Below are 57,501 nucleotides of genomic sequence, written 5' to 3'. Positions count from 1 at the left end.
CAGCGAGGAGTCGGTGTGTCCCGGCACGGAACCGCTTGGAGCGTCAAGGGAGTCGACCAGGCGACCCGCGATATCGCCCGGCGGGCGTCGCAGGCCGCCGGGCTGACCATCGGCGAATGGATCGACCAGGCGATCCGCGCCGACGCCGAGGCCCGAGGCGAGCTCGTGACCGAGCCGGAGCCGTCGTCGCCGGTCCCGGGACCCGCCGGGCCGGGGCGGGTGTCGTTGGCGACGGTCGATGCGCTGGCCGCCCGGCTCGACGCCGCGGACGCCCGGTTCGACGCCGCGATGCGGCCGGTCGCCTACGCCCTGCACGACATCGCCGAGCGGCTGGTCACCCTGGAGCGGCGCGCGGCCGAGCACCGGCTGCAGACACCGGAGGCGGCCCCCGGCGCCTTGGAGGACCGACGGCCGGAGCCGGTCGACGACATGGTCTGGCCGGCTCCGGCGGTCCGGACCCCGATCCCCGGGCCGGCCGTCGCCGAGGACCGTCCGGCGGCCGAAACCCCGCCCGCGGAGCCCGCCGCCGACGCTCCGCCGGCGGAACCGGCTCCCGACGCCCCGCCGGTGGAGCGACGGCCGCTGCCGGATGCCCCGCCCGCCGACTGGGAGCCGGTGGTCTGGATCCGCCGTGCCGATCTGGCGCGCGAAGCCGAGGCGATCCGGGCCCGGGCGCCGGGCCGGGCGGAGCCCACCGCGGCGACGGAGGATGCCGGCTCGACGCCCCCGGACGAGCCGGAAGCCGTCGAACCGCCGCGGCCCGCCGAGCCGGGCGCCGAGCCGGGCCGTCACGACGCCGAGGCGGGCCCCGAGCCGATCCGGGAGCCGGTTCGCGAGCCTGGAGAGCCGCCCCGGGAACCGGTGATCGGCCACGACCACGACGTGATCCGGTTCGACGAGCTTGCGGGACCGCCGCCGGAAGCCGCGCCGCAAGCCGCGCCGGAGCCGGCCGCCGGGCCGACGCCGGCCCGCCCCGAGCCGGTACCGCCGACCGGCGACCTGCCCGCCGATCCCGCGTTCGGCGGCATCGCCCCGGCCTGGTTGACCCGGCCGCGGGACGAGCCGGCCGTCGTCGCCGACACCGCCGGAGAAACCGACGGCCAGACCCCGGAGCGCCCTGCGGAGGGGAGTCCCGAAGAGATCCCCGGGAAGGAGCTCGCCGGGGAGGAGCTGGCCGGGGAGGAGCTGGCCGGGAGGGAACTGACCGGCGAAGAGACGGCGGGCGAAGAGACGGTCGGCGAAGAGACGGCGGTCGAGGAGCCCACCGGCGCCCGGGCGGCACCGGCGACCGGAACCGAAGCGGCCGAGCCGGAACCCGAGGCCGCAGTCGTCTCCGAGCCGGCGCCGGACATCGAGCCGATGCCGGAGCCGCGGGCCACGCCCGGGGCCCGTCAGGTCCATGCCGACGGCGGCATTCCGTTGCGCCGCCGGGTCGCGCCCCGGCCGCGCCGCTGGCCCTGGGTGGCAGCGGCCGGCATCGCGTTGGTCGTCGGAGCGCCGGCGGCCTGGTGGTTTGCCACCGGCGGCGGCACGCCGACCGCCGACGCCGTCCGGAGCCGCCTGGAAAGCAGCGGCGGCCGGCTGCTGGCAGGCGCCGACACGGCCTACCGGGTCGCGCGGACGGAACTCGAGGCGCTGATGGGGCAGGTGCTTCCGGCGCAGCCGGTACCCAGCGGGCCGGTACCCAGCGAGCCGGGGCCCAGCGAGCCGGGGCCCAGCGAGCCGGTTGCGGCCGGACCCGTGGCCGCTCCGGCCCAGTCCGAGCCGCCCGCACCCACCGAAGCCGGACCGCCGGCTCCCGCGACGGTCGAGGCCGAGCCGCCCGCCCTGGAACGGCCCGCCCTGGAGCCGCCCGCCCTGGAATCGCCCGTGCCGGGGCCGGTTGCGCAGGCACCGGTTGCGCAGGCGCCCGTCGAACCGCCGGCGGCGCAGTCGCCGGCTGCACAAGCCCCGGCCGCGCAAGCCCCGGCCGCGCAAGCCCCGGCCGCACAGCCCCCGGCCGCGCCTCCTCCGGAGCCGCGGCGGCCGCGGGCGACCCTGCCGACGACTGCCGCCCCCGCGGTGGCACCGCCGCCGGCGCCCCCCCCGGCGCCCCCGCTGTCGGCCCCGCAACCGGCCCCGTCGCCTTCGAGCTCCGAGCAACCGGCCGGACCGCCATCCGACCGACAGGTCGCCGCGGTCGCGCCCGGCGGACCCGCGGCCGGCGAGCCGGAGATCGAGACCCTGCAGGCCGAGGCGCGGAGCGGCGATCCCCGGGCGCAGTACCGGCTGGCGAGCAGGCTGGTCGCGGCCGATCCGCCGGACTACGCGCAGGCGGCGAACTGGTTCCGCGAGTCGGCGATCCAGGGCGTGCCGAACGCCCAGTACAATCTCGGGGTGCTGTACGAGCGCGGGCTGGGGGTGCCGCAGGACGACACCCGGGCGCTGCTCTGGTATCACAGCGCCGCCGAGCAGGGTCACCCGCTCGCCCAGTACAATCTCGGGGTGCTGTATTCCGCCGGCCGCGGCATCCCGCTGTCCTACGCCGAGGCGGCCCGCTGGTTCGAGCGCGCCGCCGAGCGCGGGGTCCCGGCCGCGGTCTACAACCTCGCCGTCCTGACCGAAGGCGGGCTGGGCGTGACGCGCGATCCGGCCGAGGCCGAGCGGCTGCTGCGTCGGGCCGCCGAGCTCGGCCATCCGGCGGCGATGGCGCGGCTGAAGGCCGGCGGGACCGCCGCCGACTCCGGCACCCTGGCGGATACCGCCAGCACGGTGTCCGACGGCGCGGTGGCCGACGACGTGGTGCAGATCCAGCGCGGCCTGGCCCGGCTCGGCCTGTATGACGGCCCGGTCGACGGGATCGCCGGACCGCGTACCCGCGAGGCCATCACGCGGTATCAGGAGCGCGAGGGGCTGCCGGCCACCGGATTGCCGTCGATCGGGCTGAAGCTGCGCCTGATGCCCAAGGAGTCAGGCGGTTAAGGGCGCCACCGGTCGCCGCTCCAGCCGGGTGTCGATCCCGGCGGCGCGCAGCACGCCGGCCCGCACCCACCAGCCGGGCCGGCGGTCCTGAAGCGCCGCGGCGGCGACGGTGGCGGCAGCCCCGTCGTCGAACAGCCCGAAGACCGCGGAACCGCTGCCGGACATGCGGGCGAGCCGGCAGCCGTCGAGGCCGCCGACGGCGGCGATCGCCTCGGCGATCGCCGGCTCGACCGCACAGGCCGCCCCGGTCAGGTCGTTGCGGAGCTCGGCGAGCGCCGAGAGCGGGTCGGTGGCGAGGTGCTCCAGCACGCGCTCCGGCACCGCCGGCCCGAACCCGCCGGAGCGGGCCCGGAACACCGCCGGCGTGGCGACCGCGCGGCCCGGCCAGACCAGCACCACCGGCAGGTCGCGGCCGAGCGCGACGGGCTGCAGCCGTTCGCCGATGCCGCGCGCCCGCCAGGGCCGCGGCTCCAGGCACATCGGCACATCGGCGCCGAGGCCGACCGTGTTCCGGCGCAACCGGGCACCCAGCGGCCGCCCCGTCAGCCGCGACAGCGCCCGCAGGGCGGCTGCCGCATCGCTCGACCCGCCGCCGAGCCCGGCGCCGGCCGGCAGGCGTTTGTCGACGGTCAGGCGGACCGCCCGGAGCTCGCCGGCCTCGCGTCCCCACAGGGCCGCGGCCCGCCACACGAGGTTGTCGACCGCGGCCGGCACTACCGGTGCGGTCATACCTTTCCCGACCGGCATCAACCCACTTGAAACACGCAGGAAAATACCGTCTACCGCGGGTTCGACCGAGACCGTGTCGCCCGAGACCGTGTCGCCGAGCTCGGCGAACGCCACCACCGTGTCCAGCCGGTGGTAGCCGTCGGGCCGCCGCCCGGTGACGTGCAGGCACAGGTTGACCTTGGCAGGCGCCAGCTCGACGACCACCCCCGGGGCGGCCACCGGTTCAGCCGGGCTTGCGGCCGCCACGCTCGGCGGTCCCGGTGCCGAGGCTGCCGGCCGGCCCGTCCTGGTGCTTCGGCAGGCCCTCCCGGAGCTTGCGCTCGATGTCGGCGGCGAGTTCGGGCGAGGGATCGAAGGTCAGGGCGCGCTGCCACTGGAACCGCGCCTCGGCGCGGCGGCCGACCCGCCAGTAGGCGTCGCCCAGGTGATCGTTGATGGTCGGGTCGGTCGGCCGCAGCTCGACGGCGCGTTCCAGGTGGGTGACCGCGCCGGCGTGGTCGCCCAGCCGGTACAGTGCCCAGCCCAGGCTGTCGACGATGTAGCCGTCGCGCGGCCGCAGCGACACCGCCTTCTCGATCATCGCCTTGGCCCGGTCCAGGTTCTCGCCGCGATCGACCCAGGAGTAGCCGAGATAGTTCAGCACGTAGGGCTGGTCCGGCCGCAGCTCGAGGGCGCGCAGAAAGTCGCGTTCGGCGTCGCCCCAGCGCTTGGCGCGCTCGAGCGCGATGCCGCGGGTGTACAGCACCGACCAGTGCCGGGTCTCCAGCGGACCCATGCGCTTGAGGGCGCGGTCGTAGGCGTCGATCGCCGCCTGCCAGTTCTCGCGGCCGCGTTCCAGGTCGCCGAGCCGGATCAGCGGGTCGGCCAGTTCCGGCCGCTCGCCGGCCAGTGCCTCCAGGCGCCGGGCGGCGTCGTCGTCGCGGTCCAGCCCCTCGAGGCTGCTGGCGGCGCGCAGCTGGGCCAGCAGCCGGTACGGCGACCCCGCCGGCACCGCGTCGTACATGGCCAGCGCCTCCTCGTAGCGCTGGCGGTCGTCGAGGATCTCGGCGACCAGCAGGGCGGCCAGGTCGAACTCCGGCTGCAGCCGCAGGGCGAGCCGGGCGAAGATCATGGCCGAATCGGATCCGCGGTCGCGCTGCAGGGCGCTGGCCAGGTCGAACAGGGCCTCGGCCATACCGGCGGCGGCGGTCGGGGCGCGCGGATCGCCGCCCTCGGCGAGGCGCCGCAGCATGGCCTTCAGGCCGGCCGGGTCGCTGACTCCGCCCTCGGACGCGTCGATCCGGCGCAGCGCCGCGTCGAGCCGGCCGTTGCGGGCTTCGAACCGGGCCGCCGCCAGCCGCAGCCGCAACGGCGGGGTCTGGCTCTGCGCCAGGGCCTGGGCGTAGCGCTCCGCGGCCTCGTCGATGCGTCCGGCGGCCTCGGCCAGCATGGCGGCGTGCAGGGTGTACAGGCCGGCGAAGCCGTCGTCGCCGGCGAGCCTGGAAAGCCGGCGTTCGGCGGCCTCCACGTCGCCGCGGCCGAACTCGGCCCAGGCCGCCAGGATCGGCCCGAGAGCGCGGTTCAGCCGGGTGTCCTCGAGCCGGCCGACCTCGGCGAGGGTGCGGGCGTAGTCGTCCCGGCGGGCCGCCTCGATCGCCAGGAACAGCCGCGCCATCGACGCGCCGTCGCCGGCGCCGGCCGCCAGTTCGCCGGCCAGCGGCGCGGCGTCGTCCAGGCGCCCGGCCTCCAGCCGCAGCAGGAACGCCCGCCGCCGCAGGGCCGGATTGGCCGGATCGTGCTCCAGGACCCGGTCGAAGTACCGGCTGGCGGCGCTGATGTCCTCGATACGCACGGCGTGCTGGCCGGCGAGGTAGGCGCCGGCCGCGGACGACAGCTCGGGCGCGAGCGGGGCATCGGGATTGGCGCCGTCGGCGGCCGGGCCCGCGGCACAGGCGCCGAGGGTCGCCGCAAGCAGCACCGCCATAGCCTGCAGGTCGAAACGGCGGCTACGGGGCCTGAAGTGACGCACTCTGAACCTCACATGTTGGGATAGACCGGGCCACCCCCGCCTTCCGGCACCACCCAGTTGATGTTCTGCGACGGGTCCTTGATGTCGCAGGTCTTGCAGTGCACGCAGTTCTGCGCGTTGATCTGCAGCCGCGGATTGCCGCCATCGTCGTCGCGCACGATCTCATATACGCCGGCCGGGCAATACCGCTGTTCCGGGGCGTCGTAGATCGCGAGATTGTGCTCGACCGGCACCGCCGGGTCCTTCAGCGTCAGGTGCGCCGGCTGGTTCTCCTCGTGGTTGGTGTTCGAGAGGAACACCGAGGACAGCCGGTCGAAGCTCACGACGCCGTCCGGCTTCGGATAGTCGATCGGAACGCACTGCGCCGCCGGCCGCAGGCTGTCGTGGTCGGCATGGTGGTGCAGGGTCCACGGCGCCCGACCGCGGAACAGGAAGGTGTCGACCGCCGAGTAGGCGATGCCGGCGAACAGCCCGAGATGGAAGGCCGGGCGGATGTTGCGGGCGCGGTAGAGCTCGTCCCAGACCCAGGACCGCTTCAGCTTCTCGGGATAGGCGTCGAGCACGGCCCCGGCCCCGGCGCTGCCGTCCTTCAGGGCCTCGAACGCCGCCTCGGCCGCCAGCATGCCGGACTTCATGGCGGTGTGGCTGCCCTTGATCTTCGGCACGTTCAGGAAGCCGGCCGAGCAGCCGATGATGGCACCGCCCGGAAACACCAGCTCCGGGATCGACTGGAAGCCGCCCTCGTTCAGGGCCCGTGCGCCGTAGGCGATGCGCCGGCCGCCTTCCAGCAGCGGCCGCACCGAGGGGTGCTGCTTGAAGCGCTGGAACTCCTCGAACGGCGACAGGAACGGGTTCTTGTAGTCGAGCCCGACCACGAAGCCGATCGCCACCTGGTTGTCCTCCAGGTGGTACAGGAACGAGCCGCCGTAGGTCTCGCCGTCGAGCGGCCAGCCGACCGAGTGGACGATGGTGCCGGGCTTGTGCTTGGCGGGGTCGACCTCCCACAGCTCCTTCAGGCCGATGCCGAAGGTCTGCGGGTCGCAGTCCCGGCGCAGATCGAAGCGCTCGAACAGGCCCTTGGTCAGCGAGCCGCGCACCCCCTCGGCGAACAGCGTGACCTTGGCGTGCAGCTCCATGCCCGGCTGGTAGTTGGCGGTCTTCTCGCCGTCCTTGCCGATGCCCATGTCGCCGGTGGCGACGCCCTTGACGCTGCCGTCCTCGTTGTACAGCACCTCGGCGGCGGCGAACCCCGGGTAGATCTCGACCCCGAGCGCCTCGGCCTGCTCGCCGAGCCAGCGGCAGACGTTGCCCAGGCTGACGATGTAGTTGCCGTGGTTGTTCATCTGCGGCGGCGTCGGCAGCCGGTAGGCGCCGGTCTTCGTCAGGTAGACGAACCGGTCGACGGCCGCCGGCGTGTTCAGCGGGGCGCCGCGCTCCTTCCAGTCCGGGAACAGCTCGTCCAGGGCGCGCGGCTCGATCACCGCGCCGGAGAGGATGTGCGCGCCGACCTCCGCGCCCTTCTCGAGGACCACCACCGCCAGGTCGGTGCCCGCCTCGGCGCAGAGCTGCTTCAGCCGGATCGCGGCCGCCAGGCCCGACGGCCCGGCCCCGACGATCACGACATCGCACTCCATCGACTCGCGCTCCATCCGCCTCGCTCCTCCTGGTCGCCTGCTCCGCTTCCGGCCATCGCCATGGTCCGACGGGCCATGACCTGTCATATATCACGCATGTGCCATGATCCAGGGGCAGCACCCGGCGCGAAGGCCGGATTTCACGCCGTGGCACGGCCGCTCCGACCCGGCGACGGGAGGGCCCGGCCGTGACCGACCGGCATGCCGTCGCCCGCGCCCTGCTGGCCTGGTACCTCGACGCCGGGGTCGACGAGGCGATCGGCCCCGAGCCGGTGGACCGGTTCGCCGCCGCCGCCCGGCCGGCCGCCGAACCGGCGACCACCCGGGACGGTTCCGGTCCGGTTCCGCCCGTGCGGCCGGCGGGTCCGCAGCCGGGCCACGCCCGGCCCGTAGCGGCGCCACGCGCCACCGCGGCGGCGGTCGACGGTCCGGCCGGAGCCGCCCGCACGGCGGCCGCCGCCGCGGCCTCGCTCGAGGAGCTGCACGCCGCGCTGCTGGCGTTCGACGGCTGCGGGCTGAAGGTCACCGCCACCAACACCGTGTTCGCCGACGGGGTGCCCGGGGCGCCGGTGATGATCGTCGGCGAGGCGCCGGGTGCCGACGAGGACCGGGCCGGCAAGCCGTTCGTCGGGGTCAGCGGGCAGCTGCTCGACCGGATGCTGGCGAGCATCGGCCTCGACCGCGGGCGCAACGTCTACATCAGCAACGTCCTGCCGTGGCGGCCGCCGGGCAACCGCAACCCGACCGAGGGCGAGATGGCGGCGTGCCTGCCGTTCATCCGGCGCCACATCGAGCTGGCGGCGCCCAAGGTGCTGGTCCTGGTCGGCGGCACCTCCGCCAAGACCCTGCTCGACCGCAGCGAGGGCATCACCCGGCTGCGCGGCCGCTGGTTCGACTGGCAGGGTCCGTCCGGCGGTCCGGCGATCCCGGCGGTGGCCACCTACCACCCGGCCTACCTGCTGCGCTCGCCGGGCCAGAAGGCCAGTGCCTGGAAGGATCTGCTGGCGCTCAAGCGGCGGTTGACAGAGGCCGGAACCGATCTCTCGGGCCGGCCCGAATGATCGCGTCGGACGGCCTTGTCGCGGGATCAGATTTGATCGTTTCGTGAACGACTTGCGATCGAATCGATCGTTTCGGCCGATATGCGCGCACGACGCACGACTTATCCACATCTTTGGCCGTTTCGTGCTGCCCCGGCGGCTTGTCTCAGGCGAGGAATTATCCTAGTTGTGGATGCATGCTCCCGCCACATTTTAGACATATTTGGCGATTGCCCGCCCGGGCGTTCCGAGGAGCGTTTCTCGGGGTCCTGGCCGCGACGTGCCTGGCCGCGGGTGACGGCGGCACGGCGCATGCCCAGGATGTGGCCCGGCAGCTGGCCGCGAACGAGCCGTCGCGGCCGAGCGCCGAGACCGCGTTCCTCGCGCCCGGCCTGCGGAACCTCGACCCCCGGGCGCCGACCGAGCCGTTGCCGCGGGTGCTCTCGGAGGCCGATGTCCGGCGCTACAAGGACGTCTTCAGGCTGCAGGACGAGGGCAAGCTGCGCGCGGCCGACCGGCTGATCCGCGCCATCGAGGACCGCCTCCTGATGGGTCACGTGCTGGCCCAGCGCTACCTGCACCCGACCGCTTACCGGTCGAGCTGGCGCGACCTGCGGGGCTGGCTCGCCCTCTATGCCGACCACCCGGACGCCGACCGCATCCATCGGCTGGCGATGAAGCGCAAGCCGTCGGGGGCCCCGGCCCCGACCGCACCGACCTCCGGCTATCTCGGCGGCAACGGTGCCGACCACGTGGTCGACGTCACCCTCTACGTCTCGCCGCGCCAGCGCAGCGCCGCCGAGAAGGCGGCGATCCGCAATCTCAAGCGCGACCTGCGCCGGCTGGTGACGCGCGGCCGCCCGTCGGCTGCCCTCGGCCGGCTGTCGCGGAAGGACGCCCGCGACCTGCTCGATCCGGTCGAGTTCGCCGACCAGCGCGGCAAGATCGCCAACGGCTACTTCGTCATGGGCAAGGACGAGGAGGCGCTGCGGCTGGCGTCGGCGAGCGCCCAGGAGGCCGGCAAGGTGGTGCCCTGGGTGCACTGGACCGCCGGCCTGGCGGCCTGGCGGCTCGGCCAGGTCGAGACCGCGACCGGACACTTCCAGGCCCTGGCGATGGCCGACCGGGCCTCGCGCATGCTGCGGGCGGCCGGCGCCTACTGGGCCTCGCGCGGGCTGCTGCAGCAGGAGCGGCCTGCCGAGGCGACCCGCTGGCTGGCGCGGGCGGCGCAGTTCCCGCTGACGTTCTACGGCCTGCTCGGCCGGCGGGCGCTCGGCGTCGAAGTGCCGTTCGACTGGTCGCTGCCGCGGGTGACGGTCGCCAAGACCACCGCGCTGGCGGCCCATGACGGCGGCCGCCGGGCGTTCGCGCTGATGCAGGTCGGGCAGGCCGAGCGGGCCGAGAAGGAATGGCGCAAGCTGTTCCCGAGGCTCGACGAGTCGCTGCGCGAGCCGCTGATGACGATCGCCGCGCGCAATGACATGCCGGGGCTGGCGATCCGGCTCGCCGGCATCATCCGGGTGTCGACCGGGCGGACCTACCACGCCGCCCTGTTCCCGCTGCCGAGCTGGATGCCGCAGGACGGGTTCGAGATCGACCGGGCGCTGATCTACGGGATCATCCGCCAGGAATCCGGCTTCGACACCCGCGCCCGCTCGGCCCGCGGTGCCCGCGGCCTGATGCAGCTGATGCCGAAGACCGCCAACTACGTCGACGAGGACGACGAGCTGGACAACCGGCACGAGCTCTACGTGCCCGAGCTGAACCTCGCGCTCGGCCAGCGCTACATCGCGCATCTGCTCGACCTCGACCGGGTCGAGGGCGACATGTTCCGGCTGCTGGCCGCCTACAACGCCGGGCCGGGCAACCTCGGCAAGTGGTCGAAGCGGGTCGACTACCGCGACGACCCGCTGCTGTTCATCGAATCGATCCCGTCGCGCGAGACCCGCGAGTACATCGAGAAGGTGCTCGCCAACGTCTGGGTCTACCGCTTCCGCCTGGGCCAGCCGGTGCCGTCGCTCGATCAGGTGGCGGCCGGCGACTGGCCGCGCTACGAATCGGCCGATCGATCCTCCGGCCCGGTGGTGCGAGATGCCCGGTATTGACGAGTCCCGACCCTTCGTTCCCGTTCACATCGCCGTCCTGACCGTCTCCGACAGCCGCACGTCGGAGACCGACCGGTCCGGCGACACCCTGGTGCAGCGCCTGACGGCGGCCGGCCACGTGCTGGCCGACCGGGCGATCGTCAAGGACGAGGTCCCGGCGATCGTCGAGCGGCTGCACGGCTGGATCGCCGACGACGGCGTCGAGGTGGTGATCGCCACCGGCGGCACCGGCGTGACCGGCCGCGACGTCACCCCCGAGGCCTTCGAGCAGGTCTACGAGAAGCGCATCGAGGGCTTCGGCGAGCTGTTCCGCTGGCTGAGCTTCCAGAAGATCGGCACCTCGACCATCCAGTCGCGCGCGACCGCCGGGGTGGCGCGCGGGACCTACCTGTTCGCGCTGCCGGGTTCGACCGGTGCCTGCAAGGACGCCTGGGACGACATCCTGGTGCACCAGCTCGACTTCCGGTACCGGCCCTGCAACTTCGTCGAGATCCTGCCGCGCCTGCGCGAGCACGAGGGCGCCCGCGGCAAGGTCTGAGCGGCCGGTTCGCCCGACTCAGTCGCCCAGCCGCTGCAGCCAGCGCGGCGGCACCCGCAGCAGGAACAGCAGCAGCCGCAGCGCGCCGCCGATCCAGGCGCCGGCGCCGGTCGCCGGCCGTACCCGGGCCGCCACGTCGAACAGCGTCAGCCGGCCGAGCCCGAGCCGGCGGGCCACGACCAGATCCTCGCCGCGTTCCAGGTCCGGCACGCCGCCGATATGCACCAGGAAGCGCCGACGGATCACCAGGCCCTGGGCGCCGCTCGGCAGGCCGAGCCAGCGGTTGCGGAACCGCACCGCGCGCTCGGCCCAGCGCGCCCCGGCGCCTTCGCATTCGGCCCGGTAGGCGTAGACCGCGCCGCGCTCGCGGTTGCGCTCCTCGTGGGCGAACACCATCAGGGTGGCGTCCCAGCCGGGCTCCAGCACGGTTCCCGGCCGCAGCAGCAGCAGCCATTCGGCGGTGGCGGCCTTGGCGCCGGCGGCGGACCGGGCGCCACGCGATCCCGCCACCGGCAGGATTCGGGCCCCGGCCGCCGCGGCGACGGCGCGAACCGCCGGCGAATCGGTGTCGTCGACCACCAGGAGCTCCAGCTCGATGCCGCGCCGCGCCGCACTCTGCAGTGCCGTCAGGGTGGCGGCCAGCCGGTTGCCATCGCTATCGCCGCCGCCGTCGGCCGGAACCACCACCGCCAGCGACAGCCGGCGCGAGCCGGGCGGGCCGACCGCCGCCGCGCTGTCGGTCCGCATCGCCCGCGGGCGGGGCAGGACGGGCCTCGGACCGGCTGAACTCCTCGGGGGCATGCGTGGGCTCGGGTGCTGTGCTACGGGATGCCGATGGTAGACGATCGTTCCTCTCGCAGCGCCCCCTCTCGCAGCGCCCCCTCGCGTGCCGCCGTCGCGGCCGCACTCGGTGTGCCGGTCGACCGACTGGCGGTGACGCCGCTGCCCGGCCGGGTGCACGACCACTGGCCGCTGCAGGATGCCGGCGGCCCGCTGCTGGTGCGGGTTCCGAAGCTGAGCCATCTCGGCCTGTCGCCGCGGGCCGCGCTGATCTACGAGGCGCAGGCCTTCCGGCGCGCCGCACCCGGCGGCACCACGCCGCGCCTGCACCGGATCCTGCGGGTCTCACCGGGGCTGCCGTGGGGGGCGCTGGTGGTCGACGCGATCGACGGCCGGCCGCCGCGCCTGCCCGACGACCTGCCGGCGATCGGTCGGGCGCTGGCCGGGGTGCACGCCCTGCCGGTGCCGCCGCCGTCGCGCCGCCGGCCGCTGCTGGACCCGGCCGATCCGGTCGGCTACCTGCTCGGCGTCGTCCGCGACCAGCTCGAGCCGGTGCGCGGGCGCCTGGGATCCGAGGCGCGCCGCCTGCTGGAGGCCGAAGCGGAAGCGGCCCGCGCCGCCGTCCCGCCGGCGCGGCCGGCGCCGCGGCTGACCCTGGCCGACACCCACCCGGGCAATTTCCGGGTCCGCGCCGACGGCCGGGCGGTCATGGTCGACGTCGAGCGCCCGGTCTACGACAGCCCGGCGGTCGATCTCGCGCATGCCAGCCTGCCGACCTCGCTGGCCTGGGACCCGGCGGTGACCGGCACCGCCGGCCGCGCCGACGTGGTTCGGTTCCACACCGCCTGGGCGGCGGCGGTGCCGCGCGAGCTGGCGGCGGCGGTCCGCGGCGTGGTGCTGGTCTACCGGCGGCTGGTCTGGCTGCGCACCACCAGCTGGGCCTGTGCCTGGGCGGCCCGCAACGACCTGGCGGCCGCCCTGGAATCGCCGGATCCCGCGACCGCCGGCCTGGCGCGGCGGCTTGCGCGCTTCGTCGATCCTGGGATGATGGAGGCGGCCCGGGGCGAGTGGACCGGGACCGGGGCGTTCACCGCGGAGGAGCTGATCCCGTGAGCGGCAACATCGTCAACCTGAGAACGTTCCGCAAGCGTAAGGAGCGCGCGGAGCGCGAGGCCGAGGCGACGGCGAACCGGGCCCTGCACGGCCGGACCAAGGGCGAGCGGCGGCTCGAGGACACCCGGCGCGACGCCGCCGACCGGGCCCATGACGGCCGCCGGCTGGATCCCGGCGACGACGGGCCGTCGACCGGTCGGTAGCCCGATCCCGGCGTGATGTTCTTGATTCGTTCTCGCTTCGGCGCTACCGTCGGCGCATGTCCCGTGCCCGGTCCCGCGCTGCCGATCCGCTGGAGGTGTTCGCCGACGAGTTCGCGCAGGACGCCCCTGCCGACGAGTTCGCCTGCCCGGACGCGGACGACGGGCCGGTCCGGTTCGCCGAGCCGCCGAGCGACACGATCGCACCGGTCGCCCGCAAGGGGCGCGGTGCGGTATCCAACCGGGTCGGCCGGTTCGAGCCCTACGCCCGCGAGCGGGTCGACGACGGCTGGACGCCGCCGCCGGGCCAGGCGGGTTCCCGCAATCCGGACCCGCTGGAACCGGGAGAGCCGAAGCTGCGGACCACGGTGGCGATCGACGCCAGCCGCACGGTGATCGCCCGCAACCAGTCGCCGGACGTGCCGTTCGACCGCTCGATCAACCCGTACCGCGGCTGCGAGCACGGCTGCATCTACTGCTTCGCCCGGCCGACCCACGCCTTCCTCGGGCTGTCGCCCGGGCTCGACTTCGAGACCAGGCTGCTGGCCAAGCCGGACGCGCCGGCGCTGCTGCGCAAGGAACTGGCCCGACCGGGCTACGAGTGCGCGCCGATCGCTATGGGCACCAACACCGACCCCTACCAGCCGGTCGAGCGCGAGATGAAGATCACCCGCGGCATCCTGGAGGTGCTGGCGGAACACGACCACCCGGTGACGATCGTCACCAAGTCCGACCTGGTCGTCCGCGACCTCGACATCCTGGGGCCGATGGCGGCCAGGGGGCTCGCCAAGGTCGGGGTGTCGGTCACCACCCTCGACCGGGAGCTGGCGCGCAAGCTCGAGCCGCGGGCGGCCCGCCCGGACAAGCGGCTGGCGGCGATCCGCGCCTGCACGGCGGCCGGCGTGCCGGCCGCGGTGATGGTCGCCCCGGTGATCCCGGCGGTGAACGACCACGAGATCGAGCCGATCCTGGAGGCGGCGGCCGCGGCCGGCGCCGACTCCGCGGCCTGGATCCTGCTCCGCCTGCCGCTGGAGATCGCCGACCTGATCGAGGAGTTCCTGCGCAGCCATTTCCCGGACCGGGCCGACCGGGTGCTGTCGCTGGTCCGCCAGACCCGCGGTGGCCGGCTGTACCGCGCCGAGTGGGGCAGGCGGATGCGCGGCGACGGCCCGTACGCCCAGATGATCGCCCAGCGCTTCCGGACGGCCTGCGGTCGCCTCGGCCTGGCCGGCCGGACCGGCGGGCTCGACACCAGCCGGTTCCGGGCGCCGACTCCGCCGCGCACCCAGCTCTCGCTGTTCGGGGACTGACGGGCGGTAGCCGCATGGGTCGACTCGTGTATGAACACCTGGGCATATCTGCTTGAAAAACAACGACACGGCTGGTAGCACCGGAGCCGACGCGAATAACTCCATTCGCAGTTGAATCAGCGCCGTTCCGGGCCGGAGCCGCCATGCCGCCTGCCGCCAGACCCCGCTCCCCCACGGTTCGCGCCACCGATGCGCTGGAGCGGTCGGCGGGTGCCTACGACGGCGCGCTGGTGATCGGCGTCGACGAGGTCGGCCGCGGCCCGTGGGCCGGACCGGTGGTGGCGGCGGCGGCGGTGCTCGAGCTGGCGGCGCTGCCGGCCGCGGCGGCGGCGCTGATCGCCGACTCCAAGGCGCTGTCGGCATCGCGGCGGCTGGCGGCCCGGGCGGCGTTCGCGCCGCACGCCCGGATCGCCCTCGGCCGGGCCGATGTCGCCGAGATCGATGCGATCAACATCCTGCAGGCCTCGATGCTGGCGATGCGCCGCGCGGTCGACGGGCTGCTGGCCGACCTGCCGCGCCCGCCCGACCTGATCCTGGTCGATGGCAACCGGCTGCCGGACTGGCCGTGGCCGGGCCGCGCGGTGGTCGGGGGCGACGCCACCTGCCTGTCGATCGCGGCGGCCGCGATCGCCGCCAAGATCGCCCGCGACGCCGAGATGACGGCCCTGGCCGGGCGCCATCCCGGTTACGGCTGGGAGCGCAACGCCGGCTACGGCACCCGCGAGCACCGGGACGGGCTGCGCCGGCTCGGCCCGACCGAACACCACCGCCGAAGCTTCGCACCGATCCGCGCCCTGCTCGGACCGGACGCCCAATGAGGGGGTTGTCGGAGAGTCCTACCGCAATATCTTGGGTCATACCGGCAACCCATTGACTCTATTTATGGATTCGTCGCTGAACCGTTGACCGCTTCCGGCGGTCGTGCGATTCTCCGTCCCTCGGTCTTGGCACGGGGCGGGGAAACATGACGGATGGTGGACGCCTTCCGGTCGGGCGGATTCTGATCGGCGACTGCATCGAGGAACTGCGCGCGCTGCCGGATCGCAGCGTCGATCTGGTGTTCGCTGATCCGCCCTACAACCTGCAGCTCGGCGGCGAGCTGCTGCGCCCGAACAACACCCGGGTCGACGGCGTCGACGACGCCTGGGACCGGTTCGGCGGGTTCGAGGCCTACGACAAGTTCTGCCGGGCCTGGCTGGCGGAATGCCGGCGGGTGCTGAAGGACACCGGCACGCTGTGGGTGATCGGCAGCTACCACAACATCTTCCGGGTTGGCGCCATCGTGCAGGACCTGGGGTTCTGGATCCTGAACGACGTGGTCTGGCGCAAGGCCAACCCGATGCCGAACTTCCGCGGCAAGCGCTTCACCAACGCCCACGAGACCCTGATCTGGGCGGCCCGCAGCGAGGACAGCCGGCGCTACACCTTCAACTACGACGCCATGAAGGCGCTGAACGACGATCAGCAGATGCGCTCGGACTGGTTCCTGCCGCTGTGCACCGGCGCCGAGCGCCTGAAGGCAGAGGACGGCAGCAAGGCGCACCCGACCCAGAAGCCGGAGAGCCTGCTGGCCCGGGTGCTGCTGGCCGCCAGCCGGCCGGGCGACGTGGTGCTCGACCCGTTCTTCGGTACCGGCACCACCGGCGCGGTCGCCAAGCGGCTCGGCCGGCGCTGGATCGGCATCGAGCGCGATTCCGGCTATGCCGCAGTCGCCAGGCGGCGGATCGCCGAGGTCGAGGCGGTCGACGACCCGCTGGCGCTGGCCCTTGCCAACCGCCGCGAGCAGCCGCGGGTGCCGTTCGGCCGGCTGATCGAGGAAGGACTGATCCGGCCCGGCGAGGTGCTGTTCGACTCGCGCCGGCGCTGGTTCGCCAAGGTGCGGGCCGACGGCCACCTGATCAGCGACGACCACAAGGGCTCGATCCACAGCGTCGGCGCCGCCGTGCAGGGCGCGCCGGCCTGCAACGGCTGGATGTTCTGGCACGCCGAGCGCAAGGGCATGCCGGTGGCGATCGACGTGTTCCGCCAGCAGCTCCGGGCCGCCGGCGAGGCCCCGGCGGCAAGGGTCGGGGCGTAGGGCTCGAACACGCTTCCGGCCCGTCGCTTCGCGGGTTCCGGCTCTCCGCGACGGTGTCGCTACGGCCGGAATGACGACAGGATCGGAGGACTACTCCCTCCTGTTCGTCATTCCGGAGCGGACCGTCGGAGACGGGACGCATCCGGAACCCACGAAGCGACGGGCGCCTAATCGTCCGCCGCCGCCGGCTCCCTGACCGTGCGCAGCAGCAGCAGTCCGGCCGCCAGGAACACCAGGATGGTCGCCATGCCGGCGCGCTGGCTGTCGAACGCCAGGGTCGCCCAGCCCAGCACCAGCGGGCCGGCGAAGTTGGTCGCCTTGCCGGACAGCGCGAACAGCCCGAAGGTCTCGGCCCGCCGGTCGGCCGGCGCCAGCCGGGCCATCAGGGTGCGGCTGGCGGCCTGGACCGGGCCCATGAACGTGCCCATCGCCATGCCGGCGACCCAGAACCAGCTCTTGTCGGGCGCCACCAGGGCCAGGGCGCCGAACAGCATCAGCCCGGCGAGCGCCGCCTGGATGGTCCGCTTCGGCCCGACCCGGTCGTCGATCCAGCCGAACGCCACCGCCCCGGCCCCGGCCGTCAGGTTGAGGGCGATTCCGAACACGATGATCTCGGAGAAATCCATGCCGAAGGTACCGGCGGCGTAGATCCCGCCGAAGGTGAACAGGGTGGTCAGCCCGTCGGCGTACAGCATGCGGGCCACCAGGAACCGCGCCACCGGGCTGCGCGCATCGAGGCCGCGCAGGGTGGCGGCGAGCTGTCTCAGCCCGCCGGCGACCGCCTTGCGCATCGACTCCCCGCTCCGGGCCTCGGCATCCGGCACCAGCAGGAACGCCGGCAGCGCGAACACCGCGAACCACACCGCGACCAGCAGCACCGTGGCCCGCACCGGCTCGGCGGCGGCCGGGTCCAGGCCGAACGGCGGCGGATCGGCCTGCACCAGGGCGAACAGGGCGGTCACCAGGCAGGCCAGGCCGCCGGCATAGCCGACCCCCCAGCCGATCCCGGAGATCCGGCCCATGCGGTCCGGCGGCGCCACCGCCGGGAGCTGGGCGTTGTAGAACACCCCGGCGAACTCGAAGGCCAGGGTGGCGACCACCACCAGCGCCAGCGCCCGCGGCACGTCGGCCGGGTCCGGCCGCACGGTCCACAGCGCGGCGGTCGCCACGATGCAGATCATGGTGAAGCCGACCAGCCACGGCCGGCGCCGCCCGGTGCGGTCGGCGATCGCCCCAAGCACCGGGCTCAGGACCGCGATCCACACGGCGGCGATCGCCGTCGCGTTGCCCCACAGGTAGGTACCCTCGGTCTCGCTCGCCGCCACGCCCTTGGTGAAATAGGCGGCGAACACGAAGGTCGTGATCACGGTCGGGAACGCCGAGTTCGCCCAGTCGTACAGGCACCAGCCGGCGATCCGGGCGACGCCGGTCGCGGCCGGCCGGCCGTCTTGCGTGCCGCTGCCGGCGTCGGTCATCGTCGACGCCCCCGCGGGAGCGGTGCCGTGCCGTCCGGGCCCGTCACGGCCGTCCGATCCAGTGGCGGGCATCCGCCGGCTCGTCGAAGCAACGGATTCGCCGGCCGCGGTAGTCGAGCACGAACGCACTGGCCAGCATCGCGACCCAGTTGTCGGTCGTCACGATGGCGATCCGCAGGCCGCGATCGCGGCCGCACGCATACTCGCGCCAGCGCCGGGCGATTTCGCGAAGCGCCGACCAGGACCAGCCGCCCTCGCTGGTCAGTTCCCGAGCATCGACCAGGGTATGACAGGCGATCACCTCGGGGTGCTCGTGCCAGATCCGCGGGATCGACGCCAGCAGGTCGTCGTCGGTGACGCCGCCGCGGCACGTCACCGTCAGCACGGAACGCTCCTGGTCGACGTGCCACGCCAGCCGCTCGCCGGCTGCGAACCGGCGTCGCTCGGAGTCCTCGCTCACCGGGCGAGCAGGCTGCGCATCTGGCCGTTGGCGACGGCCAGCATGGCGAGGTCGACCTGGTCGGTGCCGCGGATGTCGGCCAGCAGCCGGTCGGTCCGGTCGACGCCGTCACGCCGCCCGGCGGCCCAGGCCGCGATCGCGCCGTCCGGCCCGTTGCCGGCCTGCTTGCGGCGCTTGCGGCCGGTACCCTCGCCGGCGCCCTCGTCCTCGCCGGTGCTCTCGGCCGCCCGCGCCAGAACGTCCTGCGCCAGCACGCTCTGGTGCAGGAAGAAGTCGTCGATCAGGGCGTCGACCGCCAGCTTCTGCCAGTGGGTGTTGGCGGTCAGCTCGCCGGCCTTCTCGCGCAGCCAGTCCAGCGCAAAGCGGGCGCCGACGCCGAAATACACCGCCGCCACCGTCCCGACCGGCTGCCCGGACGACGCCGCCAGCCGCACCACGTCGCAGGCCGAGGCCAGCACGTCGAGCGAGGCGATGGCGTGGGCCAGATCCGGCGGCACGCCCTTGTCGGCGAACCGCTTGGCGGCCGCCGCGAGCTGGTCGCGGTCGCGCGGGCCGAGCACGTCGGCGAGGCAGGCCTTGAGCTCGGCGATGCTCGGCCCGAACTCCGCCACATGGCCGGCGATGTCCAGCGGTTGCCGGCCGTTGCGCAGGAACCACTCGGTCAGCCGCTCGACCAGCGCCTGGATCTCCAGCAGCATCGCGGTCTGCAGCGCCGCCGGGACCTTGTTGTCGAGGCTCTCGATGCCGCTCCACAGTGCGCGCAGCTCGAACACGTCGCGCACGATCGCATAGGCGCGGGCGATGCTGGACGGCGTCGCCCCGGTCTGCTCCTGCATGGCGTTGACGAACGCCGCGCCGACCCGGTTGATCATCGAGTTGGTCACCGAGGTGGCGATGATCTCGCGGCGCAGCCGGTGGTCCCGAATCGCGTCGGCGTGCCTCTCGCGCAGCCGTGCCGGGAAGTACAGCGCCAGATCGGCGCCGAGCTGCGGGTCGTCCGGCAGGTCGCTGTCCAGCAGTTCGTCGTACAGCGCCATCTTGGCGTAGGCGAGCAGGACCGCCATCTCCGGCCGGGTCAGCCCGGCGCCGCTGGCCGCCCGCTCGGCCAGGGTCTCGTCGTCCGGCAGGAACTCGATCGCGCGGTTGAGCTTGAGGTGGCCGCGCTCCAGCTCGCGGATCAGCCAGGACTGGGCGTCCAGCATGTCGACGGCGCGCGAGGCCGCGATCGACAGCGCCTGGGTCTGGTCGTAGTTGTCGCGCAGCACCAGCTGGGCGACGTCGTCGGTCATCGCCTCCAGCAGGTTGTCGCGCTGCTTCAGCGTCATGTCGCCGGCGGCCACCACCGAGCCCAGCAGGATCTTGATGTTGACCTCGTGGTCCGAGCAGTCGACGCCGGCCGAGTTGTCGATGGCGTCGGTGTTGAGGCGGCCGCCGCGCAACGCGAACTCGATGCGGCCGCGCTGGGTGACGCCGAGGTTGGCGCCCTCGCCGACCACCTTGGCCCGGAGCTGCCGGGCGTCGATCCGGACCGCGTCGTTGGCCCGGTCGCCGGCCTCGGCCGCGGTCTCGCGCGACGCCTTGACGTAGGTGCCGATGCCGCCGAACCACAGCAGATCGACCGGGGCCGCCAGCATCGCCCTTATCAGGTCGTTCGGGGTGATGCGGTCGACGTTCAGGCCGAAGGCCGCCTTGATCTCGGGGGTCAGCTTGATCGACTTGGCGCTGCGCTCGAACACGCCGCCGCCCTTGGAGATCAGCTTGGCGTCGTAGTCGGCCCAGGTCGAGCGCGGCAGGTCGAACATCCGCTTGCGCTCGGCCCAGCTCTTGGCCGGGTCGGGGTCCGGGTCGACGAACACGTGCAGGTGGTTGAACGCGCCGATCAGCCGGATGTGCCTGGACAGCAGCATGCCGTTGCCGAACACGTCGCCGGACATGTCGCCGACGCCGATCACGCTGAAATCCTCGCTCTGGATGTCGCGGCCGAGCTCGCGGAAGTGCCGCTTGACGGATTCCCACGCGCCGCGGGCGGTGATGCCCATCTTCTTGTGGTCGTAGCCGGCCGAGCCGCCCGACGCGAACGCATCGTCCAGCCAGAACCCGTAGTCCTGGCTGACCCCGTTGGCGATGTCCGAGAAGGTCGCGGTGCCCTTGTCGGCGGCGACCACCAGGTAGGGATCGTCGTCGTCGTAGCGCACTACGCGCGCCGGCGGCACCACGTCGCTGCCCTGGATGTTGTCGGTGATGTCCAGCATCCCGCGCATCAGGATCTTGTAGCACTCGATGCCCTCGGCCTGGACCTCCTCGCGGCCGCCGCCGGCCGGCGGATGCTTGACCACGAAGCCGCCCTTGGAGCCGACCGGCACGATCACCGCGTTCTTGACCTGCTGGGCCTTCATCAGGCCGAGGATCTCGGTCCGGAAGTCCTCGCGCCGGTCCGACCAGCGGATGCCGCCGCGCGCCACTTTGCCGCCGCGCAGGTGCACCGCCTCGACCCGCGGCGAATACACCCAGATCTCGACATGCGGCCGCGGCAGCGGCAGCTCGTCGACCGCCCGGCTGTCGAGCTTGATCGACAGGTAATCCTTGGGCCGGCCGTCGGCGGCCGGCTGGAAGTAGTTGGTGCGCAGGGTCGACTGGATCAGGTTCAGGAACCGCCGCAGGATGCGGTCCTGGTCGAGGTTCGCGACCCGCTCCAGGCCCTCCTCGATCGCCACCGTCAGCTCGCGGCAGCGGGCCACCCGCTGGCCGAGATCGCGGTCGGGGTCGAACCGGGCGATGAACAGCCGGGCCAGGCGGCGGGCGATCTTCGGGTTCGCCCGCAGCGTCTCTTCCATGTAGTCCTGGGAGAACGTGAAGGCGGCCTGCCGCAGGTACTTCGCGTAGGCCCGCACAACCGTGACCTCGCGCCAGTTGAGGCCGGCGCCCAGCACCAGGGCATTGAAGCCGTCGTTCTCCATACGGCGCTTCCACACCGCCGCGAAGGCCTCCTGGAACGGCTGCTTGATCTCGCCGAGGTCGATCCCGCCGCCGGACCGCAGCCGCATGGCGAAGTCGTGGATCCAGACCCCGTCCGGGCAGTCGCGCACGCCCATCTCGAACGGCACTTCCGACAGCACCCGCACGCCCATGTTCTCGAGCATCGGCATGACGTCGGACAGCGGCACCGGCGAGCCGCGGTGGAACAGCTTGAGGTGCAGCACGTCCTCGTCGGCCCCGACCGGCCGGTACAGGTTCATGCCGAGGTCGCCGTCGGCGCCGAGCTCCTCCATCCGGTCGATGTCGAAGATCGCGGCGTGTGCCGTGTAGGATTCGCGGTAGCTGGTCGGGAAGGCCTGCCCGTAGCGGCGGAACAGCTTGTTGGCGGCTTCCTCCCCGCGGGTCTCGACCAGCGCGTCGTGCAGCTTGTCGGGCCAGGACCGGCCGGCGTCGACCAGCCGCTCCAGCAGGTCGTCGACGTCGACCTCCGGCACCTCGCCGCGGGTGGTCGCGATGATGAACTGCAGGCGTGCCAGCACCGAGTCCGACATCTGGGTGTAGAAGGCCGAGGTCTGGCCGTTGAACGCCCGTTCCAGGATGTCCTGGAAGACCAGCCGGAGCTGGGTGTTGTAGTGATCGCGCGGGACGTAGACCAGCACCGACACGAAGCGCTCGAAGGCGTCCCGGCGCACGAACACCGCGGTCTTCTGGCGTTCCTGCAGGTGCAGCACGCCGATCGCGATGTCGTACAGCTCGTCCTCGCCGGCCTGGAACAGCTCGTCGCGCGGGAACGTCTCCAGGATGTTGACCAGCGCCTTGCCGTCGTGGCTGGCCGGGCGGAAGCCGGCCCGCTCCACCAGCTTGGCGACCCGCTGCCGGAGCAGCGGGATCTCCTTCGGGCTCTGGTTGTAGGCGACCGAGGTGAACAGGCCGAGGAACCGGTGCTCGCCGACCACCTTGCCCTTCTCGATGATCTTGACGGTGATCGAGTCGAGCGGCACCGGCCGGTGCACGGTCGAGGCCCGGTTGGCCTTCATGATCAGCAGCAGGGTCGGGCTGAGCAGGAACTCGCGGACTTCCGGCGGCAGCTTGCCGAGCTCCCGCATGCCGTCGAACACCTGAACCTCCGGCGACCGCAGGATGCCGAGGCCGGTGCCCGCGGTCACCTCCATCTGCGCCTTGCTGCCGCTGCCGACATAGTCGTACCGGCGGTAGCCGAGGAAGGTGTAGTGATTGTCCTCGAGCCAGCGCAGGAAGGCGCAGACCTCCGCGACGTCGCCCCCGGACATGGTCGACGGCGGGGCCTTCTCGACCCCGGCGATGACGTCGAGCATGGTCTGGCGCATGGCCCGCCAGTCCTCGACCGCGGCGCGCACGTCGGACAGCACCGCCAGCAGGGTCGTCTGGATCTCCTCGAGCGCCCGGGCGGAGGTCTGCTCGGACACCTGCAGGTGCATGAAGGACTCGGCGACCGCCCCGGCTTCGGCGGTCTCCGACTCCGCCAGCGCCGTGGTGATGCCCTTGGCGTCGCGGGTGACCCGGAGGATCGGATGGATGACCAGGTGCACGGTCAGGTCCATCGTGGTGAGCGCGGCGGTCACCGAATCCACCAGGAACGGCATGTCGTCGTTGACGATCTCGATGACCGTGTGGGTCGACTGCCAGCCGACCTCCTCGAAGCGCGGATTGTAGACCCGCACCTTGGGGGTGCCGGGCGCGCGCTCGCGGCCGAACCCCCAGACCGTGATGGCGGCGCCGAACAGGTCCTCGGCCTCCTCCTCCACCAGGTCCTGCGGTGCCACGTTGGCGTAGAACTGGCGCAGGAAGCGCTCCGCCATGCCGGCCTTCGCCTCCGGGAGCCGCTCGTGGACCAGGGCGACGGCCGCCTCGATCTTCTCGCTCTTCTGGGTCTCGTTCCTGGCGCGCATGTGTCCTCCCCCCGGCGTCTTGCTGCGCCGATCGCACTCCCGGCGAGGGTATCGCAAAGCCGAAACCCAAGAAAGCGGCGGAAGTCTTACGGTTTGGGGCGCGGACGGCGGCTCGCGCGGCGGGTGCCTCCAGGACCTCGGGTGACCGGGTCCCTCAGGTGAAGTAGTCGGTCGTGACGCTCGACGCGCTGACGCCGACCAGGGTGATGGTGTTGCCGCTCTGGAAGGTGATCAGGGCGCCGCCGGAGCTGTCGGCGATCGACGAGGTCGCGGAGCCCTGGACGATGCGGTCGCCATCCGCATAGGAGAAGTCGCCGATCGTGTCGTTGCCGCTGGCGTCGCCGAACAGGTCGCTGCCGGCGCCGCCGTACATCAGGTCGTCGCCGCGGTTGCCGTTGATGCTGTCGTTGCCGGCGCCGCCGCTGAGGGTGTCGGCGTCCTGGCCGCCCAGCAGGGTATCGTCGCCGCTGCCGCCGTCCATCACGTCGGCCCCGAAATTGCCGTACAGGATGTCGTTGCCGCCGTTCCCGTACAACCATTCCGTCCCGGTCCGGTAGGCTGCCGGGTCGCCGGTGAGCTCGCCGCCGTTCTGGCCGCCGTACAGGGTGTCCTCGCCGCCGCCGCCGCTCAGGATGTCCACGCCCTGGTTGCCGTAGATGACGTCCGTGCCGTCGCCGCCGGTGACGGTGTCGTCGCCGCCGTAGCCGCGCATCACGTCGGCGCCAGACGTGCCGACCAGCGCGTCGCCGCTGTCGGTCCCGGCCACGGTGTTGGTCGTCGTGGTCGTGGTCGTCGTCGTCGTCGTGGTGGCGGTCAGGCTGTTGACCCCGTCGTTGCCGACGTCGCGGGCGATCAGCATCTGCCAGGAGCCGGTGTAGCTGCCGTACTCGTAGCCGACCATGACGTAGTAGGTGCCGCCGCTGTCCGGTTCGAAGGCGACGATCGAATCGTAGGGGTAGTCGTCGGTGGCTCCGATGTCGTCGCCGTCCACGAACAGGTGCAGGTAGCCCTGGGAATCGAACACCGAGATCGAGGTCTGGTACGAGCCGGAGGACACGATGGTGTAGGCGCTGCCCGCCTCCATCGCCACCGGCACGAAGTCGAGCGTGTCGCTGCTCGACAGGTATCCGACGGTGTACGCCTCGTACTCGTAGTAGGTGCTGGTCGAGGCCCCGAAGCCGGCGGCCGCGGTACCGTCGTTCGCGATCAGGGTGGTTGCCAGGCCGGCATAGTATGAAGACCAGTACGGGTTACGGGCCATGCTTCAATCACCCTTCTGAGAATCGACAGACGACTCAACAACGTAAACGCGCCGGCCGAGGATATTGATAGTCGCGGCGGTCGGCAATCGCCCGGGCGGGGACGGTCGCCGCGGCTCCGTACCGTGGGCCGCCGGCCGGAAGGCTGAACGTGCGCCGGATCCGGTCTAGACTGCCGCGCCGCCCTTCGTCGCGCCGCCCTTCGCCGCCTCGACCCTCGCCGATCGACCCTTGCCGATCGACCCTTGCCGCCGGGAGCCCGCCCATGACCGACCTCGTCACCGCCGATGCCGTCCGTCGGGCCGCCCGGACGATCGCCGGCCACGTGCAGCGCACCCCGACGGTCGCCAGTGCCGGGCTGTCGGCGCTGCTGGGCCGACCGGTCGCGCTCAAGCTCGAGACCCTGCAGGACTCCGGCTGCTTCAAGCCGCGCGGAATCGTCAACAAGGTGCTGTCGCTGTCGGAGGCGGAGCGGGCCCGCGGCCTGCTGACGGTCAGCGGCGGCAATCACGGGATCGCCATGGCGATGATCGCCCGCCGGATCGGGCTGGCGGCCACCATCGTGATGCCGGCGGCGGCGCCGGAGCGCTCCAAGGCGCGGGTGCGGGCCGACGGCGCCGAGCTGATCGTCGCCCCCGACGTCGCCGCCGCTTTCGCGGTCGCCGACGAGCAGCGTTCGCGCGGGCTCACCTACATTCACGCCTACGACGATCCGGTGATCGTCGCCGGGCACGGGACCGCCGGCCTGGAGATGGCGGCGGACGCCCCGGGCCTGACCGACGTTCTGGTCAGCATCGGCGGCGGCGCGCTGGCGGCCGGGGTGGCGACGGCCCTGAAGGCCGCCGACCCGGCGATCCGGGTGTGGGGGGTGGAGACCGAGGGCGCCGACGCCATGACCCGGGCGCTGGCCGCCGGTGCGCCGGTGCCGATCAGGCCGACGTCGATCTCCTCGACCCTGGGCGCGCCGGTGGTCTCGGCGCTGACCCTGGCGCACGCCAAGGCGCTGCTGGAGGACGTGCTGGTGGTGTCGGACGCCGAGGCGGTCGCCGGCACGGTGGCCTTGGCCGAGGAGGCGCGCTGCTGGGTCGAGCCGGCAGCCGGCTGCCTGGTGCCGGCGGCCCGCAGGGTGATCGAGCGCACCGGGGGTACGGGGACTGGGGGCGCGGGGACTGGGGGCGCGGGGACTGGGGGCGCGGGAACGCTCGGCCTGGTGCTGTGCGGGGGGAACGCGACGCTCGAACAGCTCGCGGGCTGGCGCGAGCGGTTCGGGACGTGACCGATCGGGGGGAGCGGCCCGAGGGCGCCTGCCGTCACGTCGTCTTTGTGTGCGAAAAATTGGAGCGGGCGATGAGATTCGAACTCACGACCCCAACCTTGGCAAGGTTGTGCTCTACCCCTGAGCTACGCCCGCGCTCCGTTTCCGTCCGTAGACGGCGTCGAGGCCGCGGATAATACCGTCGAGTTTGCCGAATGCAAGCGGTCTCGTAAGAAAATTTTTGCGGTGGCAGCCGGCGGGCTTTTCCAGTGATTGCAAGGAGTTCCCGCCAGGTTCCGGGGCCGGGGGTGCAAGTCTTCCCTTCCGGACGGCGGTTGGCTACAACCGGGCGCGCCGATCGAGAGACGGCGCCGCCGAGAAATCGCGCCCACCGCACGAGGCCGAGCCATGTCCGACCCCGCGACCAGCCCCGAAGCCGAGCTGCCCACCAGCCCGGAGACCCTGCTCGCCCGCCTGGACGAACTGGGGATCGGGTACACCCGGCACGACCATCCGCCGCTGTTCACGGTCGAGGACTCCAAGGCGCTGCGCGGCGACCTGCCGGGCGGCCACTGCAAGAACCTGTTCCTGCGCGACCGCAAGGGCGCGATGTGGCTGGTGGTGTGCCTGGAGGACCGGCCGATCGACCTGAAGGCGCTGGGCGCCCTGCTGGGCGGCGTCCGGCTGTCGTTCGGCAGCGCCGACCGGCTGATGCGGGTGCTGGGCGTCGTTCCCGGGGCGGTGTCGCCGTTCGCGCTGATCAACGACACCGCGGTCGAGGTCGAGGTCATCCTCGACGGGGCGATGCTCGGGCACCGGCCGCTGAACTACCACCCGCTGGTGAACACCACGACGATCGCGGTGTCGCCGGAGGACCTGGTCCGGTTCGTGGAGTCCTGCGGCCACACGCCGCGGGTCATGGACCTCGACCCGGCCACCGCCGGCTGAACCCGGTGGGCACGAAAGCGGCCGGCACCGCAGCCGTTCCGGGGGCGCGGCTTGTCTGGGCGACCGCCGGCTTTACATTATCCTGACCGAGAGCGAGGGAAGCACCGATGGAATCGATTCTGGGGCTCGATGGCAGCGCCGCCGCACCGGCGGCGGCACCCGCCGGCACGATCAAGGACGCCACCACCGCGACCTTCATGGCCGACGTGGTGGACGCGTCGATGCAGACGCCGGTCCTGGTGGATTTCTGGGCCCCGTGGTGCGGGCCGTGCAAGCAGCTGACGCCGGTGCTGGAGCGGGTGGTGCGCAACGCCGCCGGGGCGGTCAAGCTGGTCAAGGTCAACGTCGACGAGTGCCCGGAGATCGCCCAGCAGCTGCGCATCCAGTCGATCCCGACGGTCTATGCCTTCAAGAACGGCCAGCCGGTGGACGGCTTCCAGGGCGCGGTGCCGGAGAGCCAGATCCAGCAGCTGATCGACCGCCTGACCGGCGGCGCCGCCTCGCACTCGCCGGTCGCCCAGGCCATGGAGCAGGCCGACGCGCTGCTCGAGCAGGGCGACCACCGGTCGGCCGGCGCCGTGTACCAGCAGGTGATGCAGCACGATCCGGAGAACGCGCTCGCCTATGCCGGCTTCCTGAAGTGCCTGATCGCCGACGGCCGGGCCGCCGAGGCCAAGGAGGTGCTCGAGGCGCTGGACGACACGATCCGGGCCGACAAGGCGATCCAGGCGGTGGTGACCCAGATCGAGCTGTCGGAGCAGGGGGCCAAGGCGGCCGGCGAGGTCGCCGGGCTGCGGGCCCGCATCGAGGCCGACCCGAAGGACCATCAGGCCCGCCTGGACCTGGCGTCGGCGCTGTACGCGACCGGCGAGGCCGAGGCGGCGCTCGACCAGCTGCTCGAGAGCATCCGGATCGACCGCAAATGGCAGGAGGAAGCGGCGCGCAAGCAGCTCCTCAAGTATTTCGAGGCGCTCGGCCCGACCGACCCGAACACGGTGGCGGCGCGCCGCCGCCTCGCGTCTCTGCTGTTCTCCTGACGGCGGGATCGGCGCCCGGCGCGGCATGCAGGATTCCCCCTTCAGTTCCCGGTTCGAGGAACTCCCGGCGACATTGCCGGTGTTCCCGTTGAGCGGGGTGCTGCTGCTGCCGCGCGGCAAGCTGCCGCTGAACATCTTCGAGCCGCGTTATCTGGCGATGACCCAGGACGCGCTGGGCGCCGGCCGGCTGATCGGCATGATCCAGCCGCGCCGGGCGGACGACCCGGCCGAGGCTCCCGAACTGTACGAGGTCGGCTGCGCCGGCCGGATCAGCCAGTTCGCCGAGACCGACGACGGGCGCTTCCTGATCACCCTGACCGGGGTCTGCCGGTTCGCCATCCTCGGCGAGATCGCGTCGATGCGCGGCTACCGCCGGGCCCAGGTCGACTGGGGACGGTTCCGCGACGACCTGGCGCCGCCGCCGGCGGTCGAGCTCGACCGGGACGCGCTGATCGAGCGGTTGAAGCGTTATTTCGCCGTTCAGGGCATCAAGGCCGACTGGAACAGCATCCGGGCGACCCCGGACGAGCGGCTGGTGACCACGCTGGCGATGATCTGCCCGTTCGAGCCCGGCGAGAAGCAGGGGCTGCTGGAGTGCCCGACCCTGGCGGACCGCAGCGCGATGCTGGCGGCGCTGCTGGACATGGCGGCGGCGGGCCGCGAGCAGGGAGACGATCATGTCCGACACTGAGACCGCGGCCGGTTCGGGCCGGCGGCCCGCCGGCGGCAGCACCGTCGACCCGAAGCTGCTGGAGATCCTGGTCTGCCCGGTCAGCAAGCGCCAGCTGGTCTACGACCGCGCGGCCGGCGAGCTGATCAGCGAGACCGCCCGGCTGGCGTTCCCGATCCGCGACGGGGTGCCGATCATGCTGGTCGAGGAGGCGCGCTCGCTGGACGACCAGCCGGGGGAAGATCACCCGGGGGACGGCCAGCCGGGGGACGGCCAGCCGGGGGACGGCCAGCCGGGGGACGGCCAACAACCAGGTGACGGACGATGAGCCCGACCGACGACCGCTTCGACACGCCGCACTGGCCGACCGAGATCCGGGTCGCCGGCGACCGCCGCAGCCTGACCGTCGGCTTCCAGGACGGGCCGGCGCTAACCATCCCGGCCGAGCTGCTGCGGGTCGAGAGCCCGTCGGCCGAGGTCCAGGGCCATGGCGCCGGCAGCAAGACGCTGGTCGCCGGCAAGGCGGGGGTGGCGATCGTCTCGGTCGAGCCGGTCGGCAACTACGCGGTGCGGATCGGCTTCGACGACGGCCATTCCTCCGGCATCTATACCTGGCGGTACCTGCACAAGCTCGGGACCGAGGGCGACGCGATGCTGGCCGCCTACGCCGCCGAGCTCGCGGCCAAGGGGCTGAGCCGGGACGGCTGAGCGACTCCGACGCTCAGATCCGGGTGCCGAGGTACAGGCCGATGGCGGCGGACGCGACGCATCCCCAGACCAGCATGGTGGCGTAGGTGACGACCAGGAACGGCTCGCCCTCGGCCAGCATCTGGGCGGTCTGCTCGCTGAACGCCGAGAACGTCGTGAAGCCGCCGAGGATGCCGGCGGTCATGAACAGGTTGAGGCTCGGCACCGAGGCCAGGATGCCGCCGGGCATGGCGAGGCCGGAGATCAGCCCGATCGCCAGCGAGCCGGACAGGTTCACCAGCAGGGTGGCGATCGGCAGGCTCGGACCGGTCGGGTCGTAGGGCAGCAGCAGGCCTACGGCGTAGCGTCCGACGCCGCCGACGGCGCTCCCGATCGCGACCAGCAGGAGGTTACCGAGCATCGCGTCGCGCCCGTTCAGACCGGTTCGCCGCGCAGCAGCCGGGGCAGGGTGCCGAGGGTGCCCATGGCGTGCCGGATCGCCATCCGCTTGAACGGGGGGATCCGCTCGACCACGCCGAGGCCGAGGTCGCGGACCCCGCGCACCGGGCCGATGTCGTTGGAGAACAGCCGGACCAGCCCATCGGTCGAGGCCATCAGGCTGGCGGCGTCGAACCGCCGGCGGCGCTGGTAGTCCCGCAGCACCGTGGCCGAGCCCGGGTCGAGGCCGAGCCGGACCGCGTCGGCCATCACCTCGGCCAGGGCGGCGACGTCGCGCAGGCCGAGATTGAAGCCCTGGCCGGCGACCGGGTGCATGGCGTGGGCGGCATCGCCGACCAGGGCCACCCGCTCCGCCACGAAGCGCTCGGCCACCACCAGTTCCAGCGGGAACACCCGGCGCGGCCCGAGCGGCCGCAGGGTGCCGAAGGAATCGCCGAACCGTTCGGTCAGCGCCGCCGCGAACGCGTCGTCGTCGAGCCTTGCGATCCGCTCGGCGACCGCGGTGCGTTCGGTCCACACCAGGGCCGAGCGGTTGCCGGACAGCGGCAGCAGCGCGACCGGGCCGCCGGGCAGGAAGCGCTCGTGCGCCAGGCCGTGGTGCGGCCGGTCGTGGCCGATGGTGTCGACGATGCTCGACTGCCGGTAGGGCAGGCGGGTGACCCTGAGGCCGGCGAGCGCGCGCACCGCCGATTCCCGGCCGTCGGCGCCGACCACGACCGCGCCGGAGAGCCGCCGGCCGTCGGCCAGGACGAGGCTGGCGGCGCCCGGCGTGATCGCCAGTTCGGCGATCGCGCCCGGCGGCGCGATGGTGACGCCCGGGAACGTCGCCAGGCGGTCGAGCAGCGCCTTCTTCAGGTCGTTGTTGACGATGATGTGGCCCATCGGCTCGTCGCCGACCGTCCGGTGGTCGTAGTGCAGGTGGATCGGCGAATCGCCGTCGGAGACCCGGATGTCCAGGATCGGCTCGGCGCGGTCGGCGACCGCGTCCCAGGCCCCGAGCGCGGTCAGCAGGCGCCGCGACGACAGCGAGATCGCCGTGGTCCGGATGTCTCCGTCCCCCGCGACTGCGGCGCGCGGGTCGGTGCGGTCGACGATCACCACCTCGAGCCCGGCCTCGGCCAGGGCCAGCGCGACCGACAGGCCCGACAGCGCCGCCCCCGCGATCACCGCATCCGCCCGTTGCATGCCGTCCGCTCCCGCCGATGTTTCGCTGCGGCTAGACACTAGCGGACCGAGCTTACGGGGCAAGCGGCATCGGGTCGCGGGCCGACTGCACACTTCATAGGCACTTTGCGGATTGTGCCGATAAAACAGGCAAATAAACCGGTGCAACTTTGGCGGCGCCTGTGGAATCTCTTGTTACATCATTGATTCAACGAAGGTTATTGCATTGCGGCATAAACGGCACGCTTCTTGATGATGGGACCGCAGGCCCGCCGAGTGCGGGTGATCCGCGCGGCGCGCGGGCAGTCCTGGGGGGAAATCGGGGTCGCCCGGACGCCGCTCGGATCTTTGGGGAACACGCAATCGCGCGAGGGTTGGCGACATGAAACTGGTCATGGCCATTATCAAGCCCTTCAAGCTCGACGAGGTCCGCGAGTCGCTCACCGCCCTGGGGATCCAGGGACTGACGGTCAGCGAGGTCAAGGGGTTCGGCCGGCAGAAGGGTCAGACGGAAATCTACCGGGGCGCCGAGTACTCGGTGAACTTCCTGCCGAAGGTGAAGGTCGAGGTGGTGGTCGGCGACGACCTGGTGACGCCGGTGGTGGAAGCCATCCAGAAGGCGGCGAACACCGGCCGGATCGGCGACGGAAAGATCTTCGTGCTCGACGTGTCGCAGGCGGTGCGGATCCGCACCGGCGAGACCGATGCGGACGCGCTCTGAGACAAGGCGGGGGAAACCTACGATGAAGAAGTTCACGACCTTCAGCCTTCTGGCGTTCGCCACCAGTGCAGCGACCATCGGCTTCGCGCACACGGCATCCGCCGCGGTTGACCCGGAGACGGTCTACATCCTGAACAGCCTCTCCTTCCTGCTGCACGGCTTCCTGGTGATGTGGATGGCCGCCGGCTTCGCGATGCTCGAGGCCGGGCTGGTCCGGTCCAAGAACACCGCGATGCAGTGCACCAAGAACATCGCCCTCTATTCGATCGCCGGCCTGCTGTACTGGATCATCGGCTACAACCTGATGTACTCCGGCGTCGACGGCGGCTACTTCGGGACGCCGAGCCCATGGTCGGCGGCCGACGCCCAGGTGACCGCGGACGGCTTCGTGTTCAATGCCGACGAGTCGGCCTATGCCGCGGCCTCCGACTGGTTCTTCCAGATGGTGTTCGTGGCGACCGCCGCCTCGATCGTGTCGGGCACGCTGGCCGAGCGCATCAAGCTGCTGCCGTTCCTGATCTTCACGGTGGTGCTGACCGGCGTGCTGTACCCGATCCAGGGTTCCTGGAGCTGGGGCGGCGGCTGGCTGAGCGAGCTCGGCTTCCTGGACTTCGCCGGCTCGACCATCGTGCACTCGGTCGGCGGCTGGGCGGCCCTCACCGGCGCCGTCATCCTCGGGGCGCGGCGCGGCAAGTTCAACAAGGACGGCTCGGTGAACCCGATGCCGGGCTCGAACCTGCCGCTGGCGACCCTCGGGACCTTCATCCTGTGGCTCGGCTGGTTCGGTTTCAACGGCGGCTCGCAGCTGGCCATGGGATCGGCGGCCGACATCGTGTCGATCGCGGCGATCTACGTGAACACCAACATCGCGGCCGCGGCCGGCGTGGTGGTCGCGGTGATCCTGACCTCGATCATGTACAAGAAGGTCGACCTGACCATGGCGCTGAACGGCGCGCTGGGCGGCCTGGTGGCGATCACCGCCGAGCCGCTGGCCCCGTCGGTCGGCATGGCGGTCTTCGTCGGCGCGGTCGGCGGCCTGCTGGTCGTGTTCGCGGTCCCGACCCTGGACAAGCTGAAGATCGACGACGTGGTCGGTGCGATCCCGGTGCACCTGGTGTGCGGCATCTGGGGGACCATCGCCGTGGCGTTCTCGAACGGCGACGCCAGCTTCGTGAACCAGATCATCGGCATCGTGGCGGTCGGCGTGTTCATGCTGGTCACCAGCGGCGTCGTCTGGCTGGTCCTGAAGACCGTGATGGGCCTGCGGCCGAGCGAGGAGGACGAGGACATGGGCCTCGACCGTGCCGAGTGCGGCCTGGAGGCGTACCCCGAGTTCGGGCGCGGCTCCCAGACCATCTGAACCTGACGGCCCGTGCCGGCTCCGCCAGGGGCCGGCACGGGCCCTCCACTCTCCCTCGACTCGGGCCCGGCGGCTTGCCTCCGGGCCCGTTTTCTTGCGGTCATGGCAGGGGGGCCGGCGACTCGATCGTCGAATGCTTACTCGGCGGCTGAAGGTTGCCCGCTAATACCCTGTCGTATAGAGTATATCCCGGATTGGAACAAAACCGATACGGCGCGCCCCCGCGGTCGGGGAAGGTGTCGTGCCGGGACGGGGACGGCGGAACCATGGCGCGTGCCAGCAGTCGAGGCCAGACGAGAACCCTGTTGCCGGACGTGGCGAGCCGCTACCTGAAGCGGCGCGCGGCCGAGATCGCCGGCGTGGCGCTTGTGGCGCTGGCGGCGGCGCTGGCCGTGGCGCTGGTCGGCTTCGATGCCGCCGATCCGTCGCTCAACACCGCCGGCGCCGCGGCCGGCCGCGACGTCGCCAACCCGCTCGGCCTGGCGGGCGCGGTGGTCGCCGACCTGCTGCTGCAGTCGCTGGGCGTGGCCAGTGCGCTGCTGGTGCTGCTGCCGGCGGTCTGGGGCTGGCGGATGCTGCGCCACGAGGCGATCGGCCGGCCGGCCCTGCGGGTCGTCCTGCTGCCGCCGGCGCTGGCCTTCGCGACCCTGGCTGCCGCCGCCGCGCCGGTGCCGCCGACCTGGCCGCTGCGGGCCGGCCTGGGCGGGTTTCTCGGACAGCTGATCCTGCAGCCGGCCGGCCGGCTGATGCCGTATCTCGAGCCGGTCGGCGGCATCGTCCCGGTGGCGGTCCTGGCCGGGCTGCTGGCGACCGGGCTGGCGCTGTGGTGCGTCGGCTACGGCCTGCGCGAGGCGGCGGTCGGGCTCTGGACCCTGGGCCGCGGCGCCGGCGGCCAGGCCGGCCGCGGCGCCCGGCTGGGCTGGCGCGGCGCCGGGGCCGGGGCGCGCCTCGGTGCCGAGCTCGGGGCACGCGCGCTGGCCCGCGGCCGCGAGGCCCGGCGCGAGCCCCGGCTGCGTCGCGGGCCGGTGTCCGAGGACGATGGGGACGCGGATCGGGACGGGTCACCGTTCGAGGTCGAGGACCGGCCGGCCCGAGGGCGTGTCGTCGCGCCGCGCCCGGTCGAGGACGACTCCGACGAGGCCCCGGCGGCTGCGGTCCGGGCGGCGCAGCGGGCGGCCAAGCGGGTCGAGAAGCCGGCCCGCCCGGCGCGGCCGTCGAGCTCCGGCCAGCGGTCCCTGGATCTCGGCCCGACCGGCGACTACGACTATCCGGCGCTCGACCTGCTGACCGACCCGCCGGCCGCCGGCCACGGGCCGGACGAGGATTCGCTCGAGCAGAACGCCCGGATGCTGGAATCGGTGCTCCAGGACTTCGGGGTCAAGGGCACCATCGGCAAGGTCCGCTACGGCCCGGTGGTCACCCTGTACGAACTGGAGCCGGCGCCCGGCACCAAGTCGTCGCGGGTGATCGGCCTGTCCGACGACATCGCCCGTTCGATGAGCGCGGTGTCGGTGCGGGTCGCCGTGGTGCCGGGCCGCAACGTCATCGGCATCGAGCTGCCGAACAGCCGGCGCGAGACCGTGTACCTGCGCGAGATCCTGGAATCCGACTCCTACGCCGGCAGTGGCGGCAAGCTGACGATCGCGCTCGGCAAGGACATCGGCGGCGCGCCGGTGGCGGTCGACCTGGCCCGCATGCCGCACCTGCTGATCGCCGGCACCACCGGCTCCGGCAAGTCGGTGGCGGTCAACACCATGATCCTGTCGCTGCTGTACCGGCTGCCGCCGGAACGCTGCCGCTTCATCATGATCGACCCGAAGATGCTGGAGCTGTCGGTGTACGACGGCATCCCGCACCTGCTGTCGCCGGTCGTGACCGACCCGAAGAAGGCGGTGGTCGCGCTGAAGTGGACGGTGCGCGAGATGGAGAGCCGCTACCGGGCGATGTCGAAGCTCGGGGTGCGCAACATCGAGGGCTACAACGCCCGCATCGCCGAGGCGATCAAGAAGGGCGAGGTGCTGAAGCGCCGGGTGCAGACCGGCTTCGACGCCGACACCGGCAAGCCGGTGTTCGAGGAGGAGCCGCTCGACCTGACGCCGCTGCCGTTCATCGTGGTGGTGATCGACGAGGTCGCCGACCTGATGCTGGTGGCCGGCAAGGACATCGAGGGCGCGGTGCAGCGGCTGGCGCAGATGGCGCGGGCCGCCGGCATCCACGTCATCATGGCGACCCAGCGGCCCTCGGTCGACGTCATCACCGGCACCATCAAGGCCAACTTCCCGACCCGGATCAGCTTCCAGGTCACCTCCAAGATCGACAGCCGCACGATCCTCGGCGAGCAGGGGGCGGAACAGCTGCTCGGCCAGGGCGACATGCTGTACATGGCCGGCGGCGGCCGGATCACCCGCGTGCACGGCCCGTTCTGCTCGGACGAGGAAGTCGAGGACGTGGTGCGCCACCTGAAGACCCAGGGCGAGCCGGAATACGACGACAGCATCACCGAGGACGACGACGGCCTCGGCGACCCGCTCGGCTTCGGCGGCGGCGAGGCCGGCGGCTCGTCCGGCGACGACCTGTACGACCAGGCGGTGGCGGTCGTGGCGCGCGAGGGCAAGTGCTCGACGTCGTTCATCCAGCGCCACCTGAAGATCGGCTACAACCGCGCCGCCACCCTGGTCGAGCGCATGGAGAGCGAGGGCGTGGTCAGCCAGGCCAACCACGTCGGCAAGCGCGAGGTGCTGGTCGGCGACCACTCCGAGCGCTGAGCCCCGCGGCCGGAGCGTCGTCTGCCGCGGGAGCGCCACGCGACCGCCCGCAAAACGCCGCTTGATCCGGCCGGCCGCCGGGGGCACATGAGGCACATGCTGCGCACCCTGACATCCGCCCTCTCGGGCATCGCGATCGCCGCCGGCCTGCTGGCCGGCGCCGCTTCCGTGACCCTGTCCGCGACCGCTTCGGCCGCCTCCCTGAGCGCCGAGGACCGCGCCGACATCGCGCGGGTCGAGAAATACTTCAACAGCATCACCTCGATGCGCTCGACCTTCCTGCAGGCCAGCTCGACCGGCAACGTGGCCAAGGGGACGGTCTGGCTGCGGCGCCCCGGCCACATGCGGTTCGAGTACGATCCACCTTCGCCGATACTCATTACATCGGACGGAATTCTTATTACGTACCAGGATCTTGAGCTCAAGCAGACCAACCAGATCCCGCTCTTCACCTCGCCGCTCAGCGTGCTGGTCGACGACGACGTCCGGTTCGACGACAAGCTGATCGTCGACGGCGTCCGCAAGGAGGCCAACGTCCTGCGGCTGACGGTCCGGCAGCGCGAGCACCCCGAACACGGCTACGTGACCCTGGCGTTCCAGGACAAGCCGTTGCAGCTCAAGCAGTGGATCATCGTCGACGCCCAGCAGGTCTCGGTGAAGGTCGCCCTGCTCGACCCGGAGTTCGGGGTCTCGATCCCCAACGAGCTGTTCCGGCCGAAGGCCTTCGACAAGCCCGGCGACGAGGTCGGGCGCTGAACGACCTCCGTCGCCGCGGCGGGAATGCAGTGTTGCCGGACCGCCGGTGGCGGACCGCCGGCGGTCCGGCGTAGTCTGGCCCCACGCCGGGGAACTGGGCCGGCCGGGGGAGTGGAGCCAGCATGACCGACCTTGGGCTGCCGTTGATCGGAGTCACCGCCTGCCGGATCGAGACCGATTCGCACGCCTACCAGAAGGTCACCGAGAAATACGTCACGGTGATCGTCGACGAGGTCGGCGCCTGCCCGGTCATGATCCCGGCGCTGCCGGCGGGAATCCATCCCGAGGTGCTGGTCCGGCGGCTCGACGGGATTCTCCTGACCGGCAGTCCCTCGAACGTGCATCCCGAGCACTACCTTGGCACTCCCGCCGAGAATCCCGCGGAACACGACCCGGCGCGCGACGCCGTGACCCTGCCGCTAATCCGGGCGGCGGTGGCCGCCGGCGTGCCGCTCCTGGGGCTCTGCCGCGGCGTGCAGGAGATGAACGTGGCGTTCGGCGGCACCCTGGTGCAGCGGATCCAGGACGACCCCGCGAAGCTCGACCACCGGATGCGGCGGGACGTCCCGTTCGACTGGCAGTACCGCAAGGCCCATCCGATCGCGCCGACGCCGGGCGGGCTGCTGGAACGCATCGCCGGGCCGGGCCCGCACCTGGTCAACTCGCTGCACGGCCAGGGCGTCGACCGGCCGGGCCCGCGGGTCCGGGTCGAGGCGACTGCCCCGGACGGCGTGGTCGAGGCGATCTCGATCGCCGAGGCGCCGGGCTTCGCACTGGGGGTGCAGTGGCATCCCGAATGGCCGCGGCCGTGCGCCGGCGTCGACCGGGCACTGTTCCAGGCGTTCGCCGCCGCGGTGCGCGCCCGCGCCGCCCGGTCGGCCCGGGCGGCAGCGGAATAGCCGCCGCGGAATAGCCGCCGCGGAATAGCTGCCGCTGGCCGGGTCGTCAGCCCAGGAGCCGCACCAGCCAGAGGGTCAGCGGCGGGAAGGCGATCAGCGCCACCACCCGGATGCCGTCGGAGATCAGGAATGGCAGGACCCCGCGGAAGCTCTCGAGCATCGGGACGTCGCGCGCCATCGAGTTGATGATGAACACGTTCATCCCGACCGGCGGGGTGATCAGCCCGACCTCCACGACCACCAGCGCGATCACCCCGAACCAGATGGCCGTGCCCTCCGGCGTCAGGCCGAAATCCAGCGCCATGATGATCGGGAAGAAGATCGGGATGGTCAGCAGGATCATCGACAGGCTGTCCATGACGCAGCCGAGCACCAGGTAGAGCACCAGCATGGCCGCCAGCACCATCAGCGGCGGCAGTCCGCTGCCGCCGATAAGCCCGGCCAGGGTGTCGGGCATGCGGGTCAGCGCCAGGAAGCCGTTGAACAGCTCGGCCCCGAACAGGATCAGGAAGATCATCGCCGAGGCCTCGGCGGCACCCAGCAGGCATTCCTTCAGGCCCTGCCAGCCCATGCCTTCCTTGACCGCCGCCAGCAGCCCGGTCGCGACCGCGCCGAACGCCGCCGCCTCGGTCGGCGTGAACACGCCGGTGTAGATGCCGCCGATCACCAGCACGAAGATCAGCATGGCCGGCCAGATGTCGACCAGCGACCGCAGCTTCTCGCGCAGCGGATGCTCGGGCCCGGCCGGGCCTTCCTCGGGGTACAGCCTGACGTAGACGGCGATCGCCAGCAGATAGCCGAGGGCGGCCAGGATGCCCGGTACGAAGGCCGCCAGAAACATCTTCGCGATGTTCTGCTCGGTCAGGATCGCGTAGATCACGAGTATGACCGACGGCGGGATCAGAATCCCCAGAGTCCCGCCCGCAGCAAGGGCTCCCGTCGATAGCGCTCCCGAGTAGTTATACCGCTTCAGCTCCGGTAGTGCCACTTGGCCCATGGTAGCGGCGGTCGCCAGCGAGGATCCGCAGATCGCCCCGAACAGGCCGCAGCCGCCGATGGCGGCCATCGCGATCCCGCCCGGCCGATGCCCCAGCCAGGCGTTGGCGGCACCGAACAGGCCGCGCGACAGGCCGGACTTGGTGGCGAACTGCCCCATCAGCAGGAACAGCGGGATCACGGTCAGCGAATAGCTGGAGAACAGGTAGTAGGCGCTGGACTTCAGCTGGGCGATCAGCGGGATCCAGCCGGCGATCAGCGCGAAGCCGCCGCCGCCGGCGACCATCATCGCGACGCCGATCGGCATCCGCAGCGCCATCAGCGCCAGCATCCCGCCGAACACCGCGAGGCCGAGCTCGATGCCGCTCATCGCGCCGACTCCGCCGCATCGACCCCGGGGGTGCCACCGGGGTCGCCACCGGGCAGCAGCCGGATCGCGGCGCCGTGCAGGCAGACCAGGCACAGCAGCCCGAAGGCCGGCACCATCACCACGTAGCTGATCCAGACCGGCACGCCGAGCACCATGGTCTCGTCGTTGGTCAGGTAGGTGTCGAGGCCGCCGAGCGTCATCCGCCAGGCCACCAGCCCGGCGCAGAACGCGAACACCAGGGCGTGCACCGCGTCGAGGCGTCGTCGCCCGCGCTCGGACAGGCCGCCGGTGAAGAAGTCGACGATCACGTTGCCGCCGCGCAGCTGGCAGTACGGCAGGAACGCGGAGATTGCCGCCCCGGCGCCGAGTTCGACCAGCTCGACGTCGCCGGCGATCGGCGACGAGAACAGGTAACGCCCGGTCACGCTCACCACCGTCAGCAGGGCGCCGCCGGCCAGCAGCAGGCCGCCGAACACGGCGAACGCCACCGACAGCCGGCGCAGCACCGCCTCCACCGGGTCGGAGGGGGCGGCGAGACGCGACGGGGCGGTCATCGACCGCCCCGTTCCGGAGCGAGAGTCAGGCTCACTGGCTGTACTTGTCGATCAGGACGCTGGCCTCCTTGAGGAGGGCGGCGCCGTCCTTGCCCGCCTTGTTCATCTCGGCGATCCAGTCGCCGCGGACGCTGGCGGTGACGTTGCGCATCCGCTCGACCTGCTCGGCCGAGAGCTGGCGAACCGCCCCGCTCTGCTTGGCCTTGGCGAGGCCCGGCTGCTCGATCTCGTCCCAGACTTTGCCGACCCACCTGGCCATGTGCATGCCGGTGTGGTCGTCCAGGATCTTGCGCAGATCGGCCGGCATGCCCTCGTACCTGGCCTTGTTCATCGCCAGCACGAACACCGAGGTGTAAAGGCCGCGCGGCCCGGGGATCTCCAGGTGGTTGTCGACCAGTTCGGAGATCTTCAGCGGGATGGTGATCTCCCACGGAATCACCGCGCCGTCGACCACGCCCTTGGACAGCGCCTCCGGCAGCGCCGGCACCGGCATGAACACCGGGGTCGCGCCCATGGTCTCGAGCGCCTTGCCGATCGAGCGGCTGGGGGCGCGGATCTTCAACCCGTCCAGGTCCTCGATCTTCGCCACCGGATCCTTGGTGTGGATCACGCCGCGGGCGTGCACGTGGAACATCAGCGGGTGCACGTCCGCATACTCGTCGCGCAGGTTCTTCTCGTAGAATTCCTGCATCGCCTGCGTGGTCGCCGCTGCGGTCGAGACCATGAACGGCAGCTCGAACACCGCGGTGGTCGGGAACCGGCCGGGCGTGTAGCTCGGCAGCGTCCACACGATGTCGACCACGCCGTCGCGGGCCTGGTCGATCAGCTGCGGCGGCTTGCCGCCGAGCTGCATGGCCGGGAAGATCTCGATGGCGATCCGGCCGCCCGAGGCCTGCTCGACTTCCTTCTTCCAGGGCTCCAGCACCTTGGTCTGGGTGTTGGCGACCGGCGGCAGGAAGTGGTGGACCCGCAAGGTGACGTCGGCCGCCTGCGCGGCGGCGAACGGGAACGAAAGTGCCGCGGCGGCCAGCGCGCCGAGCACGAGGCGGCGTGTCTGCATCTTGGATCCTCCCTGTGTGAACTCCGGTCCCCGGTTCTTGCGCCGGCTGGGCAATCCGGGGTTGCCGCGAAACTCGAGGACTATGGAAACCCGTAACTGCCATGTCAACGAAGGAGTTTTGACTTGTAGAAGGCGCATCCATAACTTTCACATCATTTAAGTCGTGCCGTTTGGTTATGACTGAAGTCCTGTCCGATCGACCCGGTATCCGCCTCCGGTCCCGCTCCCGCTCCCGGTCCCTTCCCCGATCGCGCCTCCGGTTCCGCCCCGGGCCCGTCGCCGGCGCCGGCACGCGACCGGGGCCGTGAGACTGGACCGCGAAGGCGGTTCCCGCTCAAATAGCCGCCCACCCCCGCCGGAAGCCGGCGGGCGGCCCCGCAGCAGCTCCGGAACAGACCGGCCTATCGGTCCGATAACTCACGGCTTGACAATGCTCTACAAGATCGACCGCTCGAACCGGCAGGCCGCCCCGATGGCCCGCCCCGCGGCCCTGCCGACCCGTCGAATCCGGCCCGGTCCCGGCCGCCCGGCAACGCTCGGTGCCGGCGCCGCCCCGCCTCCGCCGGCGATCGCACCGGCGGAAACTGGAACCGCTTGCGAAACGGTGCCGTCGCCTGGCGTGTACCGCCCCGCCGCCAGCCGCCCCGCCGCGTCCCGGGTGCGGGGGGCCTGACATGCGGATCGCAACCTGGAACATCAACTCGGTGCGGCTGCGGCTGCCGCGCGCCCTCGACCTGATCGCCGAGGCGGCACCCGACGTGCTGTGCCTGCAGGAGACCAAGGCGCTGGAGGACCAGTTCCCGGCCGCCGCATTCGCCGAAGCCGGCTACCCCCACCAGGCGGTGGTCGGCATGAAGGGCTACAACGGGGTGGCCGTGGTGTCGCGCCTGCCGATCGAGGAGACCGAGCGCCGCGAATTCTGCGGCAGGGCCGATGCCCGCCACGTCTCGGTCCGGATCGACGGCGGCCCCGAGCTCCACAACCTGTACGTCCCGGCCGGCGGCGACGTCCCGGACCCGCAGGCCAACCCGAAATTCGCCCACAAGCTGGAGTTCCTGGCCGAGCTCCGCCGCTGGCTCGCGGACACCCGCTCCGCGGCGCAGCCGATGATCCTGGTCGGCGACCTGAACATCGCCCCGCTGGAGACCGACGTCTGGTCGCACAAGCAGCTGCTCGACGTGGTCAGCCACACGCCGGTCGAGGTCGACGCGTTGTGCGGCATCCAGGCCGGGCTCGGCTGGGTCGACGCGGTACGCCACCGGATCCCGGCGGAACAGCGGCTGTACACCTGGTGGAGCTACCGGGCGCGCGACTGGGCGCTGTCCGACCGCGGGCGCCGGCTGGACCACGTCTGGGTGACCCCGCCGCTCGCCGGGGCGGTCGACGGCGTGTCGGTGCTGCGCGCCGCGCGCGGCTGGGAGAAGGCCTCCGACCACGTCCCGGTGATCGTCGACCTGAAGCTCTGACGGTCCCCGCCGCGCGGCGGGGCCTCAGTCCCCGGAGCCGATCCGGCCGTTCAGCAGCAGCGTGAGCAGGTGGGCGTAGCCGCGCGCGTCGTCGATGGCGCGGTGGCTGTGATCGTGCCCACCCAGCCATTCCGCCGGGTAGTGCACCCGTTCGCAGTGCCGGTAGTGCCGTCCGGTAGCGACCTTGACCATGGACTGCAGGTCCAGGCCGCCGGCGTGGCACAGCCCCGGCGAGCGCGGCCGGCGGAACAGCCGGCAGCCGACGAACCGCTGCAGGTACCAGTCGATCCACAGCCCGTCGAAGGTCAGCGGGTGGGCGACGAACACCGGCAGTCCGGGCAGGCTCCGGACCCAGTCCGCGAAGCCGGTCATCACCGCCGCCGGGTCCTGCGGGTCGCGCGTCGTCTCGCGCCAGGCCTCGGGCTCGGACCGCCACCATGCCATGGTGCCGGGATCCTGCTCGCCACCGGGCAGCGGCCGCAGGTTGGCGGTGAACTCGCCGAGCACCCGGCCGGCCCCGTCGACCGCGGCGCTGCCGAAGCTGAGCATCGAATGCCGCCCGGGATCCGGCCCGTCGGCCTCGATGTCGGTGACCACGTAGCTGGTCGGGGCCTCCGTCGCGCCGGTCACGCCTTCACCAGCATGTGGATGCGGCCGGGTTCGATGTCGGACGGCAGCGGCAGCGGGGCGAGCCCGGGAACGCCCTCGATCGGCTGGTCGCTGACCACCACCGCGCCGTGGGCCAGCAGCCCGGCGATCAGCGGCGCGGCCCGTGCCACCAGCGCCATGCTCCGGGCCTTGTCGCCGGTGCCGATGTCGAGATGCGCCAGGGCGGCGGTCGGGCCGAGCTCCCGCACGGCCCTCGGCAGGGTCTCGAACAGGTCGCCCAGGTACAGGTCCGGCTCCGGCGGAATGCAGTCCGGATGCGCCGCGACCTGGCGGTCGAACACCACGATGCGCCGGCCCGGCAGGATCGTGCGCAGGTGATCGTAGGTCCGACCGTTGCCGAGCCCGAACTCCAGCAACGGTCCTTCGACGCCGGCGATCCGCCGTGCGGCATCCTCCAGCGCCGATTTCTGGGCTTTCAGACGGCGAATGGCGCTGTCCAATCGACTCATTTATCAGGTTCCTGAATTATAGGGAGTATTCTGTTCGTTATTGTGGTGCGGATCGTGTCACGGCGTCGCGCAGTTGGGCGTTGGTCCGCTCCAGGCGACCGGCCAGCTCGCGCATGATCTCGATCGCGATCTGCGGAAACTCGTTGATCAGCCGGAAGAACAGCTCCTTGGTGATCTTGAGAGCCGTGACCCGCTCGACCGCGGAGACCGTGGCGGTGCGCGGCACGTCGCACAGGATCGCGATCTCGCCGACCACGTCGCCGCGTCCGAGCCGTGCCACCTCGATGTCGCCCGACGGCGTCGCGATCCGGACCGCCGCCTCGCCGTCGATGATGATGTAGGCGGCGTCGCCGATATCGCCCTGCCGGCACAGCACCTGGTCGGGCTGATAGCTGAGCCGCTCCGAGGTGAACGCCAGCAGCTTGAGCTTGGACGGCTCGATCTTGGCGAACAGCGGGATGTTCCGCAGGAGCTCGACTTCCTGGTTGATGCTCATCGTACTCCCCTCCGCCGTCAGTCGCCGGCGGCCATGGCATGGAACTCGGTACCGTCGCGGTCGAGCCGGTCGAGCGGGCCGTCCTCGACCACCCGCCCGCCGCGCAAGACAATTACCCGGTCGAACCGCCGGGCGAGATCGGCGCGCTGCAGGGCCCAGATCACGGTCCGGCCCTCGGCCTCCGCCAGGATCCGCTCCATCACCCGCGCCTGGGCGGCGCTGTCGATCGCGGCCACCGCGTCGTTGAACACCAGCACGTCCGGACGGCGCAGCAGCACCCGGGCGATCCCGATCTTCTGGCGCTGCGGCGCGCTCAGCCGGGAGCCGCCGATCCCGACCTGGAAGTCGAGGCCGACCTCGATCACCGTCGAGCGCAGGTCGAGCCGTTCCAGGACCTCGGCGAGCACCGCGCCGACCCGGCCGGCGGCGTCGGCCTGGCCGTAGGCGATCTTGCCGAACAGCACGTTGTCCTGGACCGAGGCGGCGGCGTTGTAGGCGTCCGCGGAGAAGAACGCGACCGCGCCCTCCAGCTCGGGCGGCAGATTCTCCGCGAACGCCCGCCGGGCCTCCAGGATCCGCGCCTGCATGGCGGCGTCCAGCAGCCCGAGCCGGTGGCGCGCCTGCACCAGCTTGAACGGCAGCGACAGCAGCCGCGTCCGGTCCTCCTCCGACAGGTTCTCCAGCCCGCCGCGGTCGGTCCGGGTCACCAGCGCCTGGAACTCCGGCAGGTCGTCCGGCGAGATGAAGCTGAACTGCGCGAAGAACTCGTGGTCGGCCGGCAGGTCGGCGAACAGCTCGACCATCGTCGCCGCCATGTCGCGGCCCATGGTCAGGAAGTCGTCGGTGAGGCCGACGGAATCCAGGGTGCGGCGGACGTACTCGTTGGTGGCGATGCCGTCGACCGAGAACGTGGCGTCGACCGGCGTGCCGAACAGCAGGTTCTCGGCGACCGAGGCATTGGAGTTGTAGTGGTCGGCGGCGAACGGCTCGACCAGCTCGGCGAGCGCCGGATCGCCGGCCAGGCGGTCGGCGAAGCCGCGCCGGGCCTCCAGGATCCGGGCCGCGACGTCGGGTCGCAGCTCGGGGTCGAGCGTGCCGCGCAGACCGAGCTGGTAGCAGTCGTCCCACAGGTCGACCACGTCGAGCAGCTCGACCAGGCGCGCCGACAGCCGGGCCGGCTCGGCCAGCCCGATCGCCGCGTAGTCCACCCAGTCGGCGTTCGGGTCGTCGGTCGAGTTCCCGGCGATCGCGGCGTCGGCCAGCGACTTGTGGACCGCCGCCCGGGCGTCCTCGTCGCGTTCCGGCTCGAGCAGGGGCCGGTGCATGGCGCCCATCAGCAGGTTCTCGCGGATCGTCGTCGAGAACGCGAAGGCGGCCGGGCCGACATAGCCGATGCGCCGGCCGGTGACCGCTTCCGGCAGGCCGGTGATGTCGCGGTCGCCGAAGGCGAGGTTGCCGCTGGTCGGCGGCACCAGCCGCGCCAGCACCAGGCCGAGCGCCTCCTTGCCGCCGTTGGTCGGACCGAGCAGCGCGACCCGCTCGCCGGCCTCGATGCGCAGGTTGACGCCGTCCAGCTGGGTCTCGCCGTCGTCGTCGACCAGGCCGAGATTCGAGGACCGGAAGCCGGCCGGCGCGGCCGGTCCGTCGTCGGTCTCGCCGGTCTGCATGGCCGGGTCCATCACGCCCGGCGGATCGAACTGCTCGATCACCTGCTCGTACTTGATCCGGGCGTCTTCCTTGCGCTCGTAGTAGCCGAGCAGCTCCTTCCACGGCGCCGACAGGTCCTTGTAGGCGGCCAGCACCGCCACCATCGCGCCGATCGAGAGGCTGCCCTGGATCACCAGGTAGCCGCCGATCGAGTAGAAGAAGAACGGCGTGAGCTGGGCCAGGAAGTTGTTGAGGAACTTGATGAAGAACTTCTTCTTGTAGATCTCGAAGCGGATGTCGTAGATCCGCCCGAGCCGTTCGGCGAAGCGCGCCAGCATCAGCCGGGCACCGTCGTTGGCGTGCACCTCCTGCACGCCGGACACCGTCTCGCCGATCTTGTCCGAGAGCGCCCGCACGGTCCGCACCCGCTCCTTGCCGAGCAGGTTGACCTGGCGCTGCAGCTTGGGGATCACGTAGGCCTGCACCGGGTACAGCGAGATCGCCGCCAGCCCGAGCACCGGGTCCTGCACGAACATGAAGAACAGGATGGTGATCAGCGTGCCGCCCTGGAACGCCGGCAGCGAGATCGAGTCGCCGATGAAGCCGCCGAGCGGCTCGACCTCGGCGGTGATCATCGGGATGATCTCGCCCTGGCTCATGCGCCGGAACCGGCTCAGCGGGAACCGCAGGACCCGGGCGTACAGCTCGTAGCGCAGCCGCCGCAGCATGCGCTCGCCGAGCTGGCCGCGGTACACGTTGATGGTGTACTTGAAGCCGCCGTTGATGCACACCAGCGCCAGGAACAGGCCGGAGAGGGTCCACAGATATTCCAGCTGGTCGAAGGTGAAGCCGAGCCATTCGGTCGGGAAGCTGGCCGCGCCCTTGGCGCCGAGCGCCTCGTTGATGATCCTCTTCGGCAGGTCGAGCGAGTAGTACAGGAACGGGAACGACAGCCCCGTCATGACCAGCAGCACAAGCTGTTCGCGCTTGCTGTATCGGAAGATGAACCGGTAGATACTCGGTTCCATGGCATCCGGCCCGGCGCTGTGAATGGCAGCGGAGTTTGGGGGCAATCATCCGGCCGATCAACACCGGACCGGCTGAAAAGGTTACAGTTTCGAGGGTAGGGGCGATGTGGCATAGTCGCCCGGCGAGGGGTCGCAGCCGATAGTCGCATTGTACCGGCAACGGTCGCGAGGAGACCGATGAGTCAGCCTAGGCGTCGGACGCACGCCCGCGTCCTGATGTACAGCCACGACACGCTCGGTCTCGGACACCTGCGGCGCTGTCGGGCCATCGCGCACGCGCTGGTCGAGGCCGATCCGGGAATCAGCGTGCTGATCCTGTCCGGCTCGCCGATCATCGGCAGCTTCGACTTCCGCACGCGTGTCGACTTCGTCCGGATCCCCGGCGTCATCAAGCTGCGCAACGGCGACTACACGTCGCTGTCGCTGCACATGGACATCGAGGAGACGGTCCAGCTCCGGGCCTCGATCATCAAGCACACGGCCGAGCACTTCGACCCGGACGTCTTCATCGTCGACAAGGAGCCCTGGGGGCTGCGCGGCGAGGTCAAGGACACCCTGGAGATGCTCAAGGACCGCGGCACGCCGCTGGTCCTCGGCCTGCGCGACGTGATGGACGAGCCGGAGCTGCTGGTCCCGGAATGGGAGCGCAAGAAGGTCCTGCCGGCGCTCCAGGAGCTGTACGACGAGATCTGGGTGTACGGCGTCAAGGAGGTCTGCGACCCCTATGACGGCCTCGACATTCCGGCCTCGGTGAAGCTCAAGACCCGCTACACCGGCTATCTCCGCCGGCACGCGTCGACGGTGGCCTCCACGGTGCCGGCGCTGCCGTTCGGCGACGAGCCCTACCTGCTGGTGACCGCCGGCGGCGGCGGCGACGGCGAGCCGATGATGGACTGGGTGCTGCGGGCCTACGAGGAGGATCCGCACCTGCCCTATCCGGCGCTGATGGTGCTTGGCCCGTTCATGCCGCAGGAGCAGCAGCGCGAGCTGATCGAGCGCGCCGAGAACCTGGACCGGGTGCACGCCATCACCTTCGATTCGCGGATCGAGGGGCTGATGGCCCGCTGCGCCGCGATCGTCGCGATGGGCGGCTACAACACCTTCTGCGAGATCCTGTCGTTCGACAAACGGGCGCTGATCGTGCCGCGCACCGAGCCGCGGCTCGAGCAGTACATCCGGGCCAAGCGCGCCGAGGAGCTCGGCCTGCTGAGCGTGCTGGTCGAGGACGGCGACCGCGACCCCAGGGCGATGGCCGAGGCGATCCGCCGCCTGCCCGCCCAGAAGCTGCCGTCGGAGGCGACCGGGCTCGCGCTGCTCGACGGCCTGGACCGGGTCGCCCAGCTGGTCGATCGCTGGGTCGACGCCCGCGCGACCCGGCCGGTCGTCCCGTTCCGCCAGCAGGCGTGAGCGCGCCCGCCGCCGAGACCGCCGGGGGAGCCGCCGTGACGGGAGCGACGGCCTCGCCCGGGCCGGTCGCCCGGGGGCCGGTGGCGGTGGTCCTGAAGGGCTACCCGCGGCTGTCGGAGACCTTCATCGCCCAGGAGCTGCTCGGCCTGCAGCGCCGGGGCCTGGCGTTCGAGATCGTCTCGCTGCGGCACCCGACCGACCGCACCGCCCATCCGGTCCACGCCGCGATCAGCGCGCCGGTGCGCTACCTGCCGGAGTATCTCTACCAGGAGCCGCTGCGGGTGCTGCGCGGCTGGTGGAAGGCCCGGCGCATGCCCGGCTACCGGGCGGCCCGGGCGACCTGGTGGCGCGACCTGCTGCGCGACCCGACCCCGAACCGGGTGCGGCGGTTCGGCCAGGCCTGCGTGCTGGCAGGCGAGCTCGACCCGGCGATCCGGCACCTGTACGCGCACTTCCTGCACACCCCGTCGTCGGTGGCGCGCTACGCCGCGGTCATGAGCGGCCGCAGCTGGTCGGCCTCGGCGCACGCCAAGGACATCTGGACCACGCCCGAGTGGGAGAAGCGCGAGAAGCTGGCGGATGCCGCGTGGGCGGTGACCTGCACGGCGGTCGGCCGCGACCACCTGGCGGCGCTGGCGCCCGATCCCGGCCGGGTCGAGCTGCTGTATCACGGCCTCGACCTGACCGACTTCCCGCCGCCGGCCGAGCGCCCGGCGCGCGACGGCAGCGACCCGGCGGATCCGGTGGTGATCGTCTCGGTCGGCCGGGCGGTCGCCAAGAAGGGCTACGACGACCTGCTGGCGGCCCTCGCCGCGCTGCCGGCCGGCCTGCACTGGCGGTTCGTCCACATCGGCGGCGGCGGCCTGATCAAGGCGCTGCGCGAGCAGGCCCAGGCCCTCGGCATCGCCGACCGGATCACTTGGTCGGGCGCCCGGCCGCGGGCCGCCGTGCTGGCGGCGCTGGCCGCCGGTGACCTGTTCGTGCTGGCCAGCAAGATCGCCGGCGACGGCGACCGCGACGGCCTGCCGAACGTGCTGATGGAGGCCCAGGCCGCCGGCCTCGCCGCGGTGGCGACCCGGGTCGCGGCGATCCCGGAGCTGATCCAGGACGGCGTCACCGGCGTGCTGGTACCGCCCGGGGATCCGCCGGCGCTGGCGGCGGCGCTGGCGGCGGCGGCGGGCGACCCGGTGCGTCGCCGGGGGCTCGGGGCGGCCGGGCGCGAGCGGGTCCGCACCGCGTTCGGCCACGATGCCGGGCTCGACCGGCTGGCCGCCCGGTTCGGGCTCGGCGACTCCGCTGATGGGGCCGCCGGCCTCGCAGACGTGGCATGAGGATCGCGTTCTACGCGCCCCTGAAACCGCCCGATTCCGACCGGCCGTCGGGCGACCGCACCATGGCGCGGCTGCTGATCCGGGCACTGCGCAGCGCCGGCCACGAGGTCGACTTGGCGTCGCGGATGCGCAGCCGCGACGGCGCCGGCGATCCCGAGCGCCAGGCCCGGCTGGCCGCCCTCGGCGCCCGGCTGGCGGCGCGCTACGTGGCGGCGGTGCGGGCCGGCCGGCGGCCGGCGCCGGACGCCTGGTTCACCTATCACCTGTACTACAAGGCGCCGGACTGGATCGGCCCGGCGGTGGCCGACGCGCTCGGCATCCCGTACGCGGTCGCCGAGGTCTCGGTGGCGGCCAAGCGGGCCGGCGGGCCGTGGGACATCGGCCACCGCGGCACCCTGGCGGCGCTGGCCCGGGCCGACCTGGCGGTCGGGCTGAACAGTCGGGACGCGGCCAAGGTCGAGCCGGCCCTGGGACCCGGCGGCCGCTACGAGCGCCTGCGCCCGTTCCTGGAGCCGGGCGAGCCGGAGCCGCGCGACGCCGCGCGCGCGCAGGTCGGCGGCGAGCTCGGCCTGCCGGCGGACGAGCCCTGGCTGCTGGCGGTCGGCATGATGCGGCCGGGCGCCAAGGCCGCGTCCTACGGCGTGCTGGGGGACGCCCTGGCGCGGGTGCCGGACCGCCGCTGGCGGCTGCTGGTCGCCGGCGACGGCCCGGTCCGGCCCGAAGTCGAGGCCGCGCTGGCGCCGTTCGGCGACCGGGTGCGGTGGGCCGGGGCGGTCGATCCGGCCCGCCTGGCCCGCCTGTACGCCGCCGCCGACCTGCTGGTCTGGCCGGCGATCCAGGAGGCCTACGGCATGGCGCTGCTGGAGGCCCAGGCCGCCGGCCTGCCGGTGCTGGCCGGGGCGGCCGGCGGGGTGCCGGACATCGTGCGCGACGGCACCACCGGGCTGCTGGTCCCGGAAGGCGACGCCGCCGCCTTCGCCGCCGCCCTGCGGGCCCTGCTCGACGACCCCGACCGCCGCCGCGCGATGGGCGGGGCGGCGCGCCGGACCGTGCTGGCCGAGCACACGCTGGCCGGCGCCGCCGCCACCCTCGACGTCTGGCTGCGGGCGGCGGTCGAGCGGCGGAGGACGGCGTGATCCGGCTGGCCCTGCTGCGCCACGGCCCGACCGACTGGAACGCCGGCCGCCGGCTGCAGGGCCGGGCCGACATCCCGCTGTCCGATGCCGGCCGCGCCGCGGTCGCCCGGCGCACGGTCCCTGCCGACCTCGCCGGGTTCGGCTGGCTGACGAGTCCGCTCGCCCGGGCCCGGCAGACCGCCCAGGCGCTCGGTGTCGCGGCGGAGCCGGAGCCGGCGCTGATCGAGATGGACTACGGCAGCTGGGAGGGGATGACCCTGGCCGAGGCCCGCGCCCGGGATCCGGACGCCCTCGCCAACGAGGCGCGCGGCCTCGACTTCACGCCGCCGGGCGGCGAGAGCCCGCGTGCCGTGCAGGGGCGGCTGGTCGGGCTCGGCGTCCGCCTGTTGGCGGCCCGGCGTGACACCGCCGCCGTGACCCACAAGGGCGTGATCCGGGCGGCGCTGGCGCTGGCGACCGGCTGGGACATGACCGGCAAGCCGCCGGTGCGCCTTGACTGGACCGCCGCCCATCTGTTTCGTCTCGACGCCGACGGGCATTGGAGCCTGGAGCGTCCCAACATCCCGCTGGAGCCGCCTGCATGAGCGCCCGATCTGACCAGCCCCGGGTCCTGCTGTACGTCCAGAACCTGCTGGGCATCGGCCATCTGCGGCGGGCGGCGGCGGTCGCCCGCGGGCTGGTGGCCGAGGGCCTGGCGGTCGACTTCGTGTCCGGCGGCATGCCGGTGCCGCACCTGCCGCTCGGCGGCGCCGAACTGGTCCAGCTGCCGCCGGTGCGGGCGCTCGACGACGCCTTCAAGGTGCTGGTCGACCAGCACGACCGGCCGATCGACGACGGCTTCCGCGACGCCCGCCGCGACCGGCTGCTGGCGCTGCTGGCCGAGCGCCGGCCGGCGGCGGTGATCACCGAGCTGTTCCCGTTCGGGCGCCGGCAGATGCGGTTCGAGCTGCTGCCGCTGCTGGAGGCGGCGCGGGAGGCGCCGTGGCGGCCGGTGGTGCTGTCGTCGATGCGCGACATCCTGGTCACCAAGCCGCGGGCCGACCGCAACCGGGAGATCGTCGACACCCTGAATGCCTATTACGATGTCGCAATGATCCATGCGGACCCGCGGCTTGTGAGGCTGGAGCGGACCTTCCCGATGGCCGCCGACATCCGGGTGCCGCTGGCGTACACCGGCTACGTCGTGAACGCCGACGACCTGGCGATCCCCGAGGCCGACCCGCTGGCGACCGGCGAGGTGCTGGTGTCGGCCGGCGGCGGCGCGGTCGGCCACGACTTCATGCGCCGGATCGCCGACGCCATGCCGGCGCTGCCGCTGGCCGACCGCACCTGGCGTTTCGTCACCGGCCACCACATGCGGGCCGACGCGCTGGACTACCTGCGCGGCCTCGGCCGGCCGAACCTGGTGGTCGAGACCATGCGCCCGGACCTGCCGGCGCTGATGGCCGGGGCGGCGCTGTCGATCAGCCAGGCCGGCTACAACACCCTGCTGGAGCTGATGGCGGTGCGGGCCCGGGCCGTCGTAGTGCCGTTCGAGGGCGGGGTCGAGACCGAGCAGCGGCTGCGCGCCGACCTGCTGGCCGAGGCCGGCGCCCTCGAGGTGGTGCCGGAGACCGGGCTGCGGCCGGCGACCCTGGCGGCGGCGATCGGCCGGGCGCTGGCGCGGCCGCGCGACGCGGTGCCGGCGGTCGACCTCGACGGGGCGCGTGCCGCCGCCGCCCTGGTGATGAGGGCGGTGCGCGAGCGGGCCGCGGCATGACCGGGCCGTCGGCCGGCGCGACCGACCGCCTGCGCGCGACCCTCGACCGCTTCGCCGCGTCCGGCCGGACCGCCGCACTGTGGTGGCGCGACGACGACCTGGAGCGGCCGACCCCGGAACTGGCGGCGCTGCTGGCGGAGCTCGGCGGGTTCGGCATCGTGCCGGGGCTGGCGGCGGTCGCCGGGCGGCTGGTGCCCGAAGCCGTCGACGCCGCCGGCGACGGCAGGCTGCTGGTGCACGGCTGGCACCACCAAAATCATTCGGAATCCGGAACGAAAAAGTCTGAGTACGGGCCGGAGCGGGAGCCCGAGGTCCGGTTGCGGGAGATCGCCGGGGCCTGGCGGCGGCTGCGGGCGCTGGCCGGCGAGCGGGCGCTGCCGTGCTTCGTGCCGCCGTGGAACCGGATCGGCGACGACCTGCCGGGCCGGCTGGGCGAGACCGGGATCCGGGTCCTGTCCGGCTTCGCCTCCCGGCGCCGGCGGCCGGTGCCGGCCGCCGTGCCGCGGCTCGACACCCATGTCGACCTGATCGACTGGCGGGGCGGCCGCGGGCCGCTGCCGGCCGCGGCCGTGGCGGCGGCGCTCGACGCCTGCCTGCGGGCGGTTGAGACGCCGGACGGTCGCGAATCGCCGGTGGACGGACCGATCGGAATCCTGTCCCATCACCGGGTCACCGACGCGGCCGGGTGGACCGGGTGGCGGCCGCTGCTGGCCACGCTGGCCGGCCATCCGGCGGTCCGGTGGCTGGACCCGGCGGCGGCGATGGCGGCGGCCGGCGCGGCGCCGGGAGCCGGGGACGAGACACGGAGGACGGGGTGACGACGCACCGATACGAACGGCGCGCCATCGTGGGGGACTTCATCCGCGGCGGCTTCGGCCTGCTGCTGACCGTCGGGCCGGTTCTGCTGATGCCGATGGTGACGTGGCTGGCGGTCGCGTTCTCGGCGTTCGCCGCGCTGTTCGCGGTCTACCTGTTCCGGACCTGGCTGCGCAGCGCCACGGCGCTCGAGGTCGACGACGGCGGCATCCGGTCGACCGGGCCGTTCGGCCGGGCGATCCGCTGGGACGCGCTCGACGCTCTGGACCTGCGCTACTTCGCGACCCGGCGCGACAAGGAGGGCGGCTGGATGCAGGTCAAGCTGCGCGGCGACGGCGCCGCGATCGCTGCCGAGTCGTCCCTGGACGGGTTCGAGACGGTGGTCGCGCGGGCCGCCGACGCGGCGACGCGCAACCGGCTTGCGCTTTCCGACGTCACTCGGGAGAATCTGAAGGCGCTCGGCCTCGTCGCCGGGGCGCCCGACGGGCCGATGCCCGGCGGGATGGCGCCCGGGGGGACGGCGCCGGACAACGACGACCGGATGGGGATGCGATGACCGAACGCGTCACGCCTCTGTTGCGGGTCAACGACCTGCGGGTCGGCTTCGACCTGCCGGAGGGCCGGCTGGTGGCGGTCGACGGGGTGTCGTTCCAGGTGCGCCGCGGTGCCACGGTGGCGCTGGTCGGCGAATCCGGCTCCGGCAAGTCGGTGGTCAGCCAGGCGATCATGGGGCTGCTGCCGCGGCCGGCGAGGGTGCTCGGCGGCTCGATCCTGTTCGCCGATCCCAACAAGCCCGGCACCATCACCGACATCGTCCGCCTGGCGCCGGACGGCCGCGCCATGCGCGAGCTGCGGGGCGGCCGGATCTCGATCATCTTCCAGGAGCCGATGACCTCGCTGTCGCCGCTGCACACGGTCGGCGACCAGATCACCGAGGCGCTGCGCCTGCACCGCTCGGTGTCGGCGGCCGAGGCGCGCGAGCTGACCCGCGACATGCTGCGGCTGGTCGGCTTCCCGGACCCGGACCGGGCGCTCAGGACCTATCCGTTCGAGCTGTCGGGCGGGCTGCGCCAGCGCGCCATGATCTCGATGGCGCTGGTGTGCCGGCCGGCGCTGCTGATCGCCGACGAGCCGACCACCGCGCTCGACGTGACGATCCAGGCGCAGATCCTGAAGCTCATGCGCGACCTGCAGTCCGAGCTGCACATGGCCGTGCTGATGATCACCCACGACCTCGGCGTGGTCGCCAACATGGCCGAGGAGGTCGTGGTGATGTACCGCGGCCGGGTCATGGAATCCGGCGACGTCGAGGACATCTTCCGGCGGCCCGAGCACCCCTACCTGCGGGCCTTGATGGCGGCGGTGCCGCGCTTCGACATGGGCCCGGGCGAGCGGCTGCGGCCGCTGCGCGAGATCAAGGCCGAGACCGGGCACCTGATGGCGGGCGCCGAGGACCGCCGGCCGGCCGCGCCGCAGGACAGGCCGATCCTGTCCGTGCAGGGGGTGAGCAAGACCTACACGATCCGCAAGGCCGGGATGTTCGGCAAGCAGGCCCGCACCATGATGGCGCTGGACGACGTGTCGTTCGAGGTGCGGCGCGGCGAGTGCCTGGGGCTGGTCGGCGAATCCGGCTGCGGCAAGACCACGCTGTCGAAGGTCATCATGCGGGCGATCGGGCCCGACGCCGGCCGCGTGTCGTTCGCCGACGACGACGGCGAGATCGACGTGCTGGGGCTGCAGGGCGAGGCGCTGACCGCCTTCCGCCGCAAGCTGCAGTTCGTGTTCCAGGACCCGTTCGGCTCGCTGAACCCGCGCATGACGGTGTTCGACATCATCGCCGAGCCGCTGGCGATCCACGGCATCGGCAACGAGGCCTGGCGGCGCGAGATGGTCTCCGAGCTGATGAAGCTGGTCGGGCTCGACGCCCGCCACCTCCGGCGCTACCCGCACAGCTTCTCCGGCGGCCAGCGCCAGCGCATCGGCATCGCCCGCGCGCTCGCGCTCAGGCCGTCGATGCTGATCTGCGACGAGCCGGTGTCGGCGCTCGACGTGTCGATCCAGGCGCAGGTGCTGAACCTGCTGAAGGACCTGAAGGCGCAACTCGGCCTGACCTACCTGTTCATCTCCCACAACCTGGCCGTCGTCGACTACATCGCCGACCGGATCGCGGTGATGTGCGCCGGCCGGCTGGTCGAGCTGGCGCCGCGGGAGGAGCTGTTCCGCAACCCGGTCCACCCGTACACCCGGGCACTGCTGGCCGCGGTCCCGGACCCGAGCCTCGACCACCCGCTCGACTTCGCGCGGATCATGGACGAGCGGGCCTCGCACCCGGCGGACTGGCCGGCGCCGTTCACCATCGACGAGAGCCACAGTCCGACCTTCGTCGACCTCGGCGGCGAGCATTTCGTGCGCGCCGACCCCCACATCCTGACCCTGAGGCTCGCGTCGTGACCGGTGCTTCGACCCTGGGTATCCCCGTGTCCCGCGGCGGCGGGTGGGTTCCGGCTCTGCGCGACGATGTCGCTCCGGCCGGAATGACGACCGGGGAGAAAATCGCCCGCCCCCTCCTGACGTCATTGCGGACGGCCGCGCGACCGCGCGGGCGATCCGGAACCCACGGGGTGACGGGGGTCGTGACCGCATTCCTCGCGGCCCTGCTCTGGTTCGCCCCGGCGGCCCCGGCCGCCGCCACCGGGTATGTCGAGCCGCCGGCGCTGGCCGAGGACGTCGCGGCCGGCCGGCTGCCGCCGATCGCCGAGCGGCTGCCGCGCGAGCCGGCGGTCGTCGACCTGGCGGCCGCGGGCCAGGAGCCCGGCCAGTACGGCGGCGTGCTGCCGATGATCATGGGCCGGGACAAGGACACCCGGCAGATGGTGGTGTACGGCTACGCCCGGCTGGTCGGCTACCGCCCGAAGACCTTCGAGCTGGTGCCGGACATCCTGAAGGCGGTCGAGGTCGAGGACGACCGGGTGTTCACCTTCACCCTGCGCGAGGGCCACCGCTGGTCCGACGGCGCGCCGTTCACCACCGAGGACTTCCGGTACTTCTGGGAGGACGTGGCGAACGACGAGCACCTGTCGCCGACCGGGCCGCCGAGCGAGCTGATGGTCGACGGCGAGAAACCGAAGGTCGAGATCCTGTCGCCGACCGTGGTGCGCTATTCGTGGTCCAGGCCGAACCCCGAATTCCTGCCGGCGCTGGCCGGCGCCCGGCCGCTGTACCTGTACCGCCCGGCCCACTACCTGAAGAAGGTGCATGCCCGCTACTGCGAGCCGGCGGAGCTGGAGAAGCTGGTCAAGGACGGCCACCAGCGCAACTGGGCGGCGCTGCACAACAAGCTCGACAACATGTACAAGTTCGACAACCCGGCGCTGCCGACCCTGCAGCCCTGGATGGTGGTGACCGAGCCGCCGTCGGACCGCTTCGTGTACCGCCGCAACCCCTACTACCACCGGGTCGACCCGGAGGGCCGGCAGCTGCCCTACATCGACGAGGTCGACTTCCAGATCGCCGCCCCCGGCCTGATCCCGGCCAAGACCGGCGCCGGCGAGTCGGCGCTGCAGGCCCGCTACCTGTCGTTCGACGACTACACCTTCCTGCGCCAGTCGGAGACCCGGTCGGGCTACGAGACCTATCTCTGGCGGACCGCCTACGGCGCCCATCTGGCGCTGTACCCGAACCTGAACGCCGAGGACCCGGTGTGGCGCGAGCTGATGCGCGACACCCGGTTCCGGCATGCGCTGTCGCTGGCGATCAACCGGCACGAGATCAACGAAGTCAACTACTTCGGGCTGGCGCTCGACGGCAACGACACGGTGCTGCCGGGCTCGCCGCTGTACCGCGACGGGCTGCGCGAGAGGTGGGCGACCTACGATCCGGCGAAGGCCGATGCGCTGCTCGACGAGATCGGCCTGACCGGCCGCGACGGGCGCGGCGTGCGCCTGCTGCCGGACGGCCGGCCGGCCGAGATCGTGGTCGAGACCGCCGGCGAGAGCAGCGAGCAGACCGACGTCCTGGAACTGGTGCACGACAGCTGGATGGCGGTCGGCATCAAGCTGTACAGCCGGCCGATCCAGCGCACCGTGTTCCGCAACCGGGTGTTCGCCGGCAAGACCCTGATGTCGATCTCGAAGGGGCTGGAGAACGGCCTGCCGACTGCCGATACCAGCCCGCAGGAGTTCGCGCCGACCGACCAGAACCAGTACATGTGGCCGAAATGGGGGCAGTACTACCAGACCGGCGGCAAGGCCGGCGCGCCGCCCGACCTGCCGGAGGCGCAGCGCCTGATGGAGCTGTACCGGAGCTGGCGGCACGCCGGGTCGCGTGACGAGCGGACCCGGATCTGGGGAGAGATGCTCGGGATCTGGTCCGAGCAGACCTACACGATCGGCCTGGTCGCCGGCGTGCTGCAGCCGGTCGTCGTCGACCTCGAGCTGCACAACGTGCCGGTGCAGGGCGTCTACGCCTGGGATCCGGGGGCGCATTTCGGCATCTACCGCCCCGACACCTTCTTCTTCGGCCCGGCGCGCCCGCGGACGCCGGAATCGGTGCTGACCGCGGCCGTGCGCAGCCGGCGGTAGGGGCGGTACCGGGCATGTTCGACTATCTGGTCCGACGCCTGCTGGTGATGATCCCGACCCTGGTCGCCATCAGCATCATCACCTTCATCATCATCCAGCTGCCGCCGGGCGACTACCTGTCGACCCTGATCGCCGAGATGGAGAGCCAGGGCGAGAACGTCGATCTCGCCAAGATCGCGGCGCTGCGCGCCCAGTACGGGCTCGACCAGCCGATGTGGCAGCAGTACCTGCTGTGGGCCGGCGGCCTGCTGCGCGGCGACTTCGGCTACAGCTTCGAGTACCAGCTGCCGGTGGCCGACGTGGTCGGCGACCGGGTGCTGCTGACCTGCGTGCTGAACTTCGGCACCATCCTGTTCATCTACCTGGTGTCGTTTCCGATCGGCATCTACTCGGCGACCCACCAGTACAGCTGGGGCGACTACG

47 protein-coding genes, 1 tRNA gene and 1 pseudogene (1 of these 49 cut by a window edge) are annotated in these 57,501 nt (G+C 72.3%); 31 read left to right on the top strand and 18 right to left on the bottom strand.

Annotated elements, in window-relative coordinates:
- Positions 1-15: 15 nt before the first annotated feature.
- Entirely contained in the window at positions 16-2,961 is a 2,946-nt protein-coding gene (locus IE246_RS00760) for an SEL1-like repeat protein (RefSeq protein ID WP_189986994.1), read from the top strand.
- On the opposite strand, the gene IE246_RS00755 is transcribed toward IE246_RS00760, so the two are convergent.
- Genes IE246_RS00755 through IE246_RS00745 form a run of 3 tightly spaced genes read right to left on the bottom strand, consistent with a single transcriptional unit; the run spans position 2,950 to position 7,347 of the window.
- Positions 2,950-3,909, bottom strand: coding sequence for a 4-(cytidine 5'-diphospho)-2-C-methyl-D-erythritol kinase (locus IE246_RS00755; RefSeq protein ID WP_229836176.1), 960 nt, complete (start codon positions 3,907-3,909; stop codon positions 2,950-2,952). The genes IE246_RS00760 and IE246_RS00755 overlap by 12 nt on opposite strands.
- Before the next feature lie 4 nt (positions 3,910-3,913).
- A complete protein-coding gene (locus IE246_RS00750; protein ID WP_189986993.1) occupies positions 3,914-5,653 on the bottom strand; it encodes a tetratricopeptide repeat protein in 1,740 nt (579 codons plus the stop codon).
- Positions 5,654-5,706: 53 nt separating this feature from the next.
- Positions 5,707-7,347 carry an electron transfer flavoprotein-ubiquinone oxidoreductase gene (locus IE246_RS00745; RefSeq protein WP_189986992.1) on the bottom strand — a complete coding sequence of 547 codons (1,641 nt, stop codon included), beginning with the start codon at positions 7,345-7,347 and terminating at the stop codon, positions 5,707-5,709.
- A 173-nt stretch (positions 7,348-7,520) separates the two neighbouring features.
- Here IE246_RS00745 and IE246_RS00740 point away from each other — a divergent pair, with 173 nt between their 5' ends.
- From IE246_RS00740 to moaB, 3 genes are all read left to right on the top strand, one after another.
- On the top strand, positions 7,521-8,393 hold the full coding sequence (locus IE246_RS00740; RefSeq protein ID WP_189986991.1) for a uracil-DNA glycosylase: 873 nt from the start codon (positions 7,521-7,523) through the stop codon (positions 8,391-8,393).
- A gap of 302 nt (positions 8,394-8,695) precedes the next feature.
- A complete protein-coding gene (locus IE246_RS00735) occupies positions 8,696-10,477 on the top strand; it encodes a lytic transglycosylase domain-containing protein (RefSeq protein ID WP_189986990.1) in 1,782 nt (593 codons plus the stop codon).
- On the top strand, positions 10,464-11,015 hold the full coding sequence (gene moaB / locus IE246_RS00730) for a molybdenum cofactor biosynthesis protein B (RefSeq protein WP_189986989.1): 552 nt from the start codon (positions 10,464-10,466) through the stop codon (positions 11,013-11,015). Before IE246_RS00735 ends, moaB begins: the two co-directional genes overlap by 14 nt.
- 18 nt (positions 11,016-11,033) lie before the next feature.
- On the opposite strand, the gene IE246_RS00725 is transcribed toward moaB, so the two are convergent.
- Complete coding sequence (locus IE246_RS00725; RefSeq protein ID WP_189986988.1) at positions 11,034-11,762, bottom strand: glycosyltransferase family protein; 729 nt, start codon at positions 11,760-11,762, stop codon at positions 11,034-11,036.
- Positions 11,763-11,927: 165 nt separating this feature from the next.
- Between IE246_RS00725 and IE246_RS00720 the strand changes: the two genes are divergently transcribed.
- From IE246_RS00720 to IE246_RS00700, 5 genes are all read left to right on the top strand, one after another.
- Positions 11,928-12,908, top strand: a complete 981-nt coding sequence (locus IE246_RS00720; protein WP_189986987.1) for a phosphotransferase — start codon at positions 11,928-11,930, stop codon at positions 12,906-12,908.
- On the top strand, positions 12,905-13,111 hold the full coding sequence (locus IE246_RS00715) for a DUF4169 family protein (RefSeq protein WP_189986986.1): 207 nt from the start codon (positions 12,905-12,907) through the stop codon (positions 13,109-13,111). Before IE246_RS00720 ends, IE246_RS00715 begins: the two co-directional genes overlap by 4 nt.
- Positions 13,112-13,167: 56 nt before the next feature.
- Positions 13,168-14,418 carry a PA0069 family radical SAM protein gene (locus tag IE246_RS00710; protein WP_189986985.1) on the top strand — a complete coding sequence of 417 codons (1,251 nt, stop codon included), beginning with the start codon at positions 13,168-13,170 and terminating at the stop codon, positions 14,416-14,418.
- A gap of 143 nt (positions 14,419-14,561) precedes the next feature.
- Positions 14,562-15,236 (top strand): ribonuclease HII, encoded by a 675-nt coding sequence (gene rnhB, locus IE246_RS00705; protein WP_189986984.1) that lies wholly within the window; start codon positions 14,562-14,564, stop codon positions 15,234-15,236.
- 146 nt (positions 15,237-15,382) lie between these two features.
- On the top strand, positions 15,383-16,495 hold the full coding sequence (locus IE246_RS00700; protein ID WP_189986983.1) for a site-specific DNA-methyltransferase: 1,113 nt from the start codon (positions 15,383-15,385) through the stop codon (positions 16,493-16,495).
- 167 nt (positions 16,496-16,662) lie between these two features.
- Here the strand turns inward: IE246_RS00700 and IE246_RS00695 are convergent, their stop codons facing one another.
- The 4 genes from IE246_RS00695 to IE246_RS00680 all read right to left on the bottom strand — a co-directional run bounded on the left by IE246_RS00695 (position 16,663) and on the right by IE246_RS00680 (position 24,595).
- Positions 16,663-17,970, bottom strand: coding sequence for an MFS transporter (locus IE246_RS00695; RefSeq protein ID WP_189986982.1), 1,308 nt, complete (start codon positions 17,968-17,970; stop codon positions 16,663-16,665).
- Between the two features lie 43 nt (positions 17,971-18,013).
- The gene (locus IE246_RS00690; protein ID WP_189986981.1) at positions 18,014-18,430 is read right to left on the bottom strand and encodes an STAS/SEC14 domain-containing protein; all 417 of its coding nucleotides are present in this window, start codon (positions 18,428-18,430) and stop codon (positions 18,014-18,016) included.
- Positions 18,427-23,334 carry an NAD-glutamate dehydrogenase gene (locus IE246_RS00685; RefSeq protein WP_189986980.1) on the bottom strand — a complete coding sequence of 1,636 codons (4,908 nt, stop codon included), beginning with the start codon at positions 23,332-23,334 and terminating at the stop codon, positions 18,427-18,429. The genes IE246_RS00690 and IE246_RS00685 overlap by 4 nt, the downstream gene beginning before the upstream one ends.
- A gap of 154 nt (positions 23,335-23,488) precedes the next feature.
- Positions 23,489-24,595 (bottom strand): calcium-binding protein, encoded by a 1,107-nt coding sequence (locus tag IE246_RS00680; protein WP_189986979.1) that lies wholly within the window; start codon positions 24,593-24,595, stop codon positions 23,489-23,491.
- Between the two features lie 263 nt (positions 24,596-24,858).
- On the opposite strand from IE246_RS00680, the gene IE246_RS00675 reads away from it, so the two are divergent.
- Positions 24,859-25,869: a threonine ammonia-lyase gene (locus IE246_RS00675; RefSeq protein ID WP_189986978.1), complete on the top strand. Its 1,011-nt coding sequence runs from the start codon at positions 24,859-24,861 to the stop codon at positions 25,867-25,869.
- A 60-nt stretch (positions 25,870-25,929) separates the two neighbouring features.
- Here IE246_RS00675 and IE246_RS00670 read toward each other — a convergent pair.
- Positions 25,930-26,004: transfer RNA gene (locus tag IE246_RS00670), tRNA-Gly, on the bottom strand.
- A 252-nt stretch (positions 26,005-26,256) separates the two neighbouring features.
- Between IE246_RS00670 and IE246_RS00665 the strand changes: the two genes are divergently transcribed.
- The 5 genes and pseudogenes from IE246_RS00665 to IE246_RS00645 all read left to right on the top strand — a co-directional run bounded on the left by IE246_RS00665 (position 26,257) and on the right by IE246_RS00645 (position 29,211).
- Entirely contained in the window at positions 26,257-26,796 is a 540-nt protein-coding gene (locus tag IE246_RS00665) for a prolyl-tRNA synthetase associated domain-containing protein (protein ID WP_189986977.1), read from the top strand.
- A 107-nt stretch (positions 26,797-26,903) separates the two neighbouring features.
- On the top strand, positions 26,904-27,833 hold the full coding sequence (gene trxA, locus IE246_RS00660; RefSeq protein WP_189986976.1) for a thioredoxin: 930 nt from the start codon (positions 26,904-26,906) through the stop codon (positions 27,831-27,833).
- A gap of 25 nt (positions 27,834-27,858) precedes the next feature.
- Positions 27,859-28,524: an LON peptidase substrate-binding domain-containing protein gene (locus IE246_RS00655; RefSeq protein WP_189986975.1), complete on the top strand. Its 666-nt coding sequence runs from the start codon at positions 27,859-27,861 to the stop codon at positions 28,522-28,524.
- Positions 28,511-28,732: pseudogene (locus IE246_RS00650) on the top strand (Trm112 family protein); the annotation flags it as partial. The gene IE246_RS00655 and the pseudogene IE246_RS00650, both read left to right, overlap by 14 nt.
- A gap of 95 nt (positions 28,733-28,827) precedes the next feature.
- On the top strand, positions 28,828-29,211 hold the full coding sequence (locus IE246_RS00645) for a gamma-butyrobetaine hydroxylase family protein (RefSeq protein WP_189986973.1): 384 nt from the start codon (positions 28,828-28,830) through the stop codon (positions 29,209-29,211).
- A 13-nt stretch (positions 29,212-29,224) separates the two neighbouring features.
- On the opposite strand, the gene IE246_RS00640 is transcribed toward IE246_RS00645, so the two are convergent.
- Together IE246_RS00640 and IE246_RS00635 are read right to left on the bottom strand one after the other, a co-directional pair.
- On the bottom strand, positions 29,225-29,611 hold the full coding sequence (locus tag IE246_RS00640) for a fluoride efflux transporter FluC (protein WP_189986972.1): 387 nt from the start codon (positions 29,609-29,611) through the stop codon (positions 29,225-29,227).
- A gap of 14 nt (positions 29,612-29,625) precedes the next feature.
- The gene (locus IE246_RS00635) at positions 29,626-30,834 is read right to left on the bottom strand and encodes a UbiH/UbiF/VisC/COQ6 family ubiquinone biosynthesis hydroxylase (protein ID WP_189986971.1); all 1,209 of its coding nucleotides are present in this window, start codon (positions 30,832-30,834) and stop codon (positions 29,626-29,628) included.
- 361 nt (positions 30,835-31,195) lie between these two features.
- Between IE246_RS00635 and IE246_RS00630 the strand changes: the two genes are divergently transcribed.
- The 5 genes from IE246_RS00630 (at position 31,196) to IE246_RS00610 (ending at position 37,314) form a co-directional block, all read left to right on the top strand.
- Positions 31,196-31,534: a P-II family nitrogen regulator gene (locus tag IE246_RS00630; protein WP_189986970.1), complete on the top strand. Its 339-nt coding sequence runs from the start codon at positions 31,196-31,198 to the stop codon at positions 31,532-31,534.
- 22 nt (positions 31,535-31,556) lie between these two features.
- On the top strand, positions 31,557-32,894 hold the full coding sequence (gene amtB / locus IE246_RS00625) for an ammonium transporter AmtB (protein WP_189986969.1): 1,338 nt from the start codon (positions 31,557-31,559) through the stop codon (positions 32,892-32,894).
- Positions 32,895-33,160: 266 nt separating this feature from the next.
- Entirely contained in the window at positions 33,161-35,659 is a 2,499-nt protein-coding gene (locus IE246_RS00620) for a DNA translocase FtsK (RefSeq protein ID WP_189986968.1), read from the top strand.
- A 96-nt stretch (positions 35,660-35,755) separates the two neighbouring features.
- A complete protein-coding gene (locus IE246_RS00615; RefSeq protein ID WP_189986967.1) occupies positions 35,756-36,415 on the top strand; it encodes a LolA family protein in 660 nt (219 codons plus the stop codon).
- Between the two features lie 122 nt (positions 36,416-36,537).
- Positions 36,538-37,314, top strand: a complete 777-nt coding sequence (locus IE246_RS00610; RefSeq protein ID WP_189986966.1) for a gamma-glutamyl-gamma-aminobutyrate hydrolase family protein — start codon at positions 36,538-36,540, stop codon at positions 37,312-37,314.
- 46 nt (positions 37,315-37,360) lie between these two features.
- Here IE246_RS00610 and IE246_RS00605 read toward each other — a convergent pair whose 3' ends face one another.
- The 3 genes from IE246_RS00605 to IE246_RS00595 are packed head-to-tail and all read right to left on the bottom strand — an operon-like array spanning position 37,361 to position 40,294.
- Positions 37,361-38,680, bottom strand: a complete 1,320-nt coding sequence (locus tag IE246_RS00605) for a TRAP transporter large permease (RefSeq protein WP_189986965.1) — start codon at positions 38,678-38,680, stop codon at positions 37,361-37,363.
- On the bottom strand, positions 38,677-39,234 hold the full coding sequence (locus IE246_RS00600) for a TRAP transporter small permease (protein WP_189986964.1): 558 nt from the start codon (positions 39,232-39,234) through the stop codon (positions 38,677-38,679). The genes IE246_RS00605 and IE246_RS00600 overlap by 4 nt, the downstream gene beginning before the upstream one ends.
- Positions 39,235-39,265: 31 nt before the next feature.
- Positions 39,266-40,294 (bottom strand): TRAP transporter substrate-binding protein, encoded by a 1,029-nt coding sequence (locus IE246_RS00595; protein WP_189986963.1) that lies wholly within the window; start codon positions 40,292-40,294, stop codon positions 39,266-39,268.
- A 674-nt stretch (positions 40,295-40,968) separates the two neighbouring features.
- Between IE246_RS00595 and IE246_RS00590 the strand changes: the two genes are divergently transcribed.
- Complete coding sequence (locus tag IE246_RS00590) at positions 40,969-41,760, top strand: exodeoxyribonuclease III (RefSeq protein ID WP_189986962.1); 792 nt, start codon at positions 40,969-40,971, stop codon at positions 41,758-41,760.
- 24 nt (positions 41,761-41,784) lie between these two features.
- Here IE246_RS00590 and IE246_RS00585 read toward each other — a convergent pair whose 3' ends face one another.
- The 4 genes from IE246_RS00585 to IE246_RS00570 are packed head-to-tail and all read right to left on the bottom strand — an operon-like array spanning position 41,785 to position 46,049.
- Complete coding sequence (locus IE246_RS00585; RefSeq protein ID WP_189986961.1) at positions 41,785-42,390, bottom strand: 3'-5' exonuclease family protein; 606 nt, start codon at positions 42,388-42,390, stop codon at positions 41,785-41,787.
- The gene (locus IE246_RS00580; protein WP_189986960.1) at positions 42,387-42,878 is read right to left on the bottom strand and encodes a class I SAM-dependent methyltransferase; all 492 of its coding nucleotides are present in this window, start codon (positions 42,876-42,878) and stop codon (positions 42,387-42,389) included. The genes IE246_RS00585 and IE246_RS00580 overlap by 4 nt, the downstream gene beginning before the upstream one ends.
- Positions 42,879-42,915: 37 nt before the next feature.
- Positions 42,916-43,374: a cyclic nucleotide-binding domain-containing protein gene (locus tag IE246_RS00575; RefSeq protein ID WP_189986959.1), complete on the bottom strand. Its 459-nt coding sequence runs from the start codon at positions 43,372-43,374 to the stop codon at positions 42,916-42,918.
- A 17-nt stretch (positions 43,375-43,391) separates the two neighbouring features.
- Positions 43,392-46,049, bottom strand: coding sequence for an ABC transporter ATP-binding protein (locus IE246_RS00570; RefSeq protein ID WP_189986958.1), 2,658 nt, complete (start codon positions 46,047-46,049; stop codon positions 43,392-43,394).
- Positions 46,050-46,226: 177 nt separating this feature from the next.
- Here IE246_RS00570 and IE246_RS00565 point away from each other — a divergent pair, with 177 nt between their 5' ends.
- From IE246_RS00565 to IE246_RS00520, 10 genes are all read left to right on the top strand, one after another.
- The gene (locus IE246_RS00565; protein WP_229836166.1) at positions 46,227-47,456 is read left to right on the top strand and encodes a glycosyltransferase family protein; all 1,230 of its coding nucleotides are present in this window, start codon (positions 46,227-46,229) and stop codon (positions 47,454-47,456) included.
- Between the two features lie 35 nt (positions 47,457-47,491).
- Positions 47,492-48,787 (top strand): glycosyltransferase, encoded by a 1,296-nt coding sequence (locus IE246_RS00560; RefSeq protein WP_229836165.1) that lies wholly within the window; start codon positions 47,492-47,494, stop codon positions 48,785-48,787.
- On the top strand, positions 48,784-49,923 hold the full coding sequence (locus IE246_RS28085) for a glycosyltransferase family 4 protein (protein WP_308434468.1): 1,140 nt from the start codon (positions 48,784-48,786) through the stop codon (positions 49,921-49,923). Before IE246_RS00560 ends, IE246_RS28085 begins: the two co-directional genes overlap by 4 nt.
- Positions 49,920-50,507 (top strand): histidine phosphatase family protein, encoded by a 588-nt coding sequence (locus tag IE246_RS00550; RefSeq protein WP_189986957.1) that lies wholly within the window; start codon positions 49,920-49,922, stop codon positions 50,505-50,507. The genes IE246_RS28085 and IE246_RS00550 overlap by 4 nt, the downstream gene beginning before the upstream one ends.
- Positions 50,504-51,682, top strand: a complete 1,179-nt coding sequence (locus tag IE246_RS00545) for a glycosyltransferase family protein (protein WP_189986956.1) — start codon at positions 50,504-50,506, stop codon at positions 51,680-51,682. The genes IE246_RS00550 and IE246_RS00545 overlap by 4 nt, the downstream gene beginning before the upstream one ends.
- Positions 51,679-52,500 (top strand): polysaccharide deacetylase family protein, encoded by an 822-nt coding sequence (locus tag IE246_RS00540; RefSeq protein WP_189986955.1) that lies wholly within the window; start codon positions 51,679-51,681, stop codon positions 52,498-52,500. Before IE246_RS00545 ends, IE246_RS00540 begins: the two co-directional genes overlap by 4 nt.
- A complete protein-coding gene (locus IE246_RS00535; protein WP_189986954.1) occupies positions 52,497-53,054 on the top strand; it encodes a hypothetical protein in 558 nt (185 codons plus the stop codon). Before IE246_RS00540 ends, IE246_RS00535 begins: the two co-directional genes overlap by 4 nt.
- Positions 53,051-54,949 (top strand): ABC transporter ATP-binding protein, encoded by a 1,899-nt coding sequence (locus tag IE246_RS00530; protein ID WP_189986953.1) that lies wholly within the window; start codon positions 53,051-53,053, stop codon positions 54,947-54,949. Before IE246_RS00535 ends, IE246_RS00530 begins: the two co-directional genes overlap by 4 nt.
- A 182-nt stretch (positions 54,950-55,131) precedes the next feature.
- Complete coding sequence (locus tag IE246_RS00525) at positions 55,132-57,078, top strand: ABC transporter substrate-binding protein (protein ID WP_229836163.1); 1,947 nt, start codon at positions 55,132-55,134, stop codon at positions 57,076-57,078.
- A 14-nt stretch (positions 57,079-57,092) separates the two neighbouring features.
- Positions 57,093-57,501: the 5' end (the start) of an ABC transporter permease gene (locus IE246_RS00520; RefSeq protein ID WP_189986951.1), read on the top strand. The gene runs 590 nt beyond the window's last position; only the first 409 of its 999 coding nucleotides appear in the window; the start codon lies at positions 57,093-57,095; its stop codon lies off the right edge, out of view.

Source organism: Thalassobaculum fulvum, assembly GCF_014652915.1.
GTDB lineage: Bacteria > Pseudomonadota > Alphaproteobacteria > Thalassobaculales > Thalassobaculaceae > Thalassobaculum_A > Thalassobaculum_A fulvum.
Note: the sequence above shows the minus strand (reverse complement) of the source record. Positions and strands in the feature narration are given on the sequence as shown.

Bases quoted from the DNA above. Each gene is read 5' to 3' on its own strand.
- IE246_RS00580 (WP_189986960.1), bottom strand. From the start codon at position 42,878: ATGAGTCGATTGGACAGCGCCATTCGCCGTCTGAAAGCCCAGAAATCG.
- IE246_RS00645 (WP_189986973.1), top strand. From the start codon at position 28,828: ATGAGCCCGACCGACGACCGCTTCGACACGCCGCACTGGCCGACCGAG.
- IE246_RS00575 (WP_189986959.1), bottom strand. From the start codon at position 43,374: ATGAGCATCAACCAGGAAGTCGAGCTCCTGCGGAACATCCCGCTGTTC.
- IE246_RS00675 (WP_189986978.1), top strand. From the start codon at position 24,859: ATGACCGACCTCGTCACCGCCGATGCCGTCCGTCGGGCCGCCCGGACG.
- IE246_RS00620 (WP_189986968.1), top strand. From the start codon at position 33,161: ATGGCGCGTGCCAGCAGTCGAGGCCAGACGAGAACCCTGTTGCCGGAC.
- IE246_RS00695 (WP_189986982.1), bottom strand. From the start codon at position 17,970: ATGACCGACGCCGGCAGCGGCACGCAAGACGGCCGGCCGGCCGCGACC.
- IE246_RS00700 (WP_189986983.1), top strand. From the start codon at position 15,383: ATGACGGATGGTGGACGCCTTCCGGTCGGGCGGATTCTGATCGGCGAC.
- IE246_RS00630 (WP_189986970.1), top strand. From the start codon at position 31,196: ATGAAACTGGTCATGGCCATTATCAAGCCCTTCAAGCTCGACGAGGTC.
- IE246_RS00600 (WP_189986964.1), bottom strand. From the start codon at position 39,234: ATGACCGCCCCGTCGCGTCTCGCCGCCCCCTCCGACCCGGTGGAGGCG.
- trxA (WP_189986976.1), top strand. From the start codon at position 26,904: ATGGAATCGATTCTGGGGCTCGATGGCAGCGCCGCCGCACCGGCGGCG.
- IE246_RS00750 (WP_189986993.1), bottom strand. From the start codon at position 5,653: ATGGCGGTGCTGCTTGCGGCGACCCTCGGCGCCTGTGCCGCGGGCCCG.
- IE246_RS00655 (WP_189986975.1), top strand. From the start codon at position 27,859: ATGCAGGATTCCCCCTTCAGTTCCCGGTTCGAGGAACTCCCGGCGACA.
- IE246_RS00685 (WP_189986980.1), bottom strand. From the start codon at position 23,334: ATGCGCGCCAGGAACGAGACCCAGAAGAGCGAGAAGATCGAGGCGGCC.
- IE246_RS00610 (WP_189986966.1), top strand. From the start codon at position 36,538: ATGACCGACCTTGGGCTGCCGTTGATCGGAGTCACCGCCTGCCGGATC.
- IE246_RS00540 (WP_189986955.1), top strand. From the start codon at position 51,679: ATGACCGGGCCGTCGGCCGGCGCGACCGACCGCCTGCGCGCGACCCTC.
- IE246_RS00595 (WP_189986963.1), bottom strand. From the start codon at position 40,294: ATGCAGACACGCCGCCTCGTGCTCGGCGCGCTGGCCGCCGCGGCACTT.
- IE246_RS00605 (WP_189986965.1), bottom strand. From the start codon at position 38,680: ATGAGCGGCATCGAGCTCGGCCTCGCGGTGTTCGGCGGGATGCTGGCG.
- IE246_RS00710 (WP_189986985.1), top strand. From the start codon at position 13,168: ATGTCCCGTGCCCGGTCCCGCGCTGCCGATCCGCTGGAGGTGTTCGCC.
- IE246_RS00665 (WP_189986977.1), top strand. From the start codon at position 26,257: ATGTCCGACCCCGCGACCAGCCCCGAAGCCGAGCTGCCCACCAGCCCG.
- IE246_RS00565 (WP_229836166.1), top strand. From the start codon at position 46,227: ATGAGTCAGCCTAGGCGTCGGACGCACGCCCGCGTCCTGATGTACAGC.
- IE246_RS00680 (WP_189986979.1), bottom strand. From the start codon at position 24,595: ATGGCCCGTAACCCGTACTGGTCTTCATACTATGCCGGCCTGGCAACC.
- moaB (WP_189986989.1), top strand. From the start codon at position 10,464: ATGCCCGGTATTGACGAGTCCCGACCCTTCGTTCCCGTTCACATCGCC.
- IE246_RS00725 (WP_189986988.1), bottom strand. From the start codon at position 11,762: ATGCGGACCGACAGCGCGGCGGCGGTCGGCCCGCCCGGCTCGCGCCGG.
- IE246_RS00545 (WP_189986956.1), top strand. From the start codon at position 50,504: ATGAGCGCCCGATCTGACCAGCCCCGGGTCCTGCTGTACGTCCAGAAC.
- IE246_RS00635 (WP_189986971.1), bottom strand. From the start codon at position 30,834: ATGCAACGGGCGGATGCGGTGATCGCGGGGGCGGCGCTGTCGGGCCTG.
- IE246_RS00640 (WP_189986972.1), bottom strand. From the start codon at position 29,611: ATGCTCGGTAACCTCCTGCTGGTCGCGATCGGGAGCGCCGTCGGCGGC.
- IE246_RS00570 (WP_189986958.1), bottom strand. From the start codon at position 46,049: ATGGAACCGAGTATCTACCGGTTCATCTTCCGATACAGCAAGCGCGAA.
- IE246_RS00530 (WP_189986953.1), top strand. From the start codon at position 53,051: ATGACCGAACGCGTCACGCCTCTGTTGCGGGTCAACGACCTGCGGGTC.
- IE246_RS28085 (WP_308434468.1), top strand. From the start codon at position 48,784: ATGAGGATCGCGTTCTACGCGCCCCTGAAACCGCCCGATTCCGACCGG.
- IE246_RS00745 (WP_189986992.1), bottom strand. From the start codon at position 7,347: ATGGAGCGCGAGTCGATGGAGTGCGATGTCGTGATCGTCGGGGCCGGG.
- amtB (WP_189986969.1), top strand. From the start codon at position 31,557: ATGAAGAAGTTCACGACCTTCAGCCTTCTGGCGTTCGCCACCAGTGCA.
- rnhB (WP_189986984.1), top strand. From the start codon at position 14,562: ATGCCGCCTGCCGCCAGACCCCGCTCCCCCACGGTTCGCGCCACCGAT.
- IE246_RS00590 (WP_189986962.1), top strand. From the start codon at position 40,969: ATGCGGATCGCAACCTGGAACATCAACTCGGTGCGGCTGCGGCTGCCG.
- IE246_RS00615 (WP_189986967.1), top strand. From the start codon at position 35,756: ATGCTGCGCACCCTGACATCCGCCCTCTCGGGCATCGCGATCGCCGCC.